The 52475-nt window shown below is 68.4% G+C and carries 67 protein-coding genes and 2 tRNA genes (2 of these 69 only partly in view); 29 read left to right on the top strand and 40 right to left on the bottom strand.

Features of this window, described 5'->3' with window-relative positions; all coding sequences use genetic code 11:
* The 4 genes in view from ABD708_RS12290 to msrB are tightly spaced (at most 39 nt apart) and all read right to left on the bottom strand, a layout consistent with a single transcriptional unit that may run on beyond the window.
* A protein-coding gene (locus ABD708_RS12290; protein WP_344754828.1) for an ABC transporter permease crosses the window boundary here: on the bottom strand, positions 1-102 show its 5' end (the start). Its footprint begins 750 nt before the window's first position; 102 of the gene's 852 nt are visible here — the first part of the coding sequence; its start codon is at positions 100-102; its stop codon lies off the left edge, out of view.
* Positions 99-893 (bottom strand): molybdate ABC transporter substrate-binding protein, encoded by a 795-nt coding sequence (gene modA / locus ABD708_RS12285; protein ID WP_344754826.1) that lies wholly within the window; start codon positions 891-893, stop codon positions 99-101. Before modA ends, ABD708_RS12290 begins: the two co-directional genes overlap by 4 nt.
* Positions 890-1294 carry a TOBE domain-containing protein gene (locus ABD708_RS12280; RefSeq protein ID WP_344754824.1) on the bottom strand — a complete coding sequence of 135 codons (405 nt, stop codon included), beginning with the start codon at positions 1292-1294 and terminating at the stop codon, positions 890-892. The genes modA and ABD708_RS12280 overlap by 4 nt, the downstream gene beginning before the upstream one ends.
* Positions 1295-1333: 39 nt before the next feature.
* The gene (gene msrB, locus ABD708_RS12275; RefSeq protein ID WP_344754822.1) at positions 1334-1753 is read right to left on the bottom strand and encodes a peptide-methionine (R)-S-oxide reductase MsrB; all 420 of its coding nucleotides are present in this window, start codon (positions 1751-1753) and stop codon (positions 1334-1336) included.
* Between the two features lie 65 nt (positions 1754-1818).
* On the opposite strand from msrB, the gene ABD708_RS12270 reads away from it, so the two are divergent.
* The 5 genes from ABD708_RS12270 to groL all read left to right on the top strand — a co-directional run bounded on the left by ABD708_RS12270 (position 1819) and on the right by groL (position 5385).
* Positions 1819-2316, top strand: coding sequence for a GNAT family N-acetyltransferase (locus ABD708_RS12270; RefSeq protein WP_344754820.1), 498 nt, complete (start codon positions 1819-1821; stop codon positions 2314-2316).
* Positions 2317-2332: 16 nt separating this feature from the next.
* Complete coding sequence (locus ABD708_RS12265; protein ID WP_344754818.1) at positions 2333-2590, top strand: DUF3263 domain-containing protein; 258 nt, start codon at positions 2333-2335, stop codon at positions 2588-2590.
* Between the two features lie 26 nt (positions 2591-2616).
* Positions 2617-3198 carry a LytR C-terminal domain-containing protein gene (locus ABD708_RS12260; protein WP_344754816.1) on the top strand — a complete coding sequence of 194 codons (582 nt, stop codon included), beginning with the start codon at positions 2617-2619 and terminating at the stop codon, positions 3196-3198.
* Positions 3199-3364: 166 nt separating this feature from the next.
* A complete protein-coding gene (locus tag ABD708_RS12255; RefSeq protein WP_344754814.1) occupies positions 3365-3568 on the top strand; it encodes a cold-shock protein in 204 nt (67 codons plus the stop codon).
* Positions 3569-3762: 194 nt separating this feature from the next.
* Positions 3763-5385 carry a chaperonin GroEL gene (gene groL, locus ABD708_RS12250; RefSeq protein ID WP_344754812.1) on the top strand — a complete coding sequence of 541 codons (1623 nt, stop codon included), beginning with the start codon at positions 3763-3765 and terminating at the stop codon, positions 5383-5385.
* A 226-nt stretch (positions 5386-5611) separates the two neighbouring features.
* Here groL and ABD708_RS12245 read toward each other — a convergent pair whose 3' ends face one another.
* The 6 genes from ABD708_RS12245 to ABD708_RS12220 form a co-directional block, all read right to left on the bottom strand.
* A complete protein-coding gene (locus tag ABD708_RS12245; RefSeq protein WP_344754810.1) occupies positions 5612-5785 on the bottom strand; it encodes a hypothetical protein in 174 nt (57 codons plus the stop codon).
* 21 nt (positions 5786-5806) lie between these two features.
* The gene (locus ABD708_RS12240) at positions 5807-6217 is read right to left on the bottom strand and encodes a PIN domain-containing protein (RefSeq protein WP_344754808.1); all 411 of its coding nucleotides are present in this window, start codon (positions 6215-6217) and stop codon (positions 5807-5809) included.
* Positions 6214-6429, bottom strand: coding sequence for a hypothetical protein (locus tag ABD708_RS12235; protein ID WP_344754805.1), 216 nt, complete (start codon positions 6427-6429; stop codon positions 6214-6216). Before ABD708_RS12235 ends, ABD708_RS12240 begins: the two co-directional genes overlap by 4 nt.
* A 169-nt stretch (positions 6430-6598) precedes the next feature.
* Positions 6599-6895 carry a WXG100 family type VII secretion target gene (locus tag ABD708_RS12230; protein ID WP_344754803.1) on the bottom strand — a complete coding sequence of 99 codons (297 nt, stop codon included), beginning with the start codon at positions 6893-6895 and terminating at the stop codon, positions 6599-6601.
* Between the two features lie 127 nt (positions 6896-7022).
* Entirely contained in the window at positions 7023-8792 is a 1770-nt protein-coding gene (locus ABD708_RS12225; RefSeq protein ID WP_344754801.1) for a sensor histidine kinase, read from the bottom strand.
* A 58-nt stretch (positions 8793-8850) separates the two neighbouring features.
* Positions 8851-9543 carry a response regulator transcription factor gene (locus ABD708_RS12220; protein ID WP_344754799.1) on the bottom strand — a complete coding sequence of 231 codons (693 nt, stop codon included), beginning with the start codon at positions 9541-9543 and terminating at the stop codon, positions 8851-8853.
* A 117-nt stretch (positions 9544-9660) separates the two neighbouring features.
* Here ABD708_RS12220 and ABD708_RS12215 point away from each other — a divergent pair, with 117 nt between their 5' ends.
* The 5 genes from ABD708_RS12215 (at position 9661) to ABD708_RS12195 (ending at position 13602) form a co-directional block, all read left to right on the top strand.
* On the top strand, positions 9661-10905 hold the full coding sequence (locus ABD708_RS12215) for an NAD(P)/FAD-dependent oxidoreductase (protein WP_344754797.1): 1245 nt from the start codon (positions 9661-9663) through the stop codon (positions 10903-10905).
* Positions 10902-11834: a dihydropteroate synthase gene (gene folP / locus ABD708_RS12210; protein WP_344754795.1), complete on the top strand. Its 933-nt coding sequence runs from the start codon at positions 10902-10904 to the stop codon at positions 11832-11834. Before ABD708_RS12215 ends, folP begins: the two co-directional genes overlap by 4 nt.
* Positions 11831-12601 (top strand): pyrimidine reductase family protein, encoded by a 771-nt coding sequence (locus ABD708_RS12205; protein ID WP_344754793.1) that lies wholly within the window; start codon positions 11831-11833, stop codon positions 12599-12601. The genes folP and ABD708_RS12205 overlap by 4 nt, the downstream gene beginning before the upstream one ends.
* A 96-nt stretch (positions 12602-12697) precedes the next feature.
* Complete coding sequence (locus tag ABD708_RS12200; protein ID WP_344754791.1) at positions 12698-13477, top strand: nucleoside phosphorylase; 780 nt, start codon at positions 12698-12700, stop codon at positions 13475-13477.
* Positions 13474-13602: a hypothetical protein gene (locus tag ABD708_RS12195; protein ID WP_344754790.1), complete on the top strand. Its 129-nt coding sequence runs from the start codon at positions 13474-13476 to the stop codon at positions 13600-13602. Before ABD708_RS12200 ends, ABD708_RS12195 begins: the two co-directional genes overlap by 4 nt.
* A gap of 159 nt (positions 13603-13761) precedes the next feature.
* Here ABD708_RS12195 and ABD708_RS12190 read toward each other — a convergent pair whose 3' ends face one another.
* The 3 genes from ABD708_RS12190 to ABD708_RS12180 form a co-directional block, all read right to left on the bottom strand.
* Positions 13762-15411: a DNA repair helicase XPB gene (locus ABD708_RS12190; RefSeq protein WP_344754788.1), complete on the bottom strand. Its 1650-nt coding sequence runs from the start codon at positions 15409-15411 to the stop codon at positions 13762-13764.
* Between the two features lie 101 nt (positions 15412-15512).
* On the bottom strand, positions 15513-17321 hold the full coding sequence (locus ABD708_RS12185; RefSeq protein WP_344754786.1) for a helicase-associated domain-containing protein: 1809 nt from the start codon (positions 17319-17321) through the stop codon (positions 15513-15515).
* 26 nt (positions 17322-17347) lie between these two features.
* Positions 17348-17632, bottom strand: a complete 285-nt coding sequence (locus ABD708_RS12180; RefSeq protein ID WP_344754784.1) for a hypothetical protein — start codon at positions 17630-17632, stop codon at positions 17348-17350.
* A gap of 74 nt (positions 17633-17706) precedes the next feature.
* Here ABD708_RS12180 and ABD708_RS12175 point away from each other — a divergent pair, with 74 nt between their 5' ends.
* Both ABD708_RS12175 and ABD708_RS12170 read left to right on the top strand, forming a co-directional pair.
* Positions 17707-18087, top strand: a complete 381-nt coding sequence (locus tag ABD708_RS12175; protein ID WP_344754782.1) for a cold-shock protein — start codon at positions 17707-17709, stop codon at positions 18085-18087.
* Positions 18088-18089: 2 nt separating this feature from the next.
* The gene (locus ABD708_RS12170; RefSeq protein ID WP_344754780.1) at positions 18090-18746 is read left to right on the top strand and encodes a DUF3027 domain-containing protein; all 657 of its coding nucleotides are present in this window, start codon (positions 18090-18092) and stop codon (positions 18744-18746) included.
* A 75-nt stretch (positions 18747-18821) separates the two neighbouring features.
* On the opposite strand, the gene ABD708_RS12165 is transcribed toward ABD708_RS12170, so the two are convergent.
* Both ABD708_RS12165 and serC read right to left on the bottom strand, forming a co-directional pair.
* Entirely contained in the window at positions 18822-19571 is a 750-nt protein-coding gene (locus ABD708_RS12165; RefSeq protein ID WP_344754778.1) for a hypothetical protein, read from the bottom strand.
* Between the two features lie 384 nt (positions 19572-19955).
* Positions 19956-21068 carry a phosphoserine transaminase gene (gene serC, locus ABD708_RS12160; RefSeq protein ID WP_344754776.1) on the bottom strand — a complete coding sequence of 371 codons (1113 nt, stop codon included), beginning with the start codon at positions 21066-21068 and terminating at the stop codon, positions 19956-19958.
* Between the two features lie 109 nt (positions 21069-21177).
* Here serC and ABD708_RS12155 point away from each other — a divergent pair, with 109 nt between their 5' ends.
* The 6 genes from ABD708_RS12155 to ABD708_RS12130 all read left to right on the top strand — a co-directional run bounded on the left by ABD708_RS12155 (position 21178) and on the right by ABD708_RS12130 (position 25319).
* Positions 21178-21867 (top strand): iron-dependent transcriptional repressor DtxR, encoded by a 690-nt coding sequence (locus ABD708_RS12155; protein ID WP_344754775.1) that lies wholly within the window; start codon positions 21178-21180, stop codon positions 21865-21867.
* Between the two features lie 243 nt (positions 21868-22110).
* Positions 22111-22962 (top strand): C40 family peptidase, encoded by an 852-nt coding sequence (locus ABD708_RS12150; protein WP_344754773.1) that lies wholly within the window; start codon positions 22111-22113, stop codon positions 22960-22962.
* Between the two features lie 154 nt (positions 22963-23116).
* A complete protein-coding gene (locus ABD708_RS12145) occupies positions 23117-23362 on the top strand; it encodes a hypothetical protein (RefSeq protein WP_344754771.1) in 246 nt (81 codons plus the stop codon).
* Positions 23344-23844 carry an HNH endonuclease gene (locus ABD708_RS12140; RefSeq protein ID WP_344754769.1) on the top strand — a complete coding sequence of 167 codons (501 nt, stop codon included), beginning with the start codon at positions 23344-23346 and terminating at the stop codon, positions 23842-23844. The genes ABD708_RS12145 and ABD708_RS12140 overlap by 19 nt, the downstream gene beginning before the upstream one ends.
* 39 nt (positions 23845-23883) lie before the next feature.
* Entirely contained in the window at positions 23884-25044 is a 1161-nt protein-coding gene (locus ABD708_RS12135; RefSeq protein WP_344754767.1) for an inorganic phosphate transporter, read from the top strand.
* Positions 25041-25319, top strand: coding sequence for a hypothetical protein (locus tag ABD708_RS12130; protein WP_344754765.1), 279 nt, complete (start codon positions 25041-25043; stop codon positions 25317-25319). The genes ABD708_RS12135 and ABD708_RS12130 overlap by 4 nt, the downstream gene beginning before the upstream one ends.
* A gap of 4 nt (positions 25320-25323) precedes the next feature.
* Here the strand turns inward: ABD708_RS12130 and ABD708_RS12125 are convergent, their stop codons facing one another.
* The 3 genes from ABD708_RS12125 to ABD708_RS12115 are packed head-to-tail and all read right to left on the bottom strand — an operon-like array spanning position 25324 to position 26921.
* On the bottom strand, positions 25324-25734 hold the full coding sequence (locus ABD708_RS12125; protein ID WP_344754763.1) for a VOC family protein: 411 nt from the start codon (positions 25732-25734) through the stop codon (positions 25324-25326).
* 31 nt (positions 25735-25765) lie between these two features.
* Positions 25766-26293, bottom strand: coding sequence for a pyridoxamine 5'-phosphate oxidase family protein (locus ABD708_RS12120; protein WP_344754761.1), 528 nt, complete (start codon positions 26291-26293; stop codon positions 25766-25768).
* A 43-nt stretch (positions 26294-26336) separates the two neighbouring features.
* The gene (locus tag ABD708_RS12115; protein ID WP_344754759.1) at positions 26337-26921 is read right to left on the bottom strand and encodes a TetR/AcrR family transcriptional regulator; all 585 of its coding nucleotides are present in this window, start codon (positions 26919-26921) and stop codon (positions 26337-26339) included.
* Positions 26922-27024: 103 nt separating this feature from the next.
* On the opposite strand from ABD708_RS12115, the gene ABD708_RS12110 reads away from it, so the two are divergent.
* Positions 27025-28071 (top strand): aldo/keto reductase, encoded by a 1047-nt coding sequence (locus tag ABD708_RS12110; RefSeq protein WP_344754757.1) that lies wholly within the window; start codon positions 27025-27027, stop codon positions 28069-28071.
* A 17-nt stretch (positions 28072-28088) separates the two neighbouring features.
* Complete coding sequence (locus ABD708_RS12105) at positions 28089-29114, top strand: SDR family oxidoreductase (protein ID WP_344754755.1); 1026 nt, start codon at positions 28089-28091, stop codon at positions 29112-29114.
* Between the two features lie 51 nt (positions 29115-29165).
* On the opposite strand, the gene ABD708_RS12100 is transcribed toward ABD708_RS12105, so the two are convergent.
* Positions 29166-30941, bottom strand: a complete 1776-nt coding sequence (locus tag ABD708_RS12100) for a 2-isopropylmalate synthase (RefSeq protein WP_344754754.1) — start codon at positions 30939-30941, stop codon at positions 29166-29168.
* A 184-nt stretch (positions 30942-31125) separates the two neighbouring features.
* Here ABD708_RS12100 and ABD708_RS12095 point away from each other — a divergent pair, with 184 nt between their 5' ends.
* From ABD708_RS12095 to ABD708_RS12080, 4 genes are all read left to right on the top strand, one after another.
* Positions 31126-31794, top strand: a complete 669-nt coding sequence (locus tag ABD708_RS12095) for a FadR/GntR family transcriptional regulator (RefSeq protein ID WP_344754752.1) — start codon at positions 31126-31128, stop codon at positions 31792-31794.
* A gap of 39 nt (positions 31795-31833) precedes the next feature.
* Positions 31834-31905, top strand: a tRNA-Arg gene (locus ABD708_RS12090).
* 196 nt (positions 31906-32101) lie between these two features.
* Positions 32102-32329 (top strand): hypothetical protein, encoded by a 228-nt coding sequence (locus ABD708_RS12085; protein ID WP_344754750.1) that lies wholly within the window; start codon positions 32102-32104, stop codon positions 32327-32329.
* 4 nt (positions 32330-32333) lie between these two features.
* Positions 32334-32501, top strand: coding sequence for a hypothetical protein (locus ABD708_RS12080; RefSeq protein WP_344754748.1), 168 nt, complete (start codon positions 32334-32336; stop codon positions 32499-32501).
* On the opposite strand, the gene ABD708_RS12075 is transcribed toward ABD708_RS12080, so the two are convergent.
* On the bottom strand, positions 32492-32755 hold the full coding sequence (locus ABD708_RS12075; protein WP_344754746.1) for a hypothetical protein: 264 nt from the start codon (positions 32753-32755) through the stop codon (positions 32492-32494). The two genes, ABD708_RS12080 and ABD708_RS12075, sit on opposite strands and share 10 nt — an antisense overlap.
* A 39-nt stretch (positions 32756-32794) precedes the next feature.
* Here ABD708_RS12075 and ABD708_RS12070 point away from each other — a divergent pair, with 39 nt between their 5' ends.
* From ABD708_RS12070 to ABD708_RS12060, 3 genes are read left to right on the top strand one after another with little or no spacing between them, the layout of a single operon-like run.
* A complete protein-coding gene (locus ABD708_RS12070) occupies positions 32795-33106 on the top strand; it encodes a hypothetical protein (RefSeq protein WP_344754744.1) in 312 nt (103 codons plus the stop codon).
* 9 nt (positions 33107-33115) lie between these two features.
* A complete protein-coding gene (locus tag ABD708_RS12065) occupies positions 33116-33754 on the top strand; it encodes an SOS response-associated peptidase family protein (RefSeq protein WP_344754742.1) in 639 nt (212 codons plus the stop codon).
* Complete coding sequence (locus tag ABD708_RS12060) at positions 33751-34074, top strand: hypothetical protein (RefSeq protein WP_344754740.1); 324 nt, start codon at positions 33751-33753, stop codon at positions 34072-34074. Before ABD708_RS12065 ends, ABD708_RS12060 begins: the two co-directional genes overlap by 4 nt.
* A gap of 89 nt (positions 34075-34163) precedes the next feature.
* Here ABD708_RS12060 and ABD708_RS12055 read toward each other — a convergent pair whose 3' ends face one another.
* The 3 genes from ABD708_RS12055 to ABD708_RS12045 form a co-directional block, all read right to left on the bottom strand.
* Positions 34164-34436, bottom strand: coding sequence for a hypothetical protein (locus tag ABD708_RS12055; RefSeq protein WP_344754738.1), 273 nt, complete (start codon positions 34434-34436; stop codon positions 34164-34166).
* 67 nt (positions 34437-34503) lie between these two features.
* Positions 34504-34574: transfer RNA gene (locus ABD708_RS12050), tRNA-Gln, on the bottom strand.
* 55 nt (positions 34575-34629) lie between these two features.
* Positions 34630-35355: a hypothetical protein gene (locus tag ABD708_RS12045; RefSeq protein WP_344754736.1), complete on the bottom strand. Its 726-nt coding sequence runs from the start codon at positions 35353-35355 to the stop codon at positions 34630-34632.
* Positions 35356-35690: 335 nt separating this feature from the next.
* On the opposite strand from ABD708_RS12045, the gene ABD708_RS12040 reads away from it, so the two are divergent.
* Complete coding sequence (locus ABD708_RS12040; protein WP_344754734.1) at positions 35691-35921, top strand: hypothetical protein; 231 nt, start codon at positions 35691-35693, stop codon at positions 35919-35921.
* A gap of 20 nt (positions 35922-35941) precedes the next feature.
* Here ABD708_RS12040 and ABD708_RS12035 read toward each other — a convergent pair whose 3' ends face one another.
* The 11 genes from ABD708_RS12035 to ABD708_RS11985 form a co-directional block, all read right to left on the bottom strand.
* Positions 35942-36694: a polysaccharide deacetylase family protein gene (locus tag ABD708_RS12035; protein ID WP_344754732.1), complete on the bottom strand. Its 753-nt coding sequence runs from the start codon at positions 36692-36694 to the stop codon at positions 35942-35944.
* Entirely contained in the window at positions 36661-36882 is a 222-nt protein-coding gene (locus tag ABD708_RS12030; RefSeq protein WP_344754730.1) for a hypothetical protein, read from the bottom strand. Before ABD708_RS12030 ends, ABD708_RS12035 begins: the two co-directional genes overlap by 34 nt.
* Positions 36882-37580 (bottom strand): hypothetical protein, encoded by a 699-nt coding sequence (locus tag ABD708_RS12025; protein ID WP_344754728.1) that lies wholly within the window; start codon positions 37578-37580, stop codon positions 36882-36884. The genes ABD708_RS12030 and ABD708_RS12025 overlap by 1 nt, the downstream gene beginning before the upstream one ends.
* Before the next feature lie 3 nt (positions 37581-37583).
* On the bottom strand, positions 37584-38024 hold the full coding sequence (locus ABD708_RS12020; RefSeq protein ID WP_344754726.1) for a hypothetical protein: 441 nt from the start codon (positions 38022-38024) through the stop codon (positions 37584-37586).
* Positions 38025-38028: 4 nt separating this feature from the next.
* Entirely contained in the window at positions 38029-38490 is a 462-nt protein-coding gene (locus ABD708_RS12015; RefSeq protein WP_344754724.1) for a hypothetical protein, read from the bottom strand.
* Positions 38487-39257: a hypothetical protein gene (locus ABD708_RS12010; RefSeq protein WP_344754722.1), complete on the bottom strand. Its 771-nt coding sequence runs from the start codon at positions 39255-39257 to the stop codon at positions 38487-38489. Before ABD708_RS12010 ends, ABD708_RS12015 begins: the two co-directional genes overlap by 4 nt.
* 78 nt (positions 39258-39335) lie before the next feature.
* Positions 39336-39605, bottom strand: a complete 270-nt coding sequence (locus ABD708_RS12005; RefSeq protein ID WP_344754720.1) for a hypothetical protein — start codon at positions 39603-39605, stop codon at positions 39336-39338.
* Between the two features lie 8 nt (positions 39606-39613).
* A complete protein-coding gene (locus ABD708_RS12000) occupies positions 39614-41587 on the bottom strand; it encodes a DUF859 family phage minor structural protein (protein ID WP_344754718.1) in 1974 nt (657 codons plus the stop codon).
* Complete coding sequence (locus ABD708_RS11995) at positions 41587-43893, bottom strand: hypothetical protein (protein WP_344754716.1); 2307 nt, start codon at positions 43891-43893, stop codon at positions 41587-41589. Before ABD708_RS11995 ends, ABD708_RS12000 begins: the two co-directional genes overlap by 1 nt.
* Positions 43886-44677: a hypothetical protein gene (locus ABD708_RS11990; protein ID WP_344754714.1), complete on the bottom strand. Its 792-nt coding sequence runs from the start codon at positions 44675-44677 to the stop codon at positions 43886-43888. Before ABD708_RS11990 ends, ABD708_RS11995 begins: the two co-directional genes overlap by 8 nt.
* On the bottom strand, positions 44670-49376 hold the full coding sequence (locus ABD708_RS11985; RefSeq protein WP_344754712.1) for a phage tail tape measure protein: 4707 nt from the start codon (positions 49374-49376) through the stop codon (positions 44670-44672). The genes ABD708_RS11990 and ABD708_RS11985 overlap by 8 nt, the downstream gene beginning before the upstream one ends.
* A 57-nt stretch (positions 49377-49433) precedes the next feature.
* On the opposite strand from ABD708_RS11985, the gene ABD708_RS11980 reads away from it, so the two are divergent.
* Positions 49434-49757, top strand: coding sequence for a hypothetical protein (locus ABD708_RS11980; protein WP_344754710.1), 324 nt, complete (start codon positions 49434-49436; stop codon positions 49755-49757).
* 200 nt (positions 49758-49957) lie between these two features.
* Here the strand turns inward: ABD708_RS11980 and ABD708_RS11975 are convergent, their stop codons facing one another.
* The 6 genes from ABD708_RS11975 to ABD708_RS11950 form a co-directional block, all read right to left on the bottom strand.
* Positions 49958-50482: a hypothetical protein gene (locus ABD708_RS11975; RefSeq protein ID WP_344754708.1), complete on the bottom strand. Its 525-nt coding sequence runs from the start codon at positions 50480-50482 to the stop codon at positions 49958-49960.
* 29 nt (positions 50483-50511) lie between these two features.
* Positions 50512-51036, bottom strand: a complete 525-nt coding sequence (locus tag ABD708_RS11970) for a phage tail tube protein (protein WP_344754706.1) — start codon at positions 51034-51036, stop codon at positions 50512-50514.
* 87 nt (positions 51037-51123) lie between these two features.
* Positions 51124-51585 (bottom strand): minor capsid protein, encoded by a 462-nt coding sequence (locus ABD708_RS11965; RefSeq protein ID WP_344754704.1) that lies wholly within the window; start codon positions 51583-51585, stop codon positions 51124-51126.
* Positions 51582-51929, bottom strand: coding sequence for a hypothetical protein (locus tag ABD708_RS11960; protein WP_344754702.1), 348 nt, complete (start codon positions 51927-51929; stop codon positions 51582-51584). The genes ABD708_RS11965 and ABD708_RS11960 overlap by 4 nt, the downstream gene beginning before the upstream one ends.
* Before the next feature lie 9 nt (positions 51930-51938).
* Entirely contained in the window at positions 51939-52268 is a 330-nt protein-coding gene (locus ABD708_RS11955; protein ID WP_344754700.1) for a hypothetical protein, read from the bottom strand.
* Positions 52265-52475, bottom strand: the 3' portion of a protein-coding gene (locus tag ABD708_RS11950) for a hypothetical protein (RefSeq protein WP_344754698.1). The gene runs 188 nt beyond the window's last position; the window shows 211 of its 399 coding nt (coding positions 189-399); its start codon lies off the right edge, out of view — the gene reads right to left on this strand; the stop codon is at positions 52265-52267. The genes ABD708_RS11955 and ABD708_RS11950 overlap by 4 nt, the downstream gene beginning before the upstream one ends.

The following is a 52475-nucleotide window of genomic DNA, read 5'->3' as shown; positions in this document are numbered from 1 at the left end:
GTGTGTGACGATCGCGACGAGCGGCAGCAGCACGAACACCGCGCCCAGCCCGGCCGGAATCCACAGCCAGGCCGGGTAGCCGCGCCGCGCGGGCCGGTTCACTTCGGCGGCGCCCCGAAGCCCGCGTCCGCGAGCAGCTTCTGGCCCTTGGCGCCCGTGACGTACGCGATGAACTTCTTCGCGAGCGCCGCGTGCTTCGACGATGCTGTTGCGGCGATCGGGTAGGTGTTGATCGCGTGCTGCGCTTCGGGGAAGGGGATCCCGTCGACCTTCGAGCCGGCGCCCTTCACGTCGGTGACGTAGACCACCCCGGCATCCGCATCGCCGCTCTCGACCTTGGCGAGCACGTCGCCCACGTTCTGCTCCTGGCTGATCGGCGTGAGCGTCACTCCCGTGGCCTTCTCGACCGCCTCTGTGGCGTTGCCGCACGGCACGCCGTCGGCACACACGTCGACCTTGAGACCGGACTTCGCGAGGTCGGACCAGCCGGTGATGTTCTTGGGGTTGCCTGGCGCGACCGCGATCTCGAGCACGTTGGTCGCGAAGTCGACGGGCGTGCCCGAGATGAGGTTCTGGCTGACCGCGTTCTGCATGTTCTTCTCGTCGGCCGAGGCGAGGACATCGGCCGGCGCGCCCTGCGACAGCTGCGTGACCAGGGTCGAGGTGCCGTTGTAGTCGAACTGCACCCTGACGCCAGGGTTCGCCGCCTCGAATGCCGTGCCCAGCGTGTTGAAGGTCGCGGTGAGGCTCGTCGCCGCGAACACGGTGATCGTCTGGATCTTGGGAGCGGGGGATGCCTGCTGAGTGCGACTCGCCGGGCTCGAGCCCGCGCACCCGCTCAGCAGCAGGGCGGCGGCGATGCCGGCCGCGAACAGCGCGGGCATCCGTCTCATCGGCCGTCTCCCACCGTCTCGACGCTGACATTCGTCGCTTTGACGACGGCGGTCGCGAGCGTGCCGACCTCGAGCCCGAGTTCGCGGGCCGCTTCGGCGCTGATCAGCGAGACGATGCGGTGGGGCCCGGCCTGGAGGTCGATCTGGGCCATCACGCCGTCGAGCTGCACGCGCGTGACGATGCCCACGAAGTGGTTGCGCGCCGAGCTGAGCACGGGCGACGGGTCCGGCGCGGCCTTCGCGCGCTCGACGGCGAGCTTCGCGAGCGCTGCGCCGTCGACGGTCTGCGGCCCGTCGCCGTCGGAGTTCGCCTCGAGCTCGCCGCGGTCGATCAGGCGCCGCACGGTGTCGTCGCTCACACCGAGGAGCGCGGCCGCCTCAGAAATCCGCAATTGCGTCACAAAAGAGACTCTAGTGACGCAATTGCGGAAATTCCGCGACTAGTTCTCCGGGCTGAACGCCAGCGAGATCGAGTTCATGCAGTAGCGGTCGCCCGTGGGTGTGCCGAAGCCGTCGGGGAAGACATGCCCCAGGTGGGAGCCGCAGTTGGCGCAGCGCACCTCGGTGCGCAGCATGCCGAGCGAGCGGTCCTCGATGAGCTCGACCGCCTCGGGGCGCACGCTCTCGTAGAACGAGGGCCAGCCGCAGCCCGAGTCGAACTTGGTGCCGCTCTTGAACAGCTCGGCGCCGCAGGCCGCACACGTGTAGATGCCGGCACGGTCCTCATCGAGCAGCTCACCGGTCCACGGGCGCTCGGTCGCGGCCTGGCGCAGCACGGCGTACTGCTCGGGGTCCAGCTGCTCGCGCCACTCGGCGTCGCTCTTGCTGACCTTGTAGTTGGTGGACGAGACCTCTCCCATGCCTGTACCTCTCTGCTCTGGTGCGTGCTCTCGTGAAGCCGCTTCACCTCAGTAAACTCGCCCGAGTGTCAGAAAGTTCCGTGATCGTGAAGCCGTTCGACGAACTCACAACGCGCGAGCTCTACGAGATCGCGAAGCTGCGCACCGACGTCTTCTTCGTCGAGCAGAAGGTCGACGAGACCGAGCTCGACTACCGCGACCTCGAACCCGCGACGCGGCACTACTGGATCGCCGCAGAAGACGGTTCGGTGCTCGCCTACCTGCGCACGCTCTGGGACGACGAGCCGCAGCACCGCGCGGCGCACGTCGTCATCGGGCGGGTCGTGACGAGAGTGGATGCCCGGGGGCGCGGCCTCGCGAGCAGACTGCTCGCCGCGGCGATCGCGGACAACCCGGGTCGCGACCTGGTGCTGCACGCGCAGGAGTACGCGCAGGCGCTCTACGCCAAGGCCGGCTTCGAGCCGTATGGCGAGGTGTACCTCGAGGCGGGCATCCGTCATATCGGGATGTATCGCGAAAGTCGGGAGGCGCTCGGCGTTGCCGCCGCTGCTTGCGCGGTCTGATCGCTAGCCTGTGCCCATGCCGCGCGCCCCGCTCACCGACCTCGAGGTCGCCGTGCTGGACTTCGAGCGGGAGTGGCTGCAGGGGCCCGCAGCGAAGGAGCAGGCGATCCGCTCCCAGTTCGGCCTTTCGGGCGCCCGTTACTATCAGATCCTCGGTCGGCTGATCGAGAACCCTGCCGCACTCGCCTACGACCCCCTTCTTGTGAGGCGACTCCTGCGGCAGCGGGACGAGCGGCGCGAGCTGCGCTCAGCCCGTACCCGGCCGATCGACTGATCCGAGGAAGGACCGCCCCCGAGCGCATGGCCCAGCAATTCCCGAAGGACCGCTTCGATATGGTCCCGACCGATCTCGAGCGCGTCGGCGCTCACCGGGCGCCTCAGCATCGCGGCCGCGGGCTGCTGTGGCTCGTGTGGTGCCTCGCGGCGATCCTCGTGATCGTCGGGGCCGGGTGGATCTACCTGCACGTGCTCGACAACAGCCTGCCGGGAGGCTCGGCCTCACCGCAGCCGACCGTCACCGAGACGGCTTCACCGACGAAGACGCCGACCACGACTCCGACGCCGACCGCGACGCCCACCCCCACCCCCACCCCGACTGCGACGATCGTGCCGAGTGCCCAGGTCAGCGTGCTGAACAGCACGCGCCGCGCGGGCCTCGCCGCGTCGGCGGCGACCAAGCTCAAGGCCGCCGGCTGGTCCACGGTGACGACGGGCAACGCGCCGCAGAGCGCGACGACGACGACGGTGTACTACTCCGACCCGGGCCAGATCGGGGTCGCGCTCGGGGTCGCGCAGTCGCTCGGCCTCACGACGGTGACACAGTCGGCGCAGTTCGCCGGAGCGGCCGTGACGGTGGTGCTCGGGGCCGACTACACGGGCTGAGCGGGTGGCCGTGTTACGCCCGTGTGACGATGCCCGGTCGGGGCCGTAACCATTTGGCGGAAATGGCCCCTCGTCGGGATATCCGTCCCCTGGGTGTGGCTACGATCATGCGCACAGTGATGCGTCGAAACGGTGCGCGCGTCCGGCAACACGCAATGGAGAAACGATGGCGAACGGGACCGTCAAATGGTTCAACGCTGAAAAGGGCTACGGATTCATCACAGTCGACGGCGGCGGGCAGGACGTGTTCGTCCACTACTCCGCCATCGACATGAGCGGGTACAAGACTCTGGAAGAGGGCCAGCAGGTCGTCTTCGAGGTCGGCACCGGTTCCAAGGGCCCGCAGGCGGAGTCGGTGCGCCTGGCCTAGCGCGCACTTCCTCGAACTCGCGAAAGCCGCCCGGCAGTGCGCCGGGCGGCTTTTGCCGTTTCGGGATGTGACGGATGCCCGCCGGGTTTCTTGCACTCGCGTAGGGAGAGTGCCAGAATCACTTTTGGCACTCCAGTCTTTTGAGTGCTAACGACATCTTTCGCTGCTACGTCCAGGAGGGACGAGAAACAACCATGGCAAAGATCATTGCTTTCGACGAGGAGGCGCGTCGTGGCCTCGAGCGCGGTCTGAACACGCTCGCCGACGCCGTCAAGGTCACCCTGGGTCCGCGCGGCCGCAACGTCGTCCTCGAGAAGAAGTGGGGCGCTCCCACGATCACGAACGACGGCGTCTCCATCGCCCGTGAGATCGAGCTCGACGACCCGTACGAGAAGATCGGCGCCGAGCTGGTCAAGGAGGTCGCGAAGAAGACCGACGACGTCGCGGGTGACGGCACGACCACCGCGACGGTTCTCGCCCAGGCGCTCGTCCGCGAGGGCCTGCGCAACGTGGCCGCCGGCGCCGACCCGATCAGCCTGAAGAAGGGCATCGAGAAGGCCGTCGCCGCCGTGACCGACGAGCTCATCTCCGGCGCCAAGGAGGTCGAGACGAAGGAGCAGATCGCTGCGACCGCCTCCATCTCCGCCGCTGACCCCGAGATCGGCGAGCTCATCGCCGAGGCGATCGACAAGGTCGGCAAGGAGGGCGTCGTCACCGTCGAGGAGTCGAACACCTTCGGCACCGAGCTCGAGCTGACCGAGGGCATGCGCTTCGACAAGGGCTTCCTGTCGCAGTACTTCGTCACCGACCCCGACCGCCAGGAGGCGGTGTTCGAGGAGCCCTACATCCTCATCGCCAACCAGAAGATCTCCAACATCAAGGACCTTCTGCCCGTCGTCGACAAGGTGATCCAGTCCGGCAAGCAGCTGCTGATCATCGCCGAGGACGTCGACGGCGAGGCCCTGGCCACGCTGATCGTCAACAAGATCCGCGGCATCTTCAAGTCGGTCGCCGTCAAGGCCCCCGGCTTCGGCGACCGCCGCAAGGCGCAGCTGCAGGACATCGCGATCCTGACCGGCGGCCAGGTCATCTCCGAGGAGATCGGCCTCAAGCTCGAGAACGTCACGCTCGACCTTCTCGGCCAGGCCCGCAAGGTCGTCATCACCAAGGACGAGACCACCATCGTCGAGGGTGCGGGCGACGCCGACCAGATCGCCGGCCGCGTGCAGCAGATCCGCAACGAGATCGAGAGCACCGACAGCGACTACGACCGCGAGAAGCTGCAGGAGCGCCTCGCCAAGCTCGCCGGCGGCGTGGCCGTCATCAAGGCGGGCGCGGCCACCGAGGTCGAGCTCAAGGAGCGCAAGCACCGCATCGAGGACGCCGTCCGCAACGCGAAGGCCGCTGTGGAAGAGGGTGTCGTCGCCGGCGGTGGCGTCGCCCTGATCCAGGCCGGCAAGCTCGCGTTCGAGAAGCTCCAGCTCGTGGGTGACGAGGCCACCGGCGCGAACATCGTCAAGGTCGCCATCCAGGCGCCGCTCAAGCAGATCGCCACCAACGCGGGCCTCGAGCCCGGCGTCGTCGCGGCGAAGGTCTCCGAGCTGCCCGTCGGCCACGGCCTCAACGCCGCGACCGGTGAGTACGGCGACCTGCTCGAGCAGGGCATCATCGACCCGGCGAAGGTCACCCGTTCGGCCCTGCAGAACGCCGCGTCGATCGCCGGCCTGTTCCTCACCACCGAAGCCGTCGTCGCCGACAAGCCCGAGAAGGCCCCGGCCGTCCCGGCCGGCGACCCGACCGGCGGCATGGACTTTTGAGCCCTGAGAACGCGTAAGCGTTCGATGGCTCAAGGTCGAGCACGCCGCGTTCGAGCGGTGTGACGAGACACGGTCCGTGCTTCGTCTCTGACGCAAGTAACAGCGAAGAGGGGCGCTCCCGCGAGGGGGCGCCCCTTTCGTATGCCTGCGAAGTCCAGTGCGTCGCCGCGTTCGGCGCTACCCGGGAGATCTTGGCGCCAGAATCGACGGCGCATGCGTCCCGCAGCTACGGCGCGAGCGGCCGACGCACGATGGGGCGAGCGGGCGTGCGACGCGCCACCTCGTGGAAGCCTGCCGCCGTGAAGGCCGACAGGTAGCCGCTGAAGGCGTTGCGGGTCGCGCCGGGCACCGACGCGTCGACCGGGTATGCCTCCAGGGCGGCGACGGTGTACGCGGGCATGCAGCGAGGATGCCAGCAGTGCTACTCGCCGGGAACGTATTCGTGCAGGAATTCCGGAACCGCGCGCGCGATGAGGTCGAAGTCGCGATCGGCGGTGAGCACGGCCGCCCTGTTCACGAGCGCCCAGGCTGCGATGAGGATGTCGATGACCCCGACGCCGCGCCCGGTGCCCTGCTCGAAGAGCGCCTGCTGAATGCTGAGGACATCTTCGAGGTCGGGCGTGTAGCGCGGCCGCGCCAGCAGCTCCATCTCGTCGCGCAATAGCTCGTAGTGGGCGATGTCCCGCGCCGAGAAGCAGTACTCCAGGGCCTGCGGAGGGCAGCTGATGACGAGATTCGACGGATCGGCGAGCAGCGCGTCTACGCGTCGGTGTACAGCGGCGTCCAGGGCGTCTCGCGCCCAAATGCTGTTGTCGATGATCCATACGGTCATGGCGCAGGGTCTTCGCTGAGCGGCGGTGGGTTGTCAAAACTGTCCGGCTGCCAGTTGTGAGAGCGGATGCGCCTTACCGCCTCGCGTTGCCGCTCGACCCCAATGGCCATGTCGATGGCCCAGTCGACCGCCTCGCGGTTCGACGACGCGCCGCTCAGCTGCTTCAGCAGCTGAAGCTTCACCGGGTCGAGATCCAGGGATGTCATGGCCATGGCGACCACCTCCGCACCCATTATATGAACCTCCATATGGATCGGGTCATTGGCGGGCGCGCCGCAGCGGAACGCAAGACGCTCTGCAAGGCGGCGACTTGCTCGCCGCCGAACACGGAAACTGCGAAAGCCAGCTGCGACGCGCCCAGTGGGGATTGACGCGCCAGACCTACAGCCCCGCGGCGAACATCTGGTAGTTGCGTAGCTCGCTCTCCTGGTACTGCTGCGCGGCCGAGGTCAGCACCTGCTGCAGCTGACCCATCTGGGTCTCGATGGTGCGCTGTGTGGTCGTCCAGTTGGCGAGCACCTGCTGGAAGGCACTCGCGGCCTGTCCCGACCACGAGCCCTGCAGCGCGGTGAGCGTGGCAGTCAGGTGCGCCGCGTCGCCGCGCAGTTGCTCGAGCGTGGCCTGGGCCGAGCGGGTGGCGTCGAGCACCGCGGTGCTGTCAACCTGGAACGTCGTCATGGCTTCCTCCGATGGGTTCGAATGAACGGATGCCTGGACGCTAGCCCGGCCGGGGAATCCGTCGCCCAGGGGAAGCCCCGGAATGTGGACAGCGGCGGCACGCCGCGGCCTGTGCTGGGGAAGTCGCTCAGCGCGCGCTGTCGGCGAGGGGCAGCTGGACGCGGAAAGTCGCGCCGCCGCCCGGCGTCTCGACGACGTCGACTGTGCCCTTGTGGGCGCGAATGATCGAGGTCACGATCGCGAGCCCCAGGCCGCTGCCGCCGGTCTCGCGCGTGCGCGACGTGTCCGCACGCCAGAACCGCTCGAAGATCTTGTCGCGGATCTGCGGCGGGATGCCTTCGCCGTGGTCGATGATCTCGAGCCGGGCGCGGCGCGTGTCGAGGTCGACCGCGACGCGCACCTCGATCGGCGAGCCGTCCGGCGTGTAGCGCACCGCGTTGCCGATCAGATTGCCGAGCACCTGCCGCAGCTTGTTCTCCTCGCCCATCACGAGGGCGGGAACGGTGTGCGGCTCCGGGATGTCCTCGAGCTGCAGCGGCATCGTCTCGGCCATCGAGATGTCGGCACGCCGCCCCTGGCCGCGCCGGCGCAGGCGGGCCAGAGCGCTCGCCGTGAAACCGACCGGGCCGGTCGGCTGCTCGCCGCGCGCGCTCGACGTGCGCTGGCTCGGGCGCAGGCTGCGCTGGCCGATGCGCGTGAGGCCCGTCGCCGCGGGTTGAGGCTTCTCAGTGCCGACTACCGGGATCACCTGTGTCGGCGTCGGGTCCTCGGCGGCGGAGGGTCCTGGCGCAGGCGGGGCGGCCGGGGGAAGCTCGACGATGACGCCGAAATGGCGCGTCGGGTGCGCGGCTCGGGCGTCCATCGTCGCGTCATAGGCCAGCGGAAGCAAGTCGACCTGCGCGAGCTGCAGCGGGCGCGTCTCGTCGAGGCGGGCGAGCTCGAGCAGGTCCTCGACGAGGCCGCCCATGCGCAGCGCCTCCTTCTCGATGCGACTCATCGCCCCCGCGACGGCCGCCTCGTCCTGCAGGGCGCCCATGCGATACAGCTCGGCATAGCCGCGCACCGAAACGAGCGGGGTGCGCAGTTCGTGGCTCGCATCGCCGACGAAGCGGCGCATCTGCTCGATGGTGCGCGCACGGTCTTTGAAGGCGCGGTCGATGCGCGAGAGCATCGTGTTCAGCGAGCGGTTGAGGCGGCCCACCTCGGTGTTCGGCTCGGCGCCGCCGAGTCGCTGGCTGAAGTCGCCGTCGGCGATCGCGGCCGCGGTGCGCTCGACCTGGCGCAGCGGCGCGAAGGTGGTCGTCACCAGCATGCGCGTCAGCACGGCTCCCACGACGACGACGATCACGCCGAAGCCCAGGAAGATCGTGAGATAGGCGGCCATGAGCACGTCGATCGAGCCGGTCGACGTCGCGACGATCGCGGAGCCGGCCTGGTTGGTGGCGGAGTAGCTGATCGTCACGCAGCGCGCGCGGTACTGCACCGTGCCGTCGTTGCTCGCCAGGTAGAAGTTGTCGCCCGCGTGGCAGACGGGCTTGAGAGCGGCGGGCAGGGTGGTGCCGACCGAGGGGCGCAGGGCGCTCGACTTGCTGCGCCAGTTGTAGCCGAGCAGCTTGCCGTCGGAGTCGTAGACCGCGAGGAAGTAGGCGCTCGACTCGCCGTCGGGGCTGACCTGGTCATTGCCGCTCGACTCGCTGTCGAGCATCGCGTTGATGCTCGACGACGTCGACGCCGCTTCGAGCTGCTGGTCGAGCTGCGAGATCAGCACCGGCTTGAAGAGCAGCGTGGTGCCGATCCCGGTCAGCAGCAGACCGAAAGTGAGCACCAGCACGGTCACGCCCGTGATCTTCGTGCGCAGCGAGATGGAGTTCCACGCTGCGAGCAGTGACCGGTGCATAGGTCTCGAAAGCTACTCCGGCTTGCTGTACGGATGCCTCGGCATCCGTCGCCCTGATCTACGCCTTGCCGGCCTTCAGCATGTAGCCGAAGCCGCGCTTGGTCTGGATGAGCGGCTCGCTCGAGTGTGCGTCGACCTTGCGACGCAGGTAAGAGATATAGCTCTCGACGATGCCGGCGTCGCCGTTGAAGTCGTACTCCCACACGTGGTCGAGGATCTGCGCCTTCGACAGCACGCGGTTCGGGTTGAGCATGAGGTAGCGCAGGAGCTTGAACTCGGTGGGAGAGAGCTCGATCGGGGTGTCGCCGACGAAGACCTCGTGCGTGTCCTGATCCATGGTGAGTTCGCCGGCGCGGATGATCGCGTCGTCGTCGGCCTGCATGGTGCGGCGCAGGATCGCCTTGATGCGCGCGACGATCTCGTCGAGGCTGAACGGCTTGGTGACGTAGTCGTCGCCGCCGACGGTGAGGCCCGTGATCTTGTCCTCGGTGTCGTCCTTCGCGGTGAGGAAGAGGATCGGGGCGGTGTAGCCCGCTCCGCGCAGGCGCTTGGTGACGCCGAAGCCGTTCATGTCGGGCAGCATGACGTCGAGGATGATGAGGTCGGGCTCCTCCTCGAGCACGGCCGAGATGGCCTGGGCGCCGTTGGCGACTGCTCGGACGGCGAAACCCGCGAAGCGGAGGCTGGTGGTCAGAAGATCGCGGATGTTCGGCTCGTCATCGACGATCAGAATTCGAGGTCCTGCGTTCATGCCTCCTATTATCTGCACGTTTCCTGAACTCCGCCAGAGAGAATTTTGAACGCGAGTTATGGCCGCTGGGAGGCCATGACCGTGGGCGCTGCGCCCCGCGCGGAATAGGCTCGGAGCATGACGACACGGCGCTTCGTGATCATCGGGGGCGGTCTGGCCGCGGCGACCGCCGCCGAGACGCTGCGTGATGAGGGCTACGACGGCGACGTCATGGTGATCGGCGCCGAGCGCCATCTGCCCTACCTGCGGCCACCGCTCTCGAAGGAGTACCTGAACGACCCCGCGAAGGAGCCCGCGGAGACGTACGTGCACCCGTGGGATTGGTATCACGAGCACGACGTGCATGTGCTGACGGGAACCCTCGCCGTCGAGCTCGATCTCGTCGACAACCGGGTCATTCTCGACGAGACCTCGTCGGTCGGCTTCGACAGGGCCCTCATCGCCACGGGGGCGAAGCCGCGCGTCGCGCGCCTGCCGGGTGCCGACGCCGCCGGCGTCTACTACCTGCGCACCCTCGACGACAGCGAAGAGTTGCGGGACGCGCTGCGCGAGGGAGGCCGCAGGGTCGTCGTGCTCGGCACCGGCTGGATCGGCATGGAGACTGCAGCGGCAGCGCGCACCTACGGGAACGACGTGACCGTCGTCGGGCGCGGTGCGGTGCCGCTGTCCGTCGGGGTCGGCCCAGAGCTGGGTGCGATCTACGGGGCGATCCACCGCGATCACGGCGTGCAGTTCAAGCTGCAGCGCCAGGTGCGCGAGCTCCTCGTCGCGGACGGCCCGGCCGGCCCCGCGGTGACGGGAGTCGCGACCGACACCGACGGCGAGGTGATCCCCGCCGACATCGTGATCGTCGGCCTCGGCGCCGTGCCGAACACCGAGATCGCCGAGGACGCCGGCCTTGAGGTGAAGGACGGCGTGCTGGCATCTGCCGCCCTCGTCACCTCGCATCCGCTGGTCTATGCCGCGGGCGACGTCGCGAACCCGATCCACCCCGTGCTCGGCCGGCGGCTGCGCAGCGAACACTGGGCGAACGCCATCGGCGGCGGCCGCACGGCCGCGAAGTCGATGCTCGGCCAGGGCGTGATCTACGACGACGTGCCCTACTTCTACAGCGATCAGTACGACGTCGGCATGGAGTACGCGGGCTACGTCCCCCTCGCCGCCGACACGCAGCCGGTGTTCCGCGGCGACGTCGACGGGCGGGAGTTCATCGCGTTCTGGCTCGCGGGCGGCAAGCTCGTCGCCGGAATGAACGTCAACGTGTGGGATGTGTCGGATGACATCCAGACCCTCATCCGCGAGGGGCGCACCGTCGACGCGGCCAAGCTGACCGACCCGAACGTGCCCATCCTCGAGGCATGAGCGAGGCGCCGCCGCTCTATGCGCCGCCGCTCATCGAGCCGGTGCGCCGCATCGGTGCGCGCACCTTCGACTTCTCGCGCGAGGTCGCGGTGATGGCGGTCGTGAACCGCACGCCCGACTCGTTCTACGACAAGGGCCGCACCTTCGGGCTCGACGCCGCCGTCGAGGCATGCCTGCAAGCCGCGCGGGACGGCGCCGACTGGGTCGACATCGGCGGGGTGCCGTTCGCGCCGGGGCCGGCCCTCGCGGCCGATGACGAGATCGCACGCGTCGTCCCCGTCGTCGAGGCGGTGCGGGCGGCGAGCGACGTCGTGATCTCGGTCGACACCTTCGACGCGCGCGTGGCCCGTGCCGCGCTCGCCGCGGGCGCCGACGTGATCAACGACACGACCGGGCTGCACGATCCGGAGATGGTTCGAGTGATGGCAGAGACGGATGCCTCACTCGTTGTCACTCACTCCTTGGCGGCACCCCGTGGCCTGGGGCCTCGCACGCAGTTCGCCGCCCCGAGCTACGCCGACGTCGTGGGCGAGGTCGCGGAGTTCCTGGCGGAGAGGGTGGCCTATGCGACGGCGAACGGCGTGGCATCCGATCGCCTCATCGTGGATCCCGGTCACGACCTGAACAAGAACACGCTGCAGTCGCTCGAGCTCACCAGGCGGCTCGCCGAGATCGCGGAACTCGGCCACCCCGTGCTCGCGGCTGTGTCGAACAAGGACTTCGTGGGGGAGGCGCTCGACGCCCCGCGCGGCGAGCGAGTCGAGGGCTCGCTGGCCGCCGGGGTGGTGGCGATCATGCAGGGGGCGCGCATCGTGCGCATGCACAACGTGCGCGAGTCGGTCGCCGCGGTGCGGATGACCGAGGCCATCCTGGGGTGGCGGGCGCCGGCGGGGACGCTGCGGCACAACATGGGGGAGGAGAACTCGTGACGAGTGCGCGCATCGACCGGCTGGTGCCGACGTCCGTTCGCGACGCCGAAGACCAGCAGCTGCTCGACTGGTACTCCGAGGGCGCCGCGCACCCCGACGGGCGGCCGTGGGTGCGCGTGAACTTCGTCGCGTCGATCGACGGCGCGGTGACCAGGAACGGAACGAGCGGCGCGCTCGGCGACGAGGCCGACCACCGCGTCTTCGACCTGCTGCGCCGCCTCGCGGACGTCGTGCTCGTCGGGGCGGGAACGGTGCGCAAAGAGGGTTATGGGGCGATGCGGCTCTCGGACGCGGATGCCGCATGGCGCGTCTCCCACGGTCGCACGGCGCAGCCCGTGTTCGCCATCGTGTCGGCCGAGCTCGGGCTCGGCCCCGCCGCATCGATCTTCGCTGAGGCGCCGGTGCGGCCCATCGTGTTCACGACGGCCGATGCACCCGACGGCCGCTTCCAGGCGCTCAGCGAGATCGCCGACGTCGTGGTCGCCGGCGTCGACCTGGTCGAGCCGTCGTTCCTGCTCGAGGAGTTCCAGCGCCGCGGCCTGCTGCGCGTGCACTGCGAGGGCGGCCCCACCTTGACGGGATTGATGCTCGCCGACGGGGCGATCGACGAGATCTGTCTGACGGTGTCGCCGACGCTCGAGGGCGGCGACGCGGGCCGGCTCACCGGCGCCGTGCCCTCTGATCCGCAGGGTATGCGGCTCGCGCAGGTCTTGAACTCCGACTCGACGCTGCTGCTGCGCTACGTGCGGGCCGAAACACCGGTGTAATCGCACGCGCCTAGGCTCGGGGCAGCGTGTCCTATCACCATGGCCGGCGCCGGCCGGCTCCAGGGCGGGGACCAGAACCTCGAAATGGAGCACGTGATGACCGACCCGACCCTGCAGCTCGTCGACAAGTCCGCGGTGGGTGCCGACGCCCGCCAATTCCACATCGGCGTCGCGCCCGGCGAGGTGTCGACCGTCGCCCTGCTGCCCGGCGACCCGTTCCGCATCCCGCTGATCGCCTCGTTCCTCGACGACGTGGTCGAGGTCGCGCACAATCGCGAGCACCGCACGATCGTGGGCAGCTACAAGGGTCGGCGCATCACCGCGACCTCCACCGGCATGGGCTGCCCGTCGACGGCGATCGCCGTCGAGGAGCTCGCTCGCGTCGGCGTCACCTCCTTCATCCGCGTCGGCAGCTCGGCGGCGCTGCAGCCCGGCATCGCGCCTGGCGAACTGCTGGTCAGCGAGGGCACGCTGCGCAACGACGGCACGACGGCCGCCTACGCCCACCCCGGCTACCCCGCGGTTCCGGACACCGAGCTCACCGTGGCGCTCGCCCGGCACAGCGAGCGGCTCGCGGCGGCCGCCGGCTCGGCGTCGCACCGCGGCATCAACGCGAGCGATGACGCGTTCTACGCCGAGACGCCGGAGTGGATCGCGCAGCTCAACCGCCTCGGCGTGCTCAACGTCGAGATGGAGAGCTCGGCGCTCTTCGTCGTCGCCCGGCTGCGCGGCCTGCGCGCGGGCATGGTGTGCTCGTGCTCGAGCAACCTGGTCTCGGGCATGAGCCTCTACGGCGACACGCGCGCGCCGCTGCATGCCGGCTGGCTGCGCAGCATCGAGGCCGCCCTCGAGACGGCGGCGGAGCTCGAGCTGTGAGCCCCCGCACCGTCATCGAGGGCGGCCACACGGTGGTCGAGGCGGGGGCGCTCGTGACCGCGGACGAGCGTGCCCTCGCGACGGATGCCGCCGCCGCGACCCGCGAGCTCGCCGCCGGCGGGTGAACATCCTCGCCCCGGAGCGGCCGTCGGCCGCATTGATTCCTTGGTTGCGCTACTGGCTTCCGCTTTGCGCTACTCGGATCCGAGCAGCGCAAAACGGATCGTAGTAGCGCAACCGGCGCGGCCCGGTGGTGCGCGGGCCGACCGGGGGCCGACCGGGGGCTACGCGGCGATCGCGTCGAGAGAGCGGGCGTCGAGGATCGTGTACGAGTAGCCCTGCTCGGCGAGGAAGCGCTGGCGGTTCTGCGCGAAGTCCTGGTCGACCGTGTCGCGCGCGACGAGCGTGTAGAAGTTCGCCGACAGGCCGGACTCCTTGGGGCGCAGCAGGCGACCGAGGCGCTGGGCCTCCTCCTGCCGGGAGCCGAACGAGCCGGAGACCTGGATCGCCACCGTCGCCTCGGGCAGGTCGACGGAGAAGTTCGCGACCTTCGAGACGACGAGCACCTTGAGCTCGCCCGTGCGGAACGCCTGGAACAGCCGCTCGCGCTCGTCGACGGGGGTGGCTCCGGTCAGCGACGGCGCGTCCAAGGCATCCGACAGCATCTCGATCTGGTCGAGGTACTGGCCGATGATCAGGATGCGCTCGCCCTCATGCTTCTTCACGAGCGAGCGAACGACATCGAGCTTGGCCGGTGCGGTCGAGGCGAGGCGGTAGCGCTCATCGTCGGCGGAGGCCGCGTACTCGAGGCGGTCAGACGGCGGCAGGTCGACGCGCACCTCGTAGCAGGCGGCGGGGGAGATGAAGCCCTGCGCCTCGATCTCCTTCCAGGGGGCGTCGAAGCGCTTCGGGCCGATCAGCGAGAACACGTCGCCCTCGCGGCCGTCCTCGCGCACGAGCGTCGCGGTGAGGCCGAGGCGGCGGCGGGCCTGCAGCTCGGCCGTGAGCTTGAACACGGGCGCGGGCAGCAGGTGCACCTCGTCATAGACCACGAGGCCCCAGTCGAGTGCGTCGAGCAGCGCGAGGTGCGCATACTGGCCCTTCCGCTTCGCCGTGAGGATCTGGTAGGTCGCGATCGTGACCGGCTTGATCTCCTTGCTCTGGCCGGAGTACTCGCCGATCTCCTCCTCAGTGAGGGAGGTGCGGCGCAGCAGCTCGTCGCGCCACTGGCGTGCGCTCACCGTGTTCGTCACGAGGATGAGCGTCGTGGTCTTCGCCGTCGCCATCGCGCCCGCGCCGACGAGCGTCTTTCCGGCGCCGCAGGGCAGCACGACGACGCCCGAACCGCCCTCGAAGAAGTTCTCGACGGCCTTGTTCTGGTAGTCGCGCAGGTGCCAGCCGTCCTCGGCGAGGTCGATGGGATGCGGGGTGCCCGGCGTGTAGCCCGCGAGATCCTCCGCGGGCCAGCCGAGCTTGACGAGCTCTTGCTTGAGGGCGCCGCGCGCCCACGCCTCGACCGCGAAGGTCTCGTCGTCGACACGGCGCGGCAGCAGCGGCGCGATGCGCTTGGCTGAGGCCACCTCGGTGAGCACTGCGCGGTCGCTGCTCTTCAAGATGAGCGCGCCCTCCGCGTCACGGGCGATGACGAGCTTGCCGTAGCGGTCGACGGTCTCGCGCATGTCGACGGCGACCGACTGCGGCACCGGGAACTTGGAGTAGCGGTCGAGGGTCGCCAGCATGTCCTCGGCCTGGTGGCCCGCGGCGCGCGCGTTCCACAGCCCGAGCCGGGTGATGCGGTAGGTGTGCACGTGCTCGGGGGCGCGCTCGAGTTCGGCGAAGACGGCGAGATCGTGGCGGGCGTCCTCGGCGAGCGGGTGCGCGACCTCGAGCAGCACGGTGCGGTCGCTCTGGACGATGAGGGGTCCGTCAGCCATAGGGGATGAGCCTACAACGGAGTGTCATGAGATCGCTTCGAGACGCCGCTCCGCAATCTCGCGAGCAGAGCTTGCGCGGCGGACGCTCAACGATCGGGTGGCTACGGTGCGCGCACGCCCTTGATGCTCTTGAGCGGCAGGGTGCGCTCGATGTCGGCCTTGCGATCGCGGCCGCGCAGCCGCCCGCCGCCGACCCCCGTCGGCTCGAGCGTGAGATCAAGCTCTGAGCCGTCCGGCATCCCCACGGTCACGATCAGCGGCACGCGCGCTTTGACGGCGGTCTCGAGCTGCCGCGACAGCCAGGCCTCGGGCGACTGAGCTGCCTCGCTCGCAGCCGCCTCTCTGAGATGCGTCACGAGGGCCGTCGCCCGGTCGACCGTCGCGATCACATCGGTGACGGGCGCGTGCCGCTTCTTCACGCCGACGATGCGGCCCGCGGCGTCTTCGGCGGCCACCGGGTAGCGCGCGTCGGCGAGGGCCCAGTAGACGATGTCACGGGGAAAACGGGTGACGAGCTCGGTATCGGAGACACGGGCGAAGCCGAGCGATGCGAACGCCTGATCGACGGCGATCGCGCCGATCAGGTCGGGGTCGACGGATCGCACCGTCGCGCGCGTCCGCGCGTCCGGCGCGTTCTCGCGCACCCGGATCAGCCCGTAGCGCTTCACGGCTTCGTCGATCAAGTAGTCGAGGGGCTGCGGGATGCCGGTGAGGGACACGCTCGTCAGGAAGGAGCGGATCGACTCGGCCGTCTCGCCCGCTCCGATCGCCCGCTCGAGGCTCGCCGCGGTCACGCGGTAGCTCGACGCGAGCGCCCGGCTCTCGACGTCGGCCACTCGACGCAGGTGCGCGTCGAGGCTCGGCACGAGCGGGCCGGGGCTCACGATCGTCAGATCATGCTGCAGGTACACCTTGTCGACCTCGGCGGGCAGCAGCTTCGCCATCGCCTCAGCGGCGCCGACCGGGCCGGACTCCAGCAGCGCGGCGCCGGCCGTGCTGGGCAGTTCGCCCGCCGTGATGCCGAGCAGTTCTGCGGATGCCTCGAAGCGCTCCACCGTGCGCAGCAGCGGCTCGCCCGAGGCCGGGTAGAACCATGTGAGCGTCTCGTGCAGGGCCCGGCCCCACGGCTGATGGGTGCGGCCGCCGAGCAGCTGCCTGATCGACGGAGGAATCGCCTCGAGCCAGGTCGCGGCGAGCGCCTGCCAGCGCTCGGCGGTCGTGCCGGCGAGCCACTGCTCTGCGGCATCCGTCGTCAGCCACAGCGAGCCGTCGCGCGCCACGAGCCCGGCGAGCTCGGAGAGCCAGACTGCCACCGGCACGGCCTCGGGTGGGACGGCCATCGCCGCGGCGAGGCGGCGCCCGTCCGGCAGACTGAGGCCGCCCTTCTGCAGCTCGCGGGCGGGCTCGCGCTCGAGTTCGCCGAACAGCTCGGCGAAGGCCGTGACCGATTGGAACGCGCGTTCAGAGGCGAGCTGGTCGGTCGCGGGGCGATCCGCCGTCGTGACCGCGGCGAGCGCGGCAGGCGGGGTCTCGGTGAGCAACTGCTGCACGCTGGGAAGGCCCTCGTGCGGCCAGGCGGCCAGGCGCTCGCGCACGGCCTCGTAGGCGGCCCAGCCGCTCTCGGTCTGCTCGATCAGCGCGCGACCGGCCAGCTTCTCGAGGCGAGCCGCGGTCTCGGCATCCGTCTCATCGATCGCCTCGCTCTGCGCGACGGACGCCAACGTCGCCAGCGTCGGCCGGTCGAGACCCGTGAGCGCGTGCTGCACGGCCGGGTGCTCGAGCAGCGCCTCGGCGAGGTCGAAGAAGTCGTCGATCTTGGGGCGCAGCGGAAGCCGCTGGGCGATCAGGCCGCGCAGTGCCTCGTCGTCGAGGGCCGCGAGTCGGGAGGCGAGTGTGAGAGTGCTCGTCATCGTCCGCCTCGCTTCGTCGCCATGGCCTACTTGGATTGCCGTGCGCTCGGCGTATGACTCTGGTTGTACTTCCGGCGCTCCACCATGCCGACCACGAACAGGGCGATGATGCCCAGCGCCCCAAGGGGAAGCGCCACCAGCGGGAAGAACTGGACGAAGTACTGAAGCTGCGTGCTGGGTATCTTCATGCCGGCACCACCGACGATCAAGAGCACGATGATCGCCACCACCGAGAGGCCGATCAGGATCAGGCTGAAGAACGCGAGAGTGCGCTGCAATCTGCTGACAGGGGGACGGGACTCGTCGGGCACAGATCAAGGATAATTGACTTCGGTCTCGGGGCGACCAGCCCCGACCCAGGCCGAGTGTGACGAAAGAGGTATCGATGCCCACCGGACGGGTCAAGTTCTACGACGAGGAGAAGGGCTTCGGCTTCATCGCTGGCGATGACGGCCAAGAGGTCTTCCTGCACGCCACTGCGCTGCCCGCAGGCGCCGAGGTCAAGAGCGGCACGCGCCTCGAGTACGGCATCGCCGACGGCAAGCGTGGTGCGCAGGCCCTGTCGGTGCGCGTGATCGAGGCACCCGTGAGCCTCTCGCGCCAGCGCCGCCCGAAGGCCGACGACATGGCCGCCGTGGTCGAGAGCTTGATCCAGGTGCTCGACGGCATCGGCAACGACCTGCGCCACGGGCGCTACCCGTCGAAGTCGCACGGGTCGAAGGTTGCGCAGGCGCTGCGCAAGGTCGCTGACGACCTCGAGGCGTGAGCGTGAGCAACGAGGTGAATACCGAGACGGATGCCTCTGAGCAGGCATCCGTGACCCCCGAACCGCTTGCCGACGAGGTGCTGCTCAAGGCCGTCGACGTCGCGCGTGCGGCGCTCGCCGAGATCACGCCGGCAGCCACGATCGGCAAGCCGGCCGGGCATCTCGTCGAGGGCGAGCGCGTGCTGTCGCTGCTGTTCGAGAACACGCTGCCCGGCTATCCCGGCTGGTTCTGGACGGTGTCGCTGTCGCGCGAAGCCGACTCGGACGACGTCAACGTGCTCGAGGCCGAGCTCATGCCGGGCGAGGCGGCGCTGCTCGCACCCGACTGGGTGCCGTGGGCCGATCGCCTCGCCGAGTACCAGGCGCAGAAGAAGGCCGAGCGCGAGGCGGCTGCGGCCGCGGGCGAGCCGGAGCCCGAGGACGAGTTCGTGACGGACGCGGAGTCGGCTGACGACGATGAGGGGTCGGAGGGCGAGGAGCTCGATGATGAGGAGCTCGATGACGATTCTGGCGTCGATGACGATTCCGACGACGATGACGCCGACGACCTCGAGGTGTCCGACCTGAACGACTTCGACGAGGACGACGACGACTTCGACGAGGCGGCCGAGCTGCAGGGCGCGGAGGAGGCGGCCCTCGCCTCCGACGAGGAGGAGTAGCGGCGTCGTACCCACCCGAGGGGTGTGTCCGGGTCGCTTCACCTTCGGCCAGGGGACTCGAACTGCGCCTTCGTGTCAGTTCCGGCGGAACCCCCTGCGGCGTAGGACGGCGAAGACTCGCTGAAGAAAGGCCTCGCGGTCGTGGAAGAGGTCCTTCGAGGTCACTTCGATGACCTCCCAGCCTGCCGCCCTGAGCAGTTCGTTCCGATCGATGTCGCTGAGAAACCGGTCCCGGTCTCGGTGACCGTCGCCCTGGTACTCGAAGCAGACGCCGAACTGCGGCAGCGCGAGGTCGGGGTGCAGCGTGAGCTGCCCATTGGCGACGGAGACAGCGAGATGCACGAGGGGCTCGGGAATGCCGGCTTCCACCAGCAGGAGGCGGAGGAGGGACTCGGTGCGGGAGTCCACATCCGCTCGGAGCCGCCCCAGCGCCCACCGCAGATTCTTCGCGCCGCGCTTGCCTGCATACCGCGCTACCGCGGCTGCTAGTTGCTCGATGGTGCAGAGAGGCCGCCGCATCCGCCCTGCCCACGCATCACCGGAGAGCAGGAAGTCGCCGGCCGCAACCAGGTCCTCTCGTGAGAGGACGGCGGCGAGCTGGCACCAGACGTCAGGGGTCCACAGCACCGGCAGGCCCGCAACGGTGACCACACTGACCGATCCGGCCACCAGCTTGTGCCCGATGATGCCTTCCGCGCGCGGCGGAGTCCGAGGCGCCGCGACGGCGACATCCAGTGAGCGGTAGCGCGAGTCGTATGCGGGTGGAAGCGGCATACCGTGCAGCGCCGCCGCCGTCACCCCGCAGAATGCCCAGAGCCCGGTCATCCGAGTCGCGCAGGCGGCGGCCCGTTCGTGCAGGGTGCGCGGGCGCCCGACGAAGTTGGCGCCACGGAAGGGCTGAGTGAGGTCGAGGCTCCGCAGCCGACCGGGCGAGATGCCGGCGCTCCGCGCCGCCGCGGTCGAGAAGGCTGGTCCGAGTTCAGGAGGAAGAGCATGCGGTTGTGGCATCCGTTCACAATGCTCGAAACGGATGCCGGTGCGGGGCCTGCCCACTCCGATCGGTGGAGTCCTCGGTCGATCGCCTCCTGTGCTGGGGAAGTCCTAGCCCGGCGGGTCGCGCGCGCGAACTCACCCCTCGGGGCAGTTCGGGGCTCAGCCGCCGCGAGTACGCAGCCTCAACTCACCCCTCGGGGCGGCCGAGGCCCAGCCTCAGCCCAGGTGCTCGACCACGTACTCGATCGAGCGGATGAGCTGGGCCACGTCGGCCGGCTCGATCGAGGTGAAGGTCGCGATGCGCAGCTGGTTGCGGCCGAGCTTGCGGTACGGCTCGGTGTCGACGATGCCGTGCTCGCGCAGCGCCTTCGCGACCGCCGCCGCGTCGATGCCGTCGAAGTCGATCGTCACCACGACCTGCGAGCGGTCGGCGGGGTCGGCGACGAAGGGCGTCGTGTACGAGGTGGCCTCTGCCCAGGTGTAGAGCTGGTCGCTCGACTCCTTCGTGCGCGCGGACGCCCAGGCCAGGCCGCCGTTCCCGTTGATCCAGTTCAGCTGCTCGTCGAGCAGGATCAGCGTCGCCAGTGCCGGGGTGTTCAGTGTCTGGTTGAGGCGCGAATTGTCGACGGCCTGCTTGAGGCTCAGGAACTCGGGGATGTAGCGATCGGATGCCGCGATCCGCTCGATCCGCTCGATGGCGGCCGGCGACACGGCGGCGAGCCACAGGCCGCCGTCGGAGGCGAGGTTCTTCTGAGGGGCGAAGTAGTAGGCATCCGTCTGCGTCACATCGAAGTCGATGCCGCCCGCCGCGCTCGTCGCGTCGATGACGGTCAGCGCGCCCTCATCACCCGCCACGCGCGTGATCTGCGTCGCGACGCCGGTCGAGGTCTCGTTGTGCGGCCACGCGTAGACGTCGACGCCCTCGGTCACGACCGGGGCGGCGCTCTGGCCCGCAGGTGCGTCGATGACGGCCGGCGCCTCGAGCCACGGCGCCTTCGCGGCCTTCGCGAACTTCGAGCCGAACTCGCCGAAGGTCAGGTTCTGGGAGCGCTTCTCGATGAGGCCGAACGCGGCGGCGTCCCAGAAGGCGGTCGAGCCGCCGTTGCCGAGGATGATCTCGTAGCCCTCCGGCAGGCGGAGCAGCTCACCGAGGCCCTCGCGCACCCGCCCGACCAGCGCCTTCACCGGCGCCTGCCGGTGCGAGGTGCCGAGCAGCTCGGCGCCGCGCGTCGCGAGCGCGTTCACCGCCTCCTGCCGGATCTTCGAGGGGCCGCAGCCGAAACGGCCGTCAGCGGGGAGCAGTTCGTCAGGCAGGGTGATGCTCGGCATGGCACCAGCCTATTGGCCCGGGCTCGGCGCACCTTCCAAGTAGGCTGGAGAAGGACGGATGTCAAGAGCAATCCGGCCGGTTGAACCCGAAGTTTGTGAGGGAGCGGGGATGACTGATCTCGTCGACACGACGGAGATGTACCTGCGCACGATCCTCGACCTCGAGGAAGAGGCGATCGTGCCGCTGCGGGCGCGCATCTCGGAGCGACTCGGGCACTCCGGCCCGACGGTCTCGCAGACCGTGGCGCGCATGGAGCGCGACGGCCTGGTCATCGTGTCAGGCGACCGCCACCTCGAACTGACTGAGAAGGGCCGCCGCCGCGCCGTCGATGTGATGCGCAAGCACCGCCTCGCCGAGCGCCTGCTCTCCGACGTGATCGGCCTCGACTGGGAGTTCGTGCACGACGAGGCCTGCCGGTGGGAGCACGTCATGAGCGAGCAGGTGGAGGAGAAGATCCGGCGCATGCTGGGCGACCCCACTGAGTCGCCGTATGGCACGCCGATCCCGCCGATGGACGACGAGGGCCGCACCCTCTCGACCGTGTTCCTCAAAGACGTCGTCAGCACCGTCGAGGCGATCGCCTCGGGCGAGCCCGTCACCGCCACGATCCGGCGCCTCGGCGAGCCGGTGCAGTTCGACCCGGAACTGCTCGCCCAGCTGCGCCAGGCGGGTGTCGTGCCGGGCAACACCGTGACCGTCTCACCTGCAGGCGGGTATGTGCTCGCCGAGGTCGAGGGCTACGCCGAGGGGCTCGAACTGCCGCACGAGGTCGCGAGCCACATCTTTATCGCGGCCTGATTTCCCACCTGGGAGTTTTCCGGTGTGACAATTCCGTTACCTTCCCCTATTCTCGATCGAGTCGAAAGGCCGACATCCGGCCGCTAGACCTCGAAGCGAGACGCTCCTTGATCCGTCGCTCGCCTCGTGAAGCCGAAGCCCGACCCCCACCGGGCCCAAGACAACAGGACGGACTCGTGCATGCGCACGGGAGCGCCGGAGGTCCACACCTTGGCAGAACCGAACGGGACGACGAATGGCGCGATGACGCGCCGCGAAGCACGCGAGGCCTTCGAGGTGCGCTCCACCGCGAGTCCGGCGAAGCGCCGCGTTGCCGCCCAGGCGCCCGCGGTACCGGCATCCGTCACCCCTCCTGCCAAGCGCAAGTCGCCGCTCAAGCGCTTCGCCAACCTCTTCGTTCTGGTCGCCGCCGTCGGCATCGTCGGCACGATCGCCATCCCCGCTTATGCGTTCAACCCGAGCACGCAGGAGCACTCGAACAGCAGCTCGGCCGTGCTCGACACGATGAAGCGCGCGAACGCGCAGTCCGCCGATGTGGCGACGGATGCCGCCGCGCCGGCCGCGGCCCACGAGGGCTTCCAGGCCACGACGGTCGATGACATCGCCAACGCGAAGCAGGCCGCCGCGCGCGCCGCAGCCGCCAAGGCCGCCGCCGCTCGTGCCGCGAGCTACAGCGCGGCCTACACCGGCCCGACCGCCGCGCAGTACCTGACGTCCGTTCCCGCCGGGACCAGCTACAGCCTTGCCGCGGTGCTCGCCAAGGCGAAGACCTACGCGGGGGTGCCCTACCAGTACGGCGGCGCCACTCCGGCCGGCTTCGACTGCTCGGGCTTCGTCATGTTCGTCTACGCCCAGTTCGGTGTCTCGCTGCCGCACTCGTCGAGTCAGCAGGGGCACATCGGTCAGACCGTCTCGCTCGCGGACGCGCAGCCGGGCGATGTCATCGCGCTCAACGACGGCTCCCACGACGGCTTCTACGCCGGCACCGATGCCAGCGGCAACGTGCTGATCTTCGACGCGCCCAAGCCCGGCGGCGTGGTCGGGCTGCGCCCGCTGTGGACGAGCGCGTACCACATCCAGCACTTCGGCGGCTGAGCCCGCGGATGCCTGAAAAGGCATGCGCAGCTTAATTCTGTGTTACGACACGTTGTGCGAATGCCTGCTCAGCATGCGTTTTGTGCACGTTCCGGGTTAGCCTGACTTCGTCGGTGCGCCGCATCCGGCGGCGCTCCACTGGTGGGAGACGTCCGTGAACACCGTTGACAGCAACACCGCGCGAGCCTCGCGCGTGCGCTCCAACGCGGTCATGCGGCGGTCTCACCACCGGCACCATCTGCACCACGTGCACCACTTCTGCCCGCAGGCAGGAACCTTCGGCGTCGCCCTCTGGGCGGCGCCTTCTTTGTTCCTGCGCCTCTTCCCGCGGGCATCCGTCGTCGTGGCCAGCCAGGTCGCGCCAACGCGCCGAGGAGTCCCATGCGCACTCTCGTTCTGAATGCCGGTTACGAGCCGCTTGCTGTCGTCTCGTTCAAGCGAGCCCTCGCCCTCGTGATGAATCACAAGGCGACCATCGTGCAGATCGACACAGGCCACCCGGTGTTCGGCATCACGGCGGAGTGGGATCGCCCGAGCGTCATCCTGCTGACGCGCTACGTGCGGCTGCCGCACGGCCGGCAGGTGCCGGTGTCGCGCCGCGGGGTGCTGCGTCGTGACGCGCATCGCTGCGCCTACTGCGCGAAGCCGGCCTCGACGATCGATCACGTGGTGCCACGCTCGAAGGGCGGCCAGGACTCATGGGAGAACCTGGTCGCGTGCTGCCTGCGCTGCAACAACGTCAAGGGCGACCGCTCGCTCGCGGACATGGGGTGGGAGCTGCGCTTCACGCCGCGGATGCCGCACGAGCCGGCGTGGATGGTGCGCGGCTCGGAGCACCTGCTGCCCGAGTGGGAGGACTACCTGCAGCCGCAGGCTGCATAGTTCACCCCGAGTTCACGACGGGTGCTTACCGTGCCCGGCATGGACGCGCTCGCGATCGTCATCCTCGTCGTCGTTCTGGGTCTGGTGTTCGATTTCACGAACGGATTCCATGACACGGCCAATGCCATGGCGACCTCCGTCGCGACGGGGGCTCTGAAGCCCCGCGTCGCCGTGTTGATCTCCGCCGTGCTGAACCTGGTCGGCGCCTTCCTCTCGACAGAGGTTGCCACGACGGTGTCGAGCGGCATCGTCAAAGAAGGCGACGGCGGCATCGAGATCACGCCCGTCATGATCTTCGCCGGACTCGTCGGCGCGATCATGTGGAACCTCGCGACCTGGTATCTGGGGCTGCCGTCGAGCTCGACGCATGCGCTGTTCGGCGGCCTGATCGGCGCGGCCATCATCGGCAGCGGCTTCGACGCGGTCGACTGGTTCAACGTGCTGTCGAAGATCGCGCTGCCTGCGCTGTTCGCACCCCTCGTCGCGGGTGTCGTCGCGATGATCGCGACGTACGCGGCGTACATGATCACGCGGCATGCGACGAGCAGGGGATCGGAGCGCGGATTCCGGTACGGGCAGACCGTCTCGGCATCCCTCGTCTCGCTCGCGCATGGCACCAACGACGCCCAGAAGACGATGGGCGTCATCACGCTGACGTTCGTGGCAGCCGGCTACCAGCACGCGGGCACCGGGCCGCAGTTCTGGGTGATCCTCGCGTGCGCTCTCGCGATCGCGGGCGGCACCTACTCCGGCGGGTGGCGCATCATGCGCACCGTCGGCAAGCGCATCACCGAGGTGTCGCCGCCGCAGGGATTCGCGGCCGAGACGAGCTCGGCCGCGACGATCCTGGTGTCCAGCCATCTCGGCTTCCCCCTGTCGACGACGCAGGTGACCACCGGCGCCATCGTCGGCTCGGGGCTCGGGAAGAAGCTCGCGTCGGTGCGGTGGGGGACCTTCGGCCGCATGGCGCTGGCTTGGCTCGTGACCGTGCCCGCCGCGGCTCTGGTCGCCGGCCTCGCGACGCTGATCGTGCGTACGGGTGTCATCGGCACGGTGATCGTGGTGATCGCGGCGGTTGGCGGCATGGCGGCGTTCTGGCTGCTGTCGCGGCGGCATCCGGTCAGCCACGAGACCGTCAACGTCGATGAGGACGTGCTGGCCAGCAGGCCGGTCGCCGTCGGAGCAGGGGAGTCGAAATGATCGCGTGGGGTTCGCTCGGACTCGAGTTCGTCGTCAGCCTTGTCGCCGCGGGCGGCGTGGTCGCCATTTTCGCGCTCGGGCTGCGCCTGCTCGCTGTGGGCGCGCCCGTCGCGGCGCGTGCTTCAGCCGGCGAGGTGGAACGCGTCGCCGACGGCGAGGTCGCGCTGTCGCACGAGCGCCCGACCTGGGCATCCCTCGGCGCCTATCTCTGCTTCGCCATCGACATCGCGGTCGTGCTCTACGGGATCTATCTGATCATCCCGCAGTTCCATTAGCTGCTCAGGCGTGACCTGACCATTCCGACACGGCCGCGTCGGGCGCACCCGCGACGGATGCCTGTAGCACGATGCCGTTGCCGTCGGGGTCCGAGAGCGTGACGAACCGCCCCCACGGCGCCTCGTGAAGCTCGCTCACGGCGACGCCCTTCGAGCTCAGCGCCGCGACGTCGCCCTCGAGGTCGTCGGTTTCGAGCACCGTGCCCTGCAGCGACCCCGGCAGCATCGACGGGAACCAGGTGACGAGGGTGAGCGCGGTCTGGCCGCCGGGCGGTGCGACCATCACCCAGCGCATGTCCGGTGAGAACTGTCGGTCGGCGAGGAGCGCGAAGCCGAGCACCTCGGTGTAGAACTCCTTCGCGCGGTCCTGGTCGGAGACCGGGACAGAGACGACCTGAACGTGTCGAATGGTCATGGGTCCATCTAGGCAGGCGGGCAGGGGCGCGTCAACGGCTGCTGGGCTCTCGGAAGTATGCGAACGCCTTCTGTGCGGCGATGCGGAAGGCGACGGCGCCGTCATCTTGGAGCTCGTCCATGAACCGCGCCCACTCGGGCCCCTCGATCGGCACGTAGTGGTTGATCATCGCCTGGCGCAGCTCTGCCACGCGCGCGTCGCCGAACGGCAGGATCTCGACGTCGCCGTGCACGATCAGCTGGGTCGACTCATCGGGAAGCCACGTCGCGCTGACCGCCGGGTTGCGGCGGAGGTGGGTCGTGCGCACGGCCCGGGCGCCGGACGAGAACCAGAGCTCGCCGTGCAGCAGGTAGCCGTCGACGGCGCCGGTGATCGGGCGCCCGTCGCGGGAGACGGTGGCGACGGTGAGGAGCTGCATTCCCGGCATCCGTCTCACGATCTCGGCGGCCGGCAGCAGCACATCGAGCGTGAAGATCTCGCGCAGGTGCGGGCCGGCCGCCGCGATGCTGCGGTCGAGCAAGGACTGGAGGGCGGCGACCTCGTCGGGGGTTTCCCACATGTGACAAGCGAACCACGGGCCACCGACATCGCCCCGGGCAGTGCTACAGCGGCTGCGGCTCGGAGGTCAGGCCGTTGAAGACGGTCGCGATCAGGCGGCGGCCCTGGGCGATGCCCTCATCGTTGTTCGCGACGCGCCACAGGAAGCTCATCAGCGTGATGATGTCGGCCGGCTCGTGGCCCGGCGCGATGCTGCCCTCGGCCACGCAGGCGTCGAGCAGCTTCGCGACGGCCGCGCTGGTGGGACCCCAGGATTCGTCGACGACCTGCTGGGCCGCGGCCGAGTGCAGGGCGTCCCCCAGGCCGTGCTTGATGCGGATGTAGCCGGCGAGCATCTCGAACCAGTCGACGAAGGCGGCCTTGGCCGAGCTGTTGCGGGCCAGCGCATCTTCTGCGGTCGAGCTCAACCGGTCGATGTCGTGCTGGTATGCGGCGAGGATCAGGTCGTCGCGAGTGGGGAAGTGGCGGTACAGCGTTCCGATGCCGACGCCCGCCTTCTTGGCGACATCGCTGAGCGGGACGAGCGGATTCTGCGCGAAGAGCTCGTGCGCGGCGTCGATGATCGCGACGCGATTCTTCGCCGCCGCCTTCCGCTGTGTGCCGTAGCCCGTCTCGGTCTCGCTGCTCATGGGTCGATCTTGCCTCGTGTTGACATGCGGAGGATCCTCCGATAATTTGATTCCGAACTGCGGAGCATCCTCCGCAAGTTGACTTTAGCAGGAAGCATCCGTCATGCACTATGTGAAGCTCGGCACCACTGGCCTCGATGTCTCGCCCATCGCCATCGGCGCGATGAGCTACGGCGAGCCCGACCACGGCCACCCCGTGTGGTCAAAGGGCGAGGACGAGGCCCGCCCGCTCATCAAGCACGCGCTCGAGGCCGGCATCAACTTCTTCGACACCGCGAACATGTACTCGAACGGTTCCAGCGAGGAGATCCTCGGCCGCGCGCTGCGCGACTTCGCCGACCGCGACAACGTCGTGATCGCGACCAAGCTGCGCCACCCGATGCGACTCGGCCCGAACGGCCGCGGCCTCTCGCGGAAGGCGATCATGCAGGAGGTCGACCACTCGCTCGAGCGGCTCGGCACCGACTACATCGACCTGTACCAGATCCACCGCAACGACCACTCCACTCCGTGGGAGGAGACGCTCGAGGCGCTGCACGATCTCGTGAAGGCGGGCAAGGTGCGCTACCTCGGCGCCTCATCGATGCACGCATGGGAGTTCGCGAAGGCGCTCAAGCTGCAGGAGCTCAACGGCTGGGCGAAGTTCGTCTCGATGCAGGACCACTACAACCTGCTCGCCCGGGAAGAGGAGCGCGAGATGATCCCGCTCGCCCTCGATAACGGCGTCGGCACGATCATCTGGTCGCCGCTGGCGCGCGGCCGCCTCGCCCGCGCGTGGGACGACGCGAAGTCGACGACGCGGGCCGAGACCGATGGGGCGTATGCCGACCTGCTGTACGCGCCGTCAGAGGAGGCATCCAACCGCGCCATCACCGACGCCGTCGGGAGCGTCGCCGCCGCGCACGGCGTGAGTCGCGCCCAGATCGCGCTCGCCTGGCTGCGCCGCCAGCCCGTCGTGACGGCGCCGCTCGTCGGCGCGGGCTCGACGCAGCAGATCGACGAGGCCGTCGCCTCGCTCGACATCGAGCTCGCCGACGACGAGGTGCGTGCGCTCGAAGCGCCGTACACCCCGCGCTACGACTGGCAGGGCGTCTCGGACGAGGCCGAGATGGAAGCCATCCGCCGCCGCGTGCCCGGCATGGCGCTGTAAGGGAAGAAGGGAATCACATGTCTCGAGTACTCGTCACTGGCGGCACCGGCTTCATCGCCAGCTGGTGCATCGTCGCCCTGCTCGACGCCGGCCACGACGTCCGCACCACCGTGCGCAACCTCGCCCGCGAGTCGCAGCTGCGCCAGACCATCCACGCGGGCGTCCGGTTCGACGACGCGCGGCTCACCGTCGTGCGCGCCGACCTTGAAAGCGATGAGGGGTGGGCGGATGCCGTGGCGGGCGTCGACTACGTCCTCCACGTCGCCTCCCCGACCCTGCGCAACGAGGTCGTGAGCGAGCAGGCGATGATCGACGCCGCCCGCGAGGGCGTGCTGCGGGTGCTGCGCGCCGCCCGCGACGCCGGCGTGCGCCGCGTCGTGCTGACCAGCGCCCTCGGCGCCATCGCCTACGGCCATCCGAACCAGTCCGCGCCCTTCACTGAGGAGGACTGGACGAACCTCGACGCCGAGCTCGCCCCCTACCAGCGTTCCAAGACGCTCGCCGAGAAGGCGGCCTGGACGTTCCTCGAAGAAGAGGGCAAAGGGATGGAGCTCGCCGCCGTGCATCCGGCCGCCGTCATCGGCCCCGTGCTCGGCCCCGACGACCCGCCCTCGCTGCGCATCATCCGCGGCATGCTCGAGGGCCAGCTGCCGGCCTGCCCGCCCTTCGGCACCAGCTGGGTCGACGTGCGCGACGTCGCCGACCTGCACGTGCGCGCCATGACCGACCCGGCCGCAGCCGGCGGCCGCTGGCTCGCCGCCGCCGGCCGTGGGCTGCGCATCGTCGAGGTCTCGCGCATCCTGCGCCGGCAACTCGGCGAGCGTGCTGCCAAAGCCCCGACCCGGGAACTGCCGCTTCCCGTCGCCCGCCTGCTCAGCCGCTTCAACCCGGGGCTGCGCGCCCTGCGCCCGCAGCTCGGCAAGAACTTCTACGCCACGGGCGCGAAGGCCGAGCGTGAGCTGGGGTGGAAGCCGCGGCCCATCGAGGTCACCGTCGCCGAGACCGCCGACGGCCTGCTCGCCCACGGGCTCGCCTCGGCGTGACGACGGTCGGCGCCGCGGCGACCGCACGTGCGAGACGACGACGCCCGTGACTCACGGCAGCGGCACGACGAGGGTCGCGTTCGCGGCGGCGAGGACGGCGGCCAGACTCGCGGTCAGGACCGAACGGTCCCTGGCCGCGGCCCAGGCGGCAGCGCCGTCGCGGCGGTATTCGATGAAGGTGAGTGCGTCGCCGTCGTTGCCGGCGTCGAGGCTGGACTGGTGCAGGCTGAGCACTTCGATCCGGATGCCGAATGAGTCGAGCGCCTCCGTCAGCGCCTCGATCGGGCCGACGCCGTCATGCCGACTCGTGCGCTCGGCCTCGCCCATGCGCAGGGTCACTGCGGTGGACGTTCCGCTGGTGTCGAAGCCGAGCAGCTCGACAGCACGCGCCGTGGCGGGCGCTTCGAAATAGGCGGCTTGGAAGAGATGCCAGACCTCTGCCGCCGTGACCTCGGCGCCGCTGGCATCCGTGTGCTCCTGCACGTGTCGGGCGAAGTCGATCTGCAGTCTCCTCGGCAACTCGACGCCGTACTCGCTCTCGAGCAGATAGGCGATACCGCCTTTGCCCGATTGCGAGTTGACGCGGATCACCGCGTCGTAGCTGCGCCCGAGATCGGCGGGGTCGATGGGCAGGTAGGGCACGCGCCACTCGATCTCGCGCTCGGGCCTTCCCTCGGCGGAGGCGCGTGCGCGGTGCTCGGCGAATCCCTTCTTGATCGCATCCTGATGTGTGCCGCTGAAGGCGGTGTGGACGAGATCGCCGACATACGGATGCCGGGGATGGATCTCGATGCGGTTGGCGTGCTCGACCGTGCGGCGGATCTCGTCGATGTCGGAGAAGTCGATCATCGGATCGATGCCCTGCGCGTGCAGGTTGAGGGCGAGGGTGGCGAGGTCGACGTTGCCGGTGCGCTCGCCGTTGCCGAAGATGCAGCCCTCGACGCGCTGGGCGCCGGCAAGCACGGCGAGCTCGGCGCAGGCGATGCCGGTGCCGCGGTCGTTGTGCGGGTGGACGGACAGGATCACCGCGTCGCGGCGGCCGAGATTGGTGTGCATGTACTCGATCTGGTCGGCGTACACGTTGGGTGTCGCGATCTCGACGGTCGCGGGGAGGTTCAGGATGACGGGGCGCTCGGGTGTGGCATCCCACAGTCCTGTCATCGCGTCGCAGACCTCGAGCGCGTAGTCGGGCTCGGTGAGGTTGAACACCTCGGGCGAGAACTCGAAGCGCACGTTCGGCAGGTGCCCGGCGAATTCGAGCACGTCGCGGCCGCCGGAGAGGATCAGCTCGGTCAGCGCCGCGCGATCATGGCCGAGCACGACGTCGCGCCAGGTGGGTGCGGTGGCCGTGTACATGTGGATGACGACCGGGTTGCGGATGCCGCGGAGGGACTGCACCGTGCGCTCGATGAGCTCGCGGCGGGCCGGCGTGAAGACGACGATCGTGACGTCTTCCGGGGCGATGTCGCTCTCGGCGATGAGTCGCACGAAGTCGTAGTCGGTCTGCGAAGCCGAGGGGTAGCCGACCTCGATCTCCTTGTAGCCCATCGCGACCATCAGCTCGAAGAAGCGCCTCTTGCGAGCCGGGTCCATCGGCTCGGCGAGGGCCTGGTTGCCATCCCGGAGGTCGACGGGGACCCACAAGGGCGCGGTGGTGAGGCGGTTGCCCGGCCACTTGCGCTCCGTCAGCGGCACCTCGACACGCGAATACACATCGCGATAGCGGTGCGAGGGCATCTGGGAGTGCCGCTGGGGATTCCACGCCGGAGCGCCGGCGGGAATCGGGCCGGCGGGCGTGGAGATGGTCGGGAAGGCGGTGCTGCTCATGTTCTGGTTCCTGCTTCGATCGTCGGGGTGATCGACCGGCGCGTTTCGGCTCCACGTCGGGGAGCCGGTCTGGCTAGGCCCCGCCGTGGCGGCGAAGAAGAAGGAGTCCGGTGATGGGCACGAAGCGAGGCTAACACAACTTCTCAGACAAGTAGAGGAGTGTGGGAGATGAGAGGATGCCTGTATGTCCCAGGTCCGCCGCGAGCCGCTCGCCGATCAGGCCGCCGAGCTCCTCCTCGCGCGCATCCGCGCGGGCGAGTGGGCGCTGGGCGAGAAGCTGCCCGGCGAGATGTCTCTCGCTCCGCAGCTCGGCGTCGGGCGGTCAACGGTTCGCGAGGCGATCCGGCAGCTCGCCGGCAGGGGCGTGCTGGCGACCAGGCAGGGCGCCGGGGTGTTCGTGACTGCACTCGACGCCCGTGAGGATTGGGATCGGGTGCTGGATCGTGCGGACATCCTCTCGGTCATCGAGGCGCGCAGCGCGATCGAGACCGAGGCGGCGGCGCTCGCCGCACAACGCCGCACGCCCGCGGAACTGAGGTCTCTACGAAAGGCGCTCGCGGACCGTCGGGCGAGGACCGCGACGATCGAGGAGCATGTGGATGCCGATACCGCATTCCACCGGTGCATCGTCCTCGCGGCCCACAACCCGATCCTGACCGAGCTGTTCGACGGGTTCACACCCCGCAGCAGGCAGGCCATGATCGAGATGCTGCGCATCGGCGGCGCCTACGGCGGCACCGCCGATCACGAAACCCACGAGCGGCTTCTTCGGGCGATCGCCGACTCCGACCCTGCCGCCGCGGCCGGGCTCAGCCGCACCCATTTCCACGAGATGAAGCACAATCTGCGCTGAGCTGTTCGGCGCGCGCTACCGGCTACGATTGAGACGCCCGCCTCTGTAGCTCAATGGAAGAGCAGTTCCGTCCTAAGGAAAGGGTTGGGGGTTCGAGTCCCTCCAGGGGCACTTTTGCGAATGGGGCGATTTGCCTAGAAAACATTGGCGAGCCGAGGCTTTCACTCTCCATCACTAGCGGTACCTGCCCACATTTTGCCCACATCTGCGCGCGCGGCTGCGCCGATAGTCTTGGGGAGTGATCCTGCGTGCCACTCTCCGATCGACCGAAAAGTGGACTGACCGCGAGACCCACAGCGATGCTTCCGTGGCCCGCACCGCGCTCGAGGCGCGCATCCCCGAGGGGTTCGAGCTTGCGAGCGTGCGCGCGATCGACTGGAAGGGCGGTCAACCGGTCACCCTGGAGGCGAGGGCGCACAGCCGCGTGACGCGTGAGATCTCAGTTGAGGCGCCGAGCTATAACGAAGCCAGGGCGCAGCTCTCAGGTCAGGTGCCTGAGGGCTGGTCGCTGCTGTACTCGATCATCGGGGAGTGAGGGCATGGGCCCGGTGATTCTGCTCGGGGGCGACCTCGACGACGCGACGCCGCGGTGCCCGGACTGTCTCGAGCAGCTCGTCGACGTCGACGGGCCGGCGATCGGCGTGTTCCTGCGTTGCCCGGGCTGCGGCCGCGACTGGACCCCTGAGGAGCTCGCCGGTCAGTCGTAAACCGCGACCACGGACCAGTCCCCGGCGGCCTGCCTGGCGTCGACGACATGCGTGCGCCCGTCGTCGTCGGTGGCCTGGAACCTCCACCCGACCTGCTGAGGTACGGCCCCGTGGGTGAGGCGCTCGTCGTAGACGTCCTCCGTGAGCGGTGTGGGGGTGTCGGTGACGTGCCAGCGGCGGCCGCGCCACACGAGCCGGGCCGGGATCCCGGATGCCAGCCAGACTGTCGCGGTTTCGATCCCATGGAGGCTCATGGCTTGCCTTTCTTCGAACGGAGGTTCGATGATAGGCACATGGCCGACGACGCAGCAACACCCGACTACACCACTCGGCTGATGTGGCCGAAGCGGCGCCTCGATCTGCCCGAGTGGGAGGTCATGGTCGGCGGGCGGATCGTCGGCTGGGTCCGCCAGGTGCGGATCGGACGGTCGTCGGTGGTGTTCTTCGAGGCGACCGGGATGCTGGATGGTGAGCGCGTGCGGCTGGAGGTCACGGCGGATCGAGACGAACGGTTCCGCGTCGTGGCCGAGTTCAGCGTCGCGCCGCAGAGGTACCGTCGGCACCTCACAAACCGGCAGCTCCGCAGCATCAGCGGACAGAGCTAGGGTGCCCTCATGTGCGTCAGTCACGGCCTGGACCCACGGTTCTTCTCCGAAGCGAAGCAACGCGCAGCCGAACGCGCGCTCGACACGCTCTACGAGGCGTGGGTGAAGAAGGCGACCGCGGGCCTGGAGAAGCCGACGAGCATGTGGCCGTCGACGCCGGCGCAGAAGCGCACCTACCCGATCATCACCAAGGACGGCGTCGTCGACGGCTGGTTCGGCCAGCTCAAGGACGGCAAGCCGGCACCCTGGCCCCTCGGCGGGGCGAACTCCCGCGCCGAACGGTTCCTGAAGAACGGGTACGAGCGGCGCGCCCTCGTGCCCGTCTCGTACTTCTACGAGCTGCAGGACTCCGACCGGAAGCAATGGTGGCGCTACCAGCACGGCGAGGACCTGCTCCTTCTGGCCGCGACCCTCCAGAAAGGCGTCCTCGCCACCGGCGAGAAATACGACTGCTACTCGATCATCACCCAAGACCCGCCCGAGCAGCTCGCCCGGATCCACAAGCGCACCGTCATGCTCGTCCCACCCGAGCACGCACAGGACTGGCTGCACAGCACCTCGAAGACCATCGTCGCCAAGATCCGCGACGCCGCCGCCGGCCTGCAAGCCGAGATCGAGCCCGTGCACCTGGAAGGCAAACCCGCGTGACCAACCGCGAGAACGAGATCCGCGCCGCCTGCAACGACTGGGTCGCGATGAGCATCGACCTCGACGGGCGCGCATGGGACCAGGAGACCGACGGCAGACGGCAGCTCGCGATCTTCACCACACTGCTGAAGCACTTCGACAACACCACCCTGGACGAGCTCGCCGCACCCGCCGCCGAGACGCTCGCATCCGGCGTCATGGACGCACTCTACGAAGCCGCCGGCGAGCACGACCTCGAACCGTTCATCGACGCCGTCGTCAGCACACCCGTCGAGCCGCTGCGCTCCAACATCCCGTACACGCTCATCGACGAGAACTAGCCCGGACACGACGAAAAGCCCCTCCCGACCAAGGTCAGGAGGGGCTTTCGCGTGAAAACATGCCGGGATTCATACCGGCCCAGGTGCTGCTACTGGAGCTCGTCTGCCGGACGCTCGTCGAACGTGATCGCCACGTCCTTGCCGAGCATCTGCTCGAACCACTCGGCGGCGTCGGGATTGCCGACGGTGAGCTCGACGGCACCAGACGGCGTTGCCGATGCCCACGCCTTGTTGGCGTCGCTCTTGTTGCCCGAGACGGGGCTGAGCTGGACCTTCACGACAGGCTTGGGCTCTGCCCATCCGCCGTTCGGGTATGCGTACTTCTCGACAGCGCGGACATAGAAGCGGGCCTGTACGGCCATGGCTACTCCTTAGGTTGATTCATCAGGGATGCCCTGCGCACCGGATTCGAGCCCGCGTGCGAGACAGCTCCCGACCGTGGACTCGAACCACGATCAGCACGTCCAGAGCGTGCCGTCCTGCCATTGGACGAATCGGGAATGGTAAGGCCCCTTCGACGGCCAGTCAGAGCTAGGCCGGGCGTGTTTCAACACATCAGACGCGATCGCGTTGGGATTCTCGAAGGAACCGCATCTCGCTCTTGTGCATCATCCGCGTCTGGCGCCACTCGCGCCATCTTCGCTTTCCTCGACCGCGCTTGACGTCGTCCAAGAGGACACGCGCCCATTGCTCGAACCGCCGCAGGCGCTGCCACAGCCTGAAGTCGGACGGGAAATCATCGATCAGCCAGCCGCGGATGATGAGTCGCGGATTTTCGCCGTCTAGATGCATCGGGACCATGCCATCCGGCCGGAAGCGGTCGGCATAGACAATCTCGCGCAGCACGCGCTCGCGTCGCTCGGGAAACACCCAATCGCGAGCGACTTGCTGGGCGTCCGTGAGAACACTGGCGATTCGCCATGATCGACCTTCAGCGGAATACGGTCCGCACTTGCCGAGATGCAGTTGCGCATAGTGGATGTCGATTGAAGAGAAATAGGCCGAGAGCCTGATACCAGCGCTTGGCACACTTCGGACGTACCGATTCCATGCTCGGTTCCATTGACCCTCGAGGGCGAAGTCTCGCGTCGGGGACTGCGCCATTGGGTACTTGATTGCTTCGATCGTTTCCGTGAGCTCATTCGCGTATGCGAGGTCGCTCTCGAACGTCCGCGCCTCCCTCTGATCAATGAAGGTGCGGCGCGCGATCACGATGCCCACGAACGCCAAGATGATTCCGAGCACTCCGGCTATCGTCTGAATCCAAGCGGCGAGGTCCACACCATGACCCTCGCGCGGCGAGTGTCTAATCGCGGCGACGACACGCATCTTATTCAGGTGCATAGGTGCGGTATCCCCCGTTTTCTACGGATGTGGGCTACCGCCCTGGCGGGGCGAGTGGTTGCGTGAGTGGCACAGCAGCGGTCAGTTGTTCCGGCCGTCTGGACTAGCGGCGTAGGTCTCGATGGCGCAGTACTGCCGCATGAAGCTTTGCGTCTCGCGGAGCTCCGCTTCAAAATCATCAGAGGTGACCATGTGCCTCACCTCCATTCGCGAGGACAAGGACGGATCTGACTGTGACCGACCATCGACCGCATGAGCTAGCACGGGCTCTCGTGGGAATCCAGATCGCTGTTGCGAGCGATGATGCCACTGCGTACGCGGAGCTATCGCGCTCAATCGAAGCGATCTTGCCCGCACTGGACGCCGACCAGCGGCAGGTTCTGACGAGAGCGGCGATGTTGATCGTTGCCGGGCTATCCGAAGACGTTGTCGGCCATACCGGCGAGCGCGGCTACGACGTACTTGAGCGGTTGCTTGTCGAAATCGCAACCAAGGAGGGCTGAGCAGTGCGCAACCGCTGCCGTCAGAGTGCATTGATCACGTCGCCTGCTGCGCGAACGGCGATCCCGGATGAGACGCAGTAGTTCACGAGGCTGGCGAAGTTGGAGCGCAGCCACCCGTTCTGCGTGGCCGGGGTGGTGGTGGGCAGGTCGTGGATGATGAAGTTCACCCACAGGCCGTCCGCCTTAGCCGCGTCGACGGCCGCTTCGGCCTGCGCGAGGGTGAGGGTGCTGCTGCACACCAGTGCGGAGGCCGCGTACCGGTAGTCGGAGGTGGGCGACATGAGCCGGGTGTCGTTGGTGCGCCCGTAGCCGAAGAAGCGGCGCACGCTCGTGTACGCGGGCTCATCGAACGGCCCGACCGGGTAGGCGTAGGACATCATCGGCGGGAAGCCGTTGTCGTATGCCCAGGAGCGCAGGGCGCGCAGTTCGGTCTCGTAGTCCTCGGTGGTCCATCCCACGACCGAGATGTGGGTGTCATCGGAGGTGGCATGCGCTCCGAGTTCCATCCCGTACGCGTTGACCATCTTCTTGAGGTCGTCGGTGTCGTAGTACTCGGGGTTGCCGCTGGTGAGCCTGCTGAGGATCGGGAACAGTGTCCCGGTGTAGCCGTGCTGGGCTAGCAGAGGCGTGGCATACGAGGCGTGCTCCGCCCAGGTGTCATCGAAGGTGAAGGAGACGACACCTTCCGGGAACGCGGGAACGCCCTCAGGGTAGGTCGCGAAGCCGCCGAACTTCACCGTCACCGGGTCCCCGTCGTCGCCGGCGTCGTCCATGCATGCCCGGACACCAGCGGCGCGATCACGTTCATCTGTGGCCGCGCCGTGCGCTTCCGATCGAACAGCGACGTCTGCGCCACCTCATATGTTGCCGGGATCGGGATCGAGTCAAGGCGGCGTCCGTTGAGGTCGACCATCGCCTTCTTGGACTGCGCGACAGCCTGGCCGATAGAGACGATGTCCATTACGCCACGCTCGCAATCGTTCCGTCAGTGTTGTAGGTCAGCGTGCGGGTCACGCCGCCCTTGGTGATCGTCGCCACCGTGCCGTCGCCGTTGTAGGTGTATGTGGTGCCGTCCTGGTCCTCGATCACGTTCCCCGACCCGTCGTAGGACAGCGAGCCGACGTTCGGCAGGACCGCAACAAACGTGGCCTTCTGTTGCGCCGCGAACGCACTGTCAGGGTCGGCTGCGATCGCCGTGAGGCCGGCGTCGGTCATGCCCTCGACGGTCACAGCGCCGGTGCTGCCGTTCACGCTCGTGACGGCCGGCGGGGTGACCATCTGGGGAGGTTGCGCGCTGCCATTCGGCTGCATCTCCACATCGATGGATTCCTGTCCGGTGACGGGGGAGACGGGTTTGGCCCAGGGAGTGCCGCCGCTCGGATACGCGGTCACCACGTAGTACCAGCCCGTGACGGCCTGCCTCGGGTCGTCGGCGTCCACCCAGCCGGGCTGGTCAACGACTGGGACGGATACGGATGCCGCACCGAATTGGTCTGCGGTGACGCTGATCGTCTGGTCGAGCAGGCTGTCGCCCGTCGCCGCCCAGACGAGGTTCCGTGACGGTCGAACCGCGACCTTCCCCCCGACCGGACCAGCGAGATTGAACCACTTCCCGACGACGAGGTTGCATGTGATCACCTCGGGAGGAAACGCGGTCATTGGCTACTCCGATCTATGATCTGAATCCGGGGTGTGGTTGTCGCGGCGCCACGTGTTCTCTGCGTCGTCGAAGCGCTCACTGAGTGCTTTCTGGTCGTCGTAGAGTCCGGCGACGCCGGTCTCGACCCGGTCCAGGCGCTCGACAGCGTCGGCGAGAGCCGTGTCGAGGCGCTTGGAGGTGTCCTCGATGCGGTCGAGCTGGTTGCGGAGGATCACGTGACCGTGATCGTTGACGATCTGTTTGTTGAGCTCGTCGAGGATCGGGTCGTTCTTCTTCAGGAACGGCTCGAGCTCCCCGAGCGCGTCCACCAGGCTGATGACGCGCCGCAGGAACTGCCAGAGGGGCGGGACCGCGCGCACGCCCCCGCCGATGGTGGCGAGGGCGGCGGCGGCAACGAGGACCCACTGAAGCCAGTGCGGGACCGCGGAGAACGGGACATCCATGCCGTCAGGCGGCGGGCGTCTGGGTAGGCGCTGCCTCAGCCGGTTCGACGATGCCAGGAGTCGTCACCTGCGCGTCGGGCGCCTCCTCGACGGCCGGGCCCGCGAGCTGCTCGGGTGTGAAAACAGGAGGGATGACCGTGAGGGTCGGCACGCCGTCGGCACCGAGGGATGCGGTGATCGTCGGAGGCGTGTACGCCGGGGCCTTCGGGACGCCGAGGAAGACGCCGAGCTTCGGCCACCTCGTCTCCAGCGCCCGCACGATCAGGTACCAGATGCCGGCGAGCACGGCCGTGAGCGCGGACTCCATGACCCCCTGCGGGATGCCTTCGATGCGGATCGGGAGATGCACGGTCGCAAGCCACGAGAGGATCAGGCCGGCGAGGATCGGCACGTAGGTGCGGATGAGGGAGGCGACGAAGTCTGTCGCGGTCTGCGTGGCCTGCTGGGTGGTGTTGGTGGTGCTCATGCTGCTGCCTTTCCGAAGAGGGCCTTCACTCCAGCGATGACGCCGGAGGTGATCTTGGAGCTGTCGACGGTCACGTTGCCGGCCTGGATGCTCGGGGCGGGATTGATCGCCGAGAGGTAGGAGCGGCAGATCTGGATCTCGGCGGCAAGCATCGCGTCGCTGCCGTTGTTCGCCTTGAGGCGCTGGAGGAGCGTCACGTGGTACGGGGACTGGATGTGGGTCGCGTTGCCGGTGATGTGCGACACCACGTAGATGCCGCCGTTGGTGCCGGCGTATGGCACGATCGAGAAGCTCATGTCGGCCTCCTGGGTTGCGGGTGATGCAGCCGCGGGTTGCGAGCTGCTCGGGAATGAGATCGGGACGCCGCACAGGTCCTCGGTCCAGCCGAGGTAGGGGCGCTGGGTTTGGGCCTCGCGCTGCGCGATGGTGCACGTGCCCATCACGCCGTTGCGCGGGTAGTCGGTGGCGCGGATGAGGCCGCCGCCGAGTGACCATGCCTGGTCGCCGGCGTTCTTGTTCGCGTCCGTGCGTGTAGGCGAGGGCCCGAGGAAGACGGGGACGCCTGCGGGCGGGTTCCGGTCGCCAGCGTGCTTCTTCTGCGCGCCCTGCCAGACTGCGTACGCGTTCGGGTAGCTGCGATCTCCGACGATGCCCGGCGCTGACGCCTTCGCGGCCTCCCAGTCCGTCTCTGCGCAGTACCCAACCTTGTTTGTGGTCTTCGCGAGCAGGATCTGCATCGTCTTGATGCCGTCGATGGTTCCGGCCACGGCCGCCTCCTTGCATGAGAAAGCCCCGCGCGTGGCGGGGCTGATCGGTGGCGCTTGTACGCCTGTCTGGGTGACCGTCTAGGACGTGGTCGTGTTGTCGGCTGAACCGCCGCTATCGCTGGGCTGGGGCGCCGCGAGGATCGTGTCGATGAGCTGCTTCACGAGCGGGAGCGCGGATGCCGGGAACTGCGCGTAAGCGCTGACCTGGCCGTAGGCCTCGATTGTCGCGGTGACCTCGTCGACGACGGCCACGAGGTGCGTCGTGGCGCCGTCGCCGTTCACGTCGACGTCGGCCTCGTAGGTGGTCGTCGTCAGGGTGGTTGTGGCGGTGCTCTTCGTAATGTCCATGCGGTCTCCTAGAAGGCCTTGATGATGAAGTTCACGACGAGGTACGGCGGCAGGTTGTTGTGCGCTGCTCCGCCGCCCGTGTTTTGGTTGGTCGCCGTTGCGGCATTGTTCGTGGCCGTCGCTGCGTCTGTGTTGACGCCCTGGGTATAGGACAGACCGCCGCCGTCAGAGTTGTAGTCGTTGCGCGCTGCCGTGCCGCCGCTGCCGGGGTTCGTGACGACCTGGCCGTGGGAGTGCGAGTTCTGAGAGTGGTTGTGGCTGTTCTGCGTGTGCGTGTGGCTTGGCATCTCCGCCACGGTCAGAACGTGCGTCGCCTCGCCTCCCGTGCCGCCGACGTCGTAGGTGCCAGCGAGGCGCCCCATCGGCATCTTGCCGCCGAGGGCCGGGACGTTGAATGTGGTCGACCCGTCGCCGGCACCGTAGCTGGTGCCGATCAGCGCGAACAGAGCCGGGTAGGCGGCGCGGCTCACGGCGGCGCCGTTGCAGGAAAGCCACCCGGTCGGCGCGGAGGCCGCGGCGTACATGGTGATCGCCCCGACGGGCGCGATGTTGACGCCGCTCGAGTAGATGTCGCCCGCGACGTCCAACATGCCGTGCTCGCGGTACTGGCCGATACCGACGCCGGCCGAGCCGTCCCAGTGCATGAAGATCGTCGACGTCGGGACCTTCAGCGAGGCCGCCGAGGTGCCGAACTTGTCAATGACGCGCACGCGGACAGCCCAAGAAGAGTCGGTCGCGTAGGAGTCGCTGGTCAGGAGCGCCCCGGTGAAGCTGAGGCCGCTCGGCGTCTGGGCGACAACCTGAGTGAAGGTTGTCGAGCCGCCTGGCGCCACGTCGACGGCGACGGTCAGCGAGTTCTTCTCCACGCCGCCCACTGAGAGGGACGTGACGCTCGCGCCCGAGACGGAGGCGGAGAGCGTCGTCCCTTCGTCGTTCGGCGAGCCATCCGTGTTTACCCGCTTGGCCGAGACAGAGCCAACCGAGGGGGCCGCGTACGGCAGGACGGTGATCGACTGGGTCGATGTCGCCGTCCGGCCGCGCGAGTCGGTCACCTTGACCGTGACCGTCACGGACCCGGAGGCCGTGGGAACGAGGTCGACCGTCGCGTCCGCACCGTTCACGGTCGTTGAGACCGAGCCGACGTAGACGGCCACGGTCTTCACGGTCGAGCCTTGGTAGCCAGCGGGGTTCGTGGCAGTGACGTGCACCTTCGACTTGCCCTGCACGAACGCCGCCCCTGCGGCATCCCCGAGGATCGACGTGACAGTCGAGTCGTTCTCGTCGATAGTCCACGAGCCCACAGAGGGGACGGCGGACGCCGCCGCGTTCAGCGTGAAGCTGTGCGTGACCGCCGAGCCGATCTGAGTCGACCCGGAGAAGGTCGTCAACGTCAGCGTTCCGGTCCCGCTCGTCGCGTTCGGGATCTTCGACAGGAGCGAGACAGGCGGCGTCCACGAGATCGAGGACGCGCTCGACTTGCTGACGATGGTGCCGGTCGTGCCGCCGAAGTTGTAGGTGATCGTCGAGGTGAAGCTGGACGCCTTCTTGCTCACGGTCATCGTGGATGCGCTGCCCGCCGTGAACGACGGGACCGTCCCCCACGACGAGGCGCGGGGGAGCGTCGTCAGGTAGACCGGCGTCGAACCGGACGCCGAGCCAATAGACGAGTTCGGGATGCCGTCGAAGCTGAAGCTCGCCGTGAAGCTCTTCGTGCCGTCGGCATTGTGGTTGATGACCTGCGTTCCCGCGCTGAGGATGCGGACGCTAGTGTTCGGCGAGCTCCACGAATAGCTGTACGGGTGGGACGTGCCGTCCACGCTCACGTCGCCCGAGCAGGCGGTGCCCGACCACGACTTCCCGGCGGTGTCCTGGCCGGTGAGCTGCCATTGGACGGTCGACTGGTTGTTGGCCGGATCCGTGTCGATCTCGTTGATCGTCAGAATGAACTGGACGTTCCCGTTCGAGCCGGTTGCCTGGGCCATCAGACCGCCTTTACAACTGTCCCCCCGTCGATGCGTTGGAGGACGTGGTTACCGAGTTGGACCTGCTCGCCGACGAAGTTCGACACGTGCATGGCTTGGGCGTCCCACCACGAGACGACGACGCCGTTGACCTCGATCTGGACGCCCTCGGTCGAGGAGCCGTCAGGGAGGTCGGCTTCGCCGACGTGGACGGCGTAGGGCGAGTCCTCGTCGGCGGTGATCGTGGCGCCCGTGTCGTCGAAGGCGAAGCGCGCCTGGGTGCCGTCGAGGCTTCCGGCGAGGAGGTTGATCGACTCGTTGGAGGACAGGTCGAGGGACGCGCCGAAGTCGGATGAGACCTTGTCGACCGTGATCGCTCCGGCGGCGATCGTGTTCGCCGTGACGGCGTTCGCTTCCAGGTCGGGCGCGTCGATTCCCTCGACGACGATGCTCGCGACGTCCGAGAACACGGTCGGCTGGCCGGCGTGGTCGTAGGCCATGAATCGCACGTACAGCGTCGAGCCGACGTCGTACCCGCTGAGGGTGATCACGCCGGCGTCGGTGAGCTGCGCGCCGTCCGGCGTCCACACCACCGATGAGTCGTCGTAGGTCGGGTTGCCGTCCTCGTCGAGCACCGGATCGCCGTTGGCGTCCACGATCGGCTCGGCCAGCGCCCCCGTGGTCTGGGCCACAAGCCGCCAGAAGTAGGCGGGCATGGTCGCGCCGTTCGCATCCTTGCCGTCCCAGGCCGCGAGGACGATGCCGCGCCGTGTGGCGAGTATCGGGGTGCTCGGCGCGCCGAGAGTCACCGTGGGGAGCCCGATCGTGACTTCGATGGGGTCCGTGCGGTCGGAGCGGCCGCCGTACGTCGTGGCCGCGAGCACCGAGATCCGGTATGTGCCGCCGATCGGAAGATCGACGAGCGAGAAAACCGGGTCGACGGTCGCAGCCTGCCGCTTGTATGTCGTCTCCCCGGCGTCGACGTCGAGGATCCACACCTCGTAGTCGTCTACCGCGAGCGCCGACCCGTCGGTTGCCGTCTGCACGGCATCCCATGTCGCGTCGATGCGGCCGAGCGGCTGACCGCCGGAACCCCAATACGCGGACGCGTTCACGTCGAGGCCGCTCGGCGTCGACGGCACCCGCGTATCCAGTGTGGGATCCGTGGATGCCGGGCGCCCGTTGCCGCCGACCTTGACGCCGCCGAGCTGCGAGCTCACGATCTGCGCGAGCTTCGCCGTCGTGTCGAGCATCGGCGGGCCGAAGCTGTTCTGCACGCTGACGGTGCCGTTGTCGTCGACGGTGAGCGCGAATTCGCTGACGCGTCCCGACTGCCACCCGCCGCGGGTGCGGTACTTGGTGAGGTCGCCGGTCGTGTAGTCCCGCCAGGGGAGGTACTTCGCCGTGCTCGCGAGGTCGCTGAGGTTCGTCTGCAGCGCGGGAGCCTTCGCGTCCGACGCCGCCTGGCCGACGAGGGTCTGCGCGGTGTCCTGGTCGCTCACCCCGCCCTGCGACAGCCAGCCCTCGAGGGGGCCGAGCGCCGAGTAGGCGCCGGCGACATCCTGCAGGAACGTTGCGCCGCCGTCCATGGTGACGCCCAGGCGCGTGTACACGTTCCCGAGGGACCATTTCACGGGCGCGTCGGTCGGATTCGACAGCGCCACGAGAGGTGCGCTGCCCGCCCCGGTGCGGTCGGTGCCGTGCCCGGGGTTGTACACGTGCAGCGTGTCTGTCGCGTCCGTGCCGTCGACGGCGATCTCGCACACGCCGGAGCTGATCAGCGACTGGAGCACGGCCCAGACGCTCGTGCCGACACCGAACTGGATGCCGCCAGTGGTCTGCGCCCATGGCTGCCCGTCGCTGGTGTGCGTCGCGTCGAAGTCGACCGCGATGTTGGCGCCCCAGCCGCGCGCCTTCGCCTCGGCGATGAGCGTCGTGAGGATCGCACCAGGTGTTCCGGAGAGGGTGCGCTGCCCTGCGGTCGTGTTGTCGCCGGCGAGCACACGGGCGTGGTCGAGCATCCACGGGACGTACTGCTGGAACTGCAGCTGGTAGACGCGGCCCTTGTCGGTGTCGTCGTAGTCCGAGTCGGTGACGATGTGCCGCCCGCCGGGCGCCATTCCCCACTCCGCGCCCGTGCTCCACTCGACGGCGCACACCATCGGCAGGGTGAGCCCGGCGAAGATCAGCGGGCTGACGTTCGCGGTGACGACCGTCGCATCTGACAGCTTCTGGTCGACGGTGAGTCCCGTGGAGGGGACGACACGGCCGCGGGCGAGGGTCGCGGTGTCGTGCTGGCGAAGCCGCACCATGAAGGAGTTAGGCAACGTACGCCCCCTTCCCGGTGGCCTTCGCGGTGGTTGTCGCCCCCGCCCCGGCTGCGGTCACCTCGACGCGGCCGGCGCGGGCCGTCGGGTCGGTGAAATACGGCGTGATGCAGAACTGGTCGCCGAAGAAGTCGAGGCCTCCGCTGACATCCGTGGTGCTCGTCGGGTTCGCGACGGGGGCGGTGGTCGCCGACATGGTTTTCATGTCGTAGACGAGCTGGTGCGCGGAATCCAACGCCCCAGCCCATGTGAACCCGGTGCGGGTGGTGCCGTCGGTGACGCGTACGGAGGTCAGCGGGCCGACGAAGGTGAGCGTCCCGTCGAACACCGGCGCGCTCAGCCCGCTCCACGGCGTAAGCACCCCGGAGCCGCTGGTCAGCGAGACCGGTGCCGTCGCCGTGTCGACCGTGTCCCGCAGATACACGCCGGGAACCCGCACCTGCGCGGTGACGTCGATGAGCTCGTCGGCGTCGCCGTACCCGTCGAACGAGTAGCTCGCGAACTCAAAGGCGAGCTGGCGGCTCGGGTCGGACGTCTGCGCGAGCGTCGACCCGGGCCGTATCAGCAGCGCAAGGAGCGCCGCCAACTGGTCGTGCGGCGTGCGCACCACCAAGCTCAGAACCGGGGCATCCACGGAGGCCGGGATGTCGGGCAGTACGCCGTCCATCCCGGCCGTCGCGATGGTGACGAGCGACCGGCTGAGCTCCGCGATCGGCTTCGTCGGTGCGAGCAGCGCCCACCCGAACTGCGGATTGTCGAGAGGGATTCCGCTGACGCTATACATTCAGGTTCGTCCTCACGATCTGTGCCGCCTGCCGGGTGTCGGCCATCAGGTCGCGCACCACGGGGTTGATGAACTGCAGCTCGACATTGACCTGACGGTCGGCGCCGATGTCCGACACCCCGGCGGTGCCGCCGCCAGCGAGCGCCCGCGTGGTCGATGGGTTCACCACCTTGACGCCGAGACGCCGTGCGGCCTCGTCGAGGATCGCGAGGTTCCGCGGCCGCATCCCTGGCTTGCCGGAGATGTAGGCCTCCCACCCGGTCTCGGGTTCGGCCCAGAGGATGTTCCGGCCGCCTTGAGCGATCTGCGGAACACGCGGAACCCCGCCGTCAGCGAACCGGTGCACGAGCGCGCCGTCTTCGGCCTTCACGCCGTAGTAGCGGGTGAGGACCTGTCGGATCGTCGTGCCGAGGTTCGTGATCGACTGGTTGATCGAGTCGACGCGCTTCTGCGCTGCCGTCTGAGCGGCGACAGCCTGGTCGTACGTCTTCTGCGCGATCGTGATCTGCTGCGCATAGACCGAGTCCGACACGACCTGCCCGGCCTGGTTCGCATACGACTGCACCGAGTTGTACGCGCTGCCGATCGACGCGAGGTCGGCCGCGGACGCTGACAGCAGCGCCTGAGCGACAGCCGTCCCGTCGTCGGCTCCGAGATCCGCGATCTGCTCGATGAGCGACGCGGGGACGCCCTTCGCCTTCAACTGCCCCAGCAGGGTCGCGAAGGTCTTCAGCTTCGACGCGTTGCCCGTCAGGTACCCGAGGATGCTCTTCGCACTGCTGACGACCGTCGCGCCCCAGCCGCCGATGTTGATCGACCCGGCGAGGCCGTTGCCGATCCCGCTGGTCAGGCTCGAGGCGACAGACGACTTGAGCTGCGCCGCAGAGTCTTTCAGGCTCTGCAGGTTGTCGCCTGCCTTCGACGCGGCATTCGAGGCCTTGTCGAGCGCGGTCTGCGCGGAGTCGAGCGACTTGTTCAGCGACGCGAGCGCCTTGGTGTCGCGCTGCGCCTCAGCCGCGAGATCCTTCTGCGCCTGCTTGATGAACAGGTCGTCCGTGGACGCCTGCTGCAGGGCACTGATCAGCGACGCCGCCGACGTGTCCCCGGAGAGGAACTGCCACATCAGCGAGTCGGATACGCCGCCGTTCGCGAAGTACTGCGCCCCCTCCACGCCCAGCCGTTTGCCGGTCTCACGCCAGATCGCGGTCGACCGTTCCCGCTTCGCCGGCGACAGCGGAATGTACGCCTCGCCGCCGGTCTCAGGCTCAGCCCACACACGCCACGCCCCAGCCGGAGCGATCTGCGCCACATGCTGCTCGAGCGGGCGCGTGCGAGCGAAGCCGCCTCCGGCGAAGAACGCCAGAACGCCGCCGTTCGCCTGGCGCAGGTTCGCGACACCGCCACCTCCGCCGCCACCACTTCCGGTGACCGCTTCCACGGTGATCTTCTTCGTGACTGGGGCGCTGAGGGCCGCGAGCTGACCCTGAATCGTGCCCAGGTTCGGGATCGACAGCTCGACCTTCCCGCCAGGGAGTGTGGTGATCTTGATGCCGAGGTCGGAGAGCTTGTCCTTGATCGGGTCGATCGAGGATTCGCTCACAGTGAAGTGGCCGTCCGGGGTGGACTCGATGTTCTGGATCAGGGACAGGACCTGCTGGGTGTTCGCGTCGACCGAGCCGTTATTGGTGATGAGGTACGCCTGCACGGCGGGGATGCCGAGCATCGTCGCCGTCATGTTGGCGATCTGCGTGTCGCTCAGGCCCGCCTGCTTGCCAGCCTCCGCGAGCGCCGCGGAGTACGGCGCGGCGGCGGCCACAGCATCCTTGTACGCGTCACTCGCGTGCCCGGTGGCGACCGCGTTGTCGGACGCCGCCTGCATGGCGGAGAGCATCTTGTCCCGCAGGTCGGACACCTGATTCGAGAGGTTGATGCCCGCCTGCGTGGACAGGTCGATCTTGCCGTTCTGATCCACGAGCGTGTTGATCAGCTTGTGGCCGGAATCGTCGGTCGCGTTGAACGCATCCTTCAAGTTCAGGCTCGACTGAGCCAAATCTGCCTGCCGCTCGGCGGCGCTCTGCGAGCCGCCGGACAGCTCGTCGATGGCGTCCTTCAACGCGTTCAGCCGGGTCGTCGCGTCCTTCGACGTGTCGCGTGCGATCGCGATCGCGTCGTTGAGGCGCGAGTTCGACCGCTCCGCGTCGGTCATCTTGTCCGCGGCGGCGGAGACGGCGTCTGCGAACGCCTTCTCCTGCTTGATCGCGTCCTGTGTGGCCTTGCGCTGGTTGTTCAGCTCGGTCGTCAGGTCGACGACGTCGGGCACCTGGTCACGGATCGCGTTGCGCGCGCTCTCCAGGATCTGAGCGGTCACACCGGTCGTGTCACCCACCCTCTTGTAGGCGGCATTGAGCTGCTTCTGCGCTGCAGCGTTGCCGATCGCCGCGTCCACCACCGTGTCGGTGCTGACGCCGAGCACAACGGCCGCGGTGGTGGCCTTGTTCATGGCGTCGGTGTTCTGCAGGTGCGCGTTCGCACTCTTCAGGAGCTGGTCCTGCATGACGCCGTAGGCGGTGCTGCTACCGGTGATGGCCTCGGTGAAGGAGTTCGCCGCGATGCCCTGCTTCTGCAGCAGGTCCGTGTACGTCTTTCCCGACTTCGCACCCTTGTCGGTCGCCAGCGAGTTCGCGATCGTGGCGCGCGTCTGGTCGGTGATCGCACCCGAGCTCGAGTCGAGCGTGCCCTTCAACTCTGCGACCGTGTTGTTGTAGTCCGCGGCTTCCTGCTGGCCCTTCGCGAGCGCGGAGGCGACTAGGCCCACTCCAATCGAGATCGCCGTCAGCGCGAGGCCAATCGGGTTCGAGAGGAACGCTGCCTTCAGCGAGTTCCCGAGGCCGACTGCTGCGGTCCCGGCAAGACCGAGACCGACGCGGAACGTCGAGATTGCGCCGCCGCTTTCGGCGACGATGCCACGTGTGGCACTGATCGAATCGCCGACGTTCGAGATCACTCGCGAGACGACAGCGCCGTCCGCGGACAGCGGGGAGAGCGCCCGGCGCAGGGCAAGGAAGGCGCCGACGCCGAGAAGCACGGGCGCCGGGATGCTCGCGAGGATCCGCACCAAGGGTGTCGCTACGTCGACAACGCCTTCGATGAGGTTCGCGGTGATCGGGAGCGCGGAGTTCAGGCTGGTCGCGAGGATCTGCGCGAGCTGCTCACCGATGGGGATCAGGGGCTTCAGCGCGCCTCCGAGGTCGCCGACGGACGCGCGCACCTCGGGGGAGGCTGCTGCCAGCGCGATGATCGCCGCGAGCGCGGGGTTCACGGCGGGCACGAGCGCGCCGAGCACCGGGATGCTCTTCGCGAAGCCGGTGGTCATGGCGACTGCCGCACCACCGAGCGCGGAAAGCTCCGGCGCGTACTGGCCGGCCTTGTCGAAGAACTCCTCGAGCTGTGACGAGTCCCACGTGCTGATGACCACGTCGGCTTTGTCGAGGAGGTCGGTGAACGTAGCGAACGCTGGGTTGAGGCGCGTCGCGAGGATCGATGCGACCGGCGCGACACCCTTCGACTCGACGTTGCCGAGCGTGTTCAGAAGCTCGGTGCCCGACTGCACGAGTTGGCGCAGCAGCGGGGAAGTGACGGAGCCTGCCTGAACGAGGTCGTTCTTCAGCGACGCGCTGAACTTCTGCACATCGCCGGAGAGGGAGTCGAGCTTGCCCGCGGCCTGCTCGGCAGCGAAGCCCTGCTCATCGACCGCCGTCGTCCACTGGTCGACCGCGGCGGCGCCACCCTTGAGGAGCACCTGCGCGGCGGTGATCTGCTGATTGCCGAAGATCTGCCCGAGTGCCTGGTTCTTCTGCGCCTCGGTGAGCTTCTTCGTCTTGTCCTGAAGCTGCTGGGCGACACCGTTGAGGCCGATGAACTTGCCCTGAGCGTCGTAGACCTTGATGCCCAGGTCATGCATCGTGTCCGCGGCGAGCTTCGACGGACTAGTCAGCGAGGACAGCATGCCGCGCAGGCTGGTGCCTGCCTGCTCACCGATGATGCCGTTCTGTGCAAGCTCGGCGAGCGTGCCCACGGTCTGTTCGAGCGAGATACCGAGGCCGGATGCGACAGGACCCACGTACTTGAGGCCCTCACCGAGGTCCTGCACCGAACCGAGCGCCTTGTCGGCGCCCGCTGCGAGCAAGTCAGCGATGTGAGAGACGTCCTGGCCCTTGAGCCCGAACTGGGTCATCGCGGACACCGCGATTGACGTCGCGTCACCGACGTTGAGCTGACCCGCGGCGGCGAGCGTGAGCGCGCCCTTCAGGCCGCCGTTCACCATGTCGGTGACCGAGACGCCACCCTTGACGAGCTCGAGCTCCGCCTCAGCAGCCTGAGACGCGGTGATGCCGAACTGACCAGCGAACTGCATCGTCTGGTCGGATAGCTTCTTCATGTCCGTCGCGTTCGCGCGCGACAGGGACTGAACCTGCGCCATCGTGGACGCCCAGTCGGAGTACGCGCGCGCCGCGGCGGTAGCAGTGGCGATCGCGGTGACGCTCAGCGCAGTCAGCGCCTTGCCGCCTGCATCCGTCGCGCTCCGGAACACCTTCTGCGTGGCAGTCGCCGTCGACTGCGCCGAGCGCATGTTCGACTGGAACGCGTTCATCCCGTCGACGCGGATCGTTGCGACCAGGTCGCCGGCGTTGAAGCTCACGTGGCCCCCCTTTGAATGGGTCTTGTTCGGCTTCGGAGCAGGCGGTTAACTACGCCCATGAGCACTCCTGGGGCGCGCAACGAGTCAGCGGTTATCGCACTGATCGGCGGCGTCTCGACGCTGATCGGCGCCGGGTTCCTCTTCGGGCTGACCGCGCACAAGATAGGCATCGATCGGGGCACGGCAGCGCTGGTGCGGAAGATGGGTGGGTCGGCCACGTATACGGCGCACGATGTCGCGTGGGACTACGCGTACTTCGGAGTCGCTGGAGTCCTTGCGCTCGTTGGCGCTGCGCTCGTGGTGTGGGCGGTTCTCAGATACCGCCGCGCGGCACGGTCGGTCGGCACTATGCCCGATCAGCCGACCGCCGTGCACGCATAGCCCGGATTAGCCGGTCGGATCCGTCAGCGCCCGGGAGAGTCGGGTTCCTTCGGCGTCCAGTAGCGCGAGGATCATCGAGCGCATCCACCACCAGGGGCGGTCCCAAGACCGTTCGGTGTCGATGCCGAACGTCTGCAGCAGGTCCGGGGCGACCTGGTCGTCCCAGTGGTGCGCGATATGACGCAGAACCGTGTCGAAGCTCAGTTCGCGCTTGTCGGCGGCACTGTCGGGGTGCTGGAGCTCGCGTCGGTACCAGGCTGGGAAGTTGTACCGCCGGTACCGGCCGGTGCGAGGGTCCCGTTCGCCGACGCCCCATTGAGCAATGTCGTCAGCAGTGAGAACTCCTGCGCGTAGCCGTTCGCGGATGCGAGCGCGGTCTGTGCTTTTGGGAGGCCGTCCCGGAGCATCTCGTTCACAAGGTCGATGCCGCCGCCCTGCACATTCCAGAAGAACGCGGCGTTGATGACGTCGGTCTGCTCGGCGGCGCGGAGCGACTCGAACTTCTCCCACTCGGCGCCGATGACGGTGCGTGCGAGATCGTTCGCGTCCTCGACGGCCGTGTCAGTGGTCGCGAGCGCGATGCCTGCCCACAACCCGAGGAGCCGCGCGCCGACATCGGACGAGAGCGGCTTGATCGTGAGGACGATGGACTCCGGGTCGCCGGGATCGCCGACGGTGAGCTCGAGGTTGCGGCCCTTCTCGGTCGCGGTGATGTTGGAAGTCATGGTGGGGGTGCCTGTCCCTTCCGTGGTGCTTACGCGCCGCCGCCGGCCGCTGCGAGGGCCGGGTTGGAGATCTTCTCGCGGTCGCCGGTGCCGGTGAGCGTGAAGGCGAAGACCTTCTGGTCGGTGGCGCCGGTGTTCGCGAGCGTGTATTCGACGCGGGCGGTGCCCCGGAACGCGAACGCGGCGGACTTGTAGTCGTAGTACCGGTACGCGATGACGTTCTCGATGCCCTTCGACTCGGCCGCCTCGATGAGGGTGATGAGCTCGGGCTGGAACTCGCCTGCGGTGTCGCGGACGGGGGACACGTTGACGGCGAGGGTGAACGTCTCGCCAATCTTCACCGTCGACGGGTTGCCTTTGTTCGCGTAGGTGGTGTTGTCCTGCGTGGTGGGCGGGGCGCTGGGGTTCAGTCCCGTGATGTCGGGGACGTTCTGCCACGACGCCTCGGTGATGGCGGAGAGGCCACCCTCGGGCAGCGGGGCGATGTCCCAGATCGTTTCGTACGCGAACGCCATGTCGCCCTGAGTGGGCGCGATGTCGGCGGGCTGCGTCATGAGGTTTCCCTTCAATGAAGAAGCCCCCGGCGTGCGCCGAGGGCTGGTGGTTGGGTCGCGCCGCCGGGGCGGCTCTGTGGGGTTCGGTTACTGGTAGCGGTTGCCGGTCAGTAGGAAGTTCTGGGTGTGCTCGAACAGGCCGTTGCCGTCCGGGCCGAGGTCCGCGTGCGAAGTGAGGCGGACCCATCCGATGTGCACGCCGAAGCTGTCGGCGTCGGCACCGAACACCAGGTCGCGCTTGTTGTGCAGCGCCCCGCGGATCAGATCGGTTACGTCGTCGGCGGCGAGCGGGTCGCTGGACACGCGGGAGAGGACCTGCACCTGAACCTGGTTCGCGGCGAGATCGCCCGGCAGGTCGTTGTAGACGCGGAGAATGACCTGCTTCGTCGGAAACAGCTCGGACGCCGCGCCTGTGAAGAGGATCGCGACGTCGTCGGGCTGGAAGACCGTGTCCCGGCCCTCGTAGCGGCCAACGCCCGCGGCGGCGAGCATGCGCGCGAGCCCGTCGAGCAGCGTTGACGTGTACGTGTCCGGGTTCGCGAGCGTCAACTGATGCCCCGCATCTGCCGGGCGATGATGTCGACGTAGTCCTGAGCGCCCTCGACGAGTGGCTCCTCGAGGTACTTGCCCTGGGCGTTCGGGTTTTGGTCCGTCTGGAAGTGGTACTCGGGGTGCTCGTGCAGGCGCACCGCGTACGGGGTGTCGTACGAGACGCCCGCCTCGAGGTCGTCCGGTGTCGCCGGGGTGACCTGTGCGGATCCGCGCAGCGTGCCAACATCCATCGGTGCTTTGTCGATGGAGCGCGTGCGCAGCTCGGTCGCGGCCATGTTGAGGCCGCGCACGGCGGCTTCCTGGGCCATGCGCCCGAACGCTTCAAAGCGGAAGTCGGACATGGTGCCCTCCTATTCGAGGTAGGCGACGACCAGGCCCTGCACGGCGGGATGCGCGTAGTGCTCGACTGCGACGACGCGGCGCTCCTGCTGCCATGCTGTGCCGCGGTGGATTGTGACCAGCGTGTTCTCGCGGATCACGTGCACCTCGTCGAGGTACACCCACCCGGACGCGAGGACCTGCTGACCCTGCGAGTTGGTGACGAGCTTGTTCTTCTGCACGACCTGCGCCCGCTTCGGGTACACCGGGTCGGCATAGACGACGCCGGTCGGCGTCGCGCCTGCCGGGAGCCGGTACGAGGTGTTGCGATGCGGGAGCAGCGCCGAAGGTATCTGCCTCACCAGTTCGCCACCTCGAATCGGAGGCGCTGGGCGAGCTCGACAGCCTTGGGTGCGAACCCCGCGCCGCCGGCCTGGTCTCGCGCCGTGACGCCGCCGAGGCTGAGCGGGCCGAGCGTGATCGCGCCCGCGGCCGCGCCCGCGCCGGACTCGTCTCCAGTCATCTGGTTGAACGCGGCCTGCGCGCACGTCATCGCGGTCAGCGTCTTG

The organism is Gryllotalpicola koreensis (assembly GCF_039538185.1).
Lineage (GTDB): Bacteria > Actinomycetota > Actinomycetes > Actinomycetales > Microbacteriaceae > Gryllotalpicola > Gryllotalpicola koreensis.
This window is presented reverse-complemented; position numbering and strand designations above follow the sequence as displayed.

What these genes read in the sequence shown, in the direction of transcription:
- groL (WP_344754812.1), top strand. Translation starts at nt 3,763, where the DNA reads ATGGCAAAGATCATTGCTTTCGACGAGGAGGCGCGTCGTGGCCTCGAG.
- ABD708_RS12030 (WP_344754730.1), bottom strand. Translation starts at nt 36,882, where the DNA reads ATGGACATCGTCTCTATCGGCCAGGCTGTCGCGCAGTCCAAGAAGGCG.
- ABD708_RS12240 (WP_344754808.1), bottom strand. Translation starts at nt 6,217, where the DNA reads ATGACCGTATGGATCATCGACAACAGCATTTGGGCGCGAGACGCCCTG.
- ABD708_RS12185 (WP_344754786.1), bottom strand. Translation starts at nt 17,321, where the DNA reads ATGACGAGCACTCTCACACTCGCCTCCCGACTCGCGGCCCTCGACGAC.
- ABD708_RS12025 (WP_344754728.1), bottom strand. Translation starts at nt 37,580, where the DNA reads ATGACCGCGTTTCCTCCCGAGGTGATCACATGCAACCTCGTCGTCGGG.
- ABD708_RS12115 (WP_344754759.1), bottom strand. Translation starts at nt 26,921, where the DNA reads ATGAGCAGCGAGACCGAGACGGGCTACGGCACACAGCGGAAGGCGGCG.
- ABD708_RS12165 (WP_344754778.1), bottom strand. Translation starts at nt 19,571, where the DNA reads ATGACCGGGCTCTGGGCATTCTGCGGGGTGACGGCGGCGGCGCTGCAC.
- ABD708_RS12110 (WP_344754757.1), top strand. Translation starts at nt 27,025, where the DNA reads ATGCACTATGTGAAGCTCGGCACCACTGGCCTCGATGTCTCGCCCATC.
- ABD708_RS11990 (WP_344754714.1), bottom strand. Translation starts at nt 44,677, where the DNA reads ATGTATAGCGTCAGCGGAATCCCTCTCGACAATCCGCAGTTCGGGTGG.
- folP (WP_344754795.1), top strand. Translation starts at nt 10,902, where the DNA reads ATGAGCGAGGCGCCGCCGCTCTATGCGCCGCCGCTCATCGAGCCGGTG.
- ABD708_RS12135 (WP_344754767.1), top strand. Translation starts at nt 23,884, where the DNA reads ATGGACGCGCTCGCGATCGTCATCCTCGTCGTCGTTCTGGGTCTGGTG.
- ABD708_RS12120 (WP_344754761.1), bottom strand. Translation starts at nt 26,293, where the DNA reads ATGTGGGAAACCCCCGACGAGGTCGCCGCCCTCCAGTCCTTGCTCGAC.
- ABD708_RS12065 (WP_344754742.1), top strand. Translation starts at nt 33,116, where the DNA reads ATGTGCGTCAGTCACGGCCTGGACCCACGGTTCTTCTCCGAAGCGAAG.
- ABD708_RS12175 (WP_344754782.1), top strand. Translation starts at nt 17,707, where the DNA reads ATGCCCACCGGACGGGTCAAGTTCTACGACGAGGAGAAGGGCTTCGGC.
- ABD708_RS12155 (WP_344754775.1), top strand. Translation starts at nt 21,178, where the DNA reads ATGACTGATCTCGTCGACACGACGGAGATGTACCTGCGCACGATCCTC.
- ABD708_RS12125 (WP_344754763.1), bottom strand. Translation starts at nt 25,734, where the DNA reads ATGACCATTCGACACGTTCAGGTCGTCTCTGTCCCGGTCTCCGACCAG.
- ABD708_RS12260 (WP_344754816.1), top strand. Translation starts at nt 2,617, where the DNA reads ATGGCCCAGCAATTCCCGAAGGACCGCTTCGATATGGTCCCGACCGAT.
- ABD708_RS12220 (WP_344754799.1), bottom strand. Translation starts at nt 9,543, where the DNA reads ATGAACGCAGGACCTCGAATTCTGATCGTCGATGACGAGCCGAACATC.
- serC (WP_344754776.1), bottom strand. Translation starts at nt 21,068, where the DNA reads ATGCCGAGCATCACCCTGCCTGACGAACTGCTCCCCGCTGACGGCCGT.
- ABD708_RS12055 (WP_344754738.1), bottom strand. Translation starts at nt 34,436, where the DNA reads ATGGCCGTACAGGCCCGCTTCTATGTCCGCGCTGTCGAGAAGTACGCA.
- ABD708_RS12230 (WP_344754803.1), bottom strand. Translation starts at nt 6,895, where the DNA reads ATGACGACGTTCCAGGTTGACAGCACCGCGGTGCTCGACGCCACCCGC.
- ABD708_RS12005 (WP_344754720.1), bottom strand. Translation starts at nt 39,605, where the DNA reads ATGGACATTACGAAGAGCACCGCCACAACCACCCTGACGACGACCACC.
- ABD708_RS12100 (WP_344754754.1), bottom strand. Translation starts at nt 30,941, where the DNA reads ATGAGCAGCACCGCCTTCCCGACCATCTCCACGCCCGCCGGCCCGATT.
- ABD708_RS12150 (WP_344754773.1), top strand. Translation starts at nt 22,111, where the DNA reads ATGACGCGCCGCGAAGCACGCGAGGCCTTCGAGGTGCGCTCCACCGCG.
- ABD708_RS12020 (WP_344754726.1), bottom strand. Translation starts at nt 38,024, where the DNA reads ATGGATGTCCCGTTCTCCGCGGTCCCGCACTGGCTTCAGTGGGTCCTC.
- ABD708_RS12190 (WP_344754788.1), bottom strand. Translation starts at nt 15,411, where the DNA reads ATGGCTGACGGACCCCTCATCGTCCAGAGCGACCGCACCGTGCTGCTC.
- modA (WP_344754826.1), bottom strand. Translation starts at nt 893, where the DNA reads ATGAGACGGATGCCCGCGCTGTTCGCGGCCGGCATCGCCGCCGCCCTG.
- ABD708_RS12225 (WP_344754801.1), bottom strand. Translation starts at nt 8,792, where the DNA reads ATGCACCGGTCACTGCTCGCAGCGTGGAACTCCATCTCGCTGCGCACG.
- ABD708_RS12265 (WP_344754818.1), top strand. Translation starts at nt 2,333, where the DNA reads ATGCCGCGCGCCCCGCTCACCGACCTCGAGGTCGCCGTGCTGGACTTC.
- ABD708_RS11960 (WP_344754702.1), bottom strand. Translation starts at nt 51,929, where the DNA reads ATGTCCGACTTCCGCTTTGAAGCGTTCGGGCGCATGGCCCAGGAAGCC.
- msrB (WP_344754822.1), bottom strand. Translation starts at nt 1,753, where the DNA reads ATGGGAGAGGTCTCGTCCACCAACTACAAGGTCAGCAAGAGCGACGCC.
- ABD708_RS12130 (WP_344754765.1), top strand. Translation starts at nt 25,041, where the DNA reads ATGATCGCGTGGGGTTCGCTCGGACTCGAGTTCGTCGTCAGCCTTGTC.
- ABD708_RS12255 (WP_344754814.1), top strand. Translation starts at nt 3,365, where the DNA reads ATGGCGAACGGGACCGTCAAATGGTTCAACGCTGAAAAGGGCTACGGA.
- ABD708_RS12200 (WP_344754791.1), top strand. Translation starts at nt 12,698, where the DNA reads ATGACCGACCCGACCCTGCAGCTCGTCGACAAGTCCGCGGTGGGTGCC.
- ABD708_RS12235 (WP_344754805.1), bottom strand. Translation starts at nt 6,429, where the DNA reads ATGGCCATGACATCCCTGGATCTCGACCCGGTGAAGCTTCAGCTGCTG.
- ABD708_RS12075 (WP_344754746.1), bottom strand. Translation starts at nt 32,755, where the DNA reads ATGAGCCTCCATGGGATCGAAACCGCGACAGTCTGGCTGGCATCCGGG.
- ABD708_RS12215 (WP_344754797.1), top strand. Translation starts at nt 9,661, where the DNA reads ATGACGACACGGCGCTTCGTGATCATCGGGGGCGGTCTGGCCGCGGCG.
- ABD708_RS12035 (WP_344754732.1), bottom strand. Translation starts at nt 36,694, where the DNA reads ATGGACGACGCCGGCGACGACGGGGACCCGGTGACGGTGAAGTTCGGC.
- ABD708_RS11975 (WP_344754708.1), bottom strand. Translation starts at nt 50,482, where the DNA reads ATGACTTCCAACATCACCGCGACCGAGAAGGGCCGCAACCTCGAGCTC.
- ABD708_RS12095 (WP_344754752.1), top strand. Translation starts at nt 31,126, where the DNA reads ATGTCCCAGGTCCGCCGCGAGCCGCTCGCCGATCAGGCCGCCGAGCTC.
- ABD708_RS12015 (WP_344754724.1), bottom strand. Translation starts at nt 38,490, where the DNA reads ATGAGCACCACCAACACCACCCAGCAGGCCACGCAGACCGCGACAGAC.
- ABD708_RS12080 (WP_344754748.1), top strand. Translation starts at nt 32,334, where the DNA reads ATGGGCCCGGTGATTCTGCTCGGGGGCGACCTCGACGACGCGACGCCG.
- ABD708_RS12000 (WP_344754718.1), bottom strand. Translation starts at nt 41,587, where the DNA reads ATGGCCCAGGCAACCGGCTCGAACGGGAACGTCCAGTTCATTCTGACG.
- ABD708_RS11970 (WP_344754706.1), bottom strand. Translation starts at nt 51,036, where the DNA reads ATGACGCAGCCCGCCGACATCGCGCCCACTCAGGGCGACATGGCGTTC.
- ABD708_RS12070 (WP_344754744.1), top strand. Translation starts at nt 32,795, where the DNA reads ATGGCCGACGACGCAGCAACACCCGACTACACCACTCGGCTGATGTGG.
- ABD708_RS12245 (WP_344754810.1), bottom strand. Translation starts at nt 5,785, where the DNA reads ATGCCCGCGTACACCGTCGCCGCCCTGGAGGCATACCCGGTCGACGCG.
- ABD708_RS12140 (WP_344754769.1), top strand. Translation starts at nt 23,344, where the DNA reads ATGCGCACTCTCGTTCTGAATGCCGGTTACGAGCCGCTTGCTGTCGTC.
- ABD708_RS11980 (WP_344754710.1), top strand. Translation starts at nt 49,434, where the DNA reads ATGAGCACTCCTGGGGCGCGCAACGAGTCAGCGGTTATCGCACTGATC.
- ABD708_RS12105 (WP_344754755.1), top strand. Translation starts at nt 28,089, where the DNA reads ATGTCTCGAGTACTCGTCACTGGCGGCACCGGCTTCATCGCCAGCTGG.